Raw genomic sequence first — 57,671 nt, 5'->3', positions numbered from 1 at the left:
CGATCGGGCTCAAAATACCGTGGTTAATCGCATTGTTCAGGAACAGGATCTTCGCTGGCTCGATAAAAATGCTGGCAAGCGGTAGCAATCCTGCACCTACAATGACTTCTACACCCCCTGCAAGCGCCTTGCTCAAGCCTGCAACGACAGGCCCAATTGCTTGGAAAGCAAACAGTGTCAGTAACCCGCCAACAATACCCGCGGAAAAGTTATTCACTAACATTTCAAAACCGGAACGAATTTTTCCTTCGAACAACTGGTCCACTTTTTTCATGACCCAGCCGCCCAAAGGACCCATGATCATGGCTCCCAGGAACATCGGGATGTCTGCGCCTACGACAACCCCCATCGTAGCGACGGCACCTACGACCCCGCCTCGAACATCATGGACCATTTTCCCGCCAGTATAACCAATCAGCAGTGGCAGTAAATACGTAATCATCGGTCCAACCAGTTTGGCCAAATTTTCGTTAGGCAGCCAACCTGTTGGGATAAATAAAGCGGTAATCAACCCCCAAGCGATGAAAGCACCGATATTCGGCATAACCATTGCACTCAGGAATCGTCCAAACTTTTGTACTGAGACCCGCACTCCACCCGAAGCGTTTTTTGTTTCCACGCTCTCCATACTGCACCCTCCTTTACCCCTATTTATGAGATGTTGACATGATTGAAATGATAATGTGTACACCTCAAATATAAAGCGTTTTCATAGGAGGTAACAACAAAATCAAAGCGCGAATTTGTCTGACTCGTTGTTGCCAAAACTTAATTGCCCATAGGAAAAAGACCTCTGCCCAGTTGCAGAAGCCTTCTCCTTACAAATTCTCCGATTCAACCTTGATCACTTTTCCCGTCTTCACATCGACATCGATTTCAAACACCTGATTTTGCTCGGTGAGAATGATGATTTCATACGCGAGAACACCTTCGTCTTTTTCTAACTCAACATGGACAACTCGCCCTTTTACTTGCTGCAAGGCGATTCGTATGGCGTCTTCTTTGGTAATGTCTGTTGGCTCGATGATCGCAGAAATTTCCTTCGCTTGGTCAAAGGAATGTCCAGTTGCATGAACCGACATCCCCCCTCCCAATACGGCGAGCCAAATACCAGCCCACTTTCCAATGGCTGTTTTCCTCATGCTTGCACTCTCTCCCTGCGCGAAAATTCGTGCCAAAGCACTCCTAGTTTGTCACGGATTCCCCTAAATATTCGCAGGCAGGTCAACACGAAAAAAAGACCGATGCGCACAAGTGCACACCAGTCTTTGCTTACAATACCACTCGATTCTTAGCTGCGTGGTGAACGAGATTCGCCACCGCGTGGACGGGAGTCACCGCTGCGTGGACGAGAGTCACCACTGCGCGGACGAGAGTCACCACTGCGTGGACGAGAGTCACCACTGCGTGGACGAGAGTCACCACTGCGTGGACGAGAGTCGCCATTGCGTGGGCGAGATGGGCGCTTTCCGCCAAAACCGGAACCGGAACCGAAGCCACCTTTTCCTTTTGGAGGCAGCTTTTTCTTCCCTACACGAAGAGGAGCCTCTTCTGTCAGGCGAACAGGAGTCATATCTGGTTCTTTAGTCAACAGCTTGAGTGCTGCGGATACGAGTGTTACGGAATCGACATCCTCCAGCAATTGCTCTGCCAGTGTTTTATAAGCAGACAGATCGTCTCTTCCAGATGCTTCGAGAATTTTGTCTACCGTCATCTTTTGTTGACCTTCCAAAGCCTCAGCCATCGAAGGAACCGCACGGCGCTCCATGCGACGGTTTGTTGTACGCTCAATCAGACGCAGATGGTCGATTTCACGGGAAGTCACAAACGTGATTGCCAGACCTGTTTTACCAGCACGTCCCGTTCTACCGATACGGTGAACGTAGCTCTCGGAGTCTTGTGGAATATCAAAGTTAAATACATGCGTTACACCGCTGATGTCCAAGCCACGTGCAGCCACGTCAGTCGCTACCAGTACTTCGATCGTACCTTCCTTGAACTTGCGGAGCACGCTGTCGCGTTTCGCTTGGTTCAAGTCACCATGGATACCTTCTGCACCATAACCGCGCTTGGTCAGGGCTTCGGACAGCTCATCAACTCTGCGCTTGGTTCTACCAAAAATGATAGCCAACTCAGGGGAGTGAATATCCAGCAAACGGCACAGTACATCGAACTTCTGCTTTTCAGCTACTTCCATGTATTCCTGTGCAATGTTTGGCACGGTTACTTCTTTTGCTTTCACTTGAATAATGGTTGGTTCGTTCATGAACTGTTGTGCAATTTCTTGGATCGCTCTCGGCATCGTAGCAGAGAACAACAGGGTTTGACGATTGTCTGGAACCTCTTTCAAGATTTCCTTGATGTCGTCGATGAAACCCATGTTCAGCATTTCATCCGCTTCGTCCAAAATAACAACCTCAATGGCATCCAGACGAATGGTTTTTCTTCTCATGTGGTCCATGAAACGACCAGGTGTTGCTACGATGATTTGTGGACGTTTTTTCAACGCTTTGATTTGACGAGTGATGTCTTGACCACCATAGATTGGCAGTGCAGAGATGTTTTTAAATTGGGCAATTTTATTAATCTCTTCTGCAACCTGAACAGCCAGCTCACGTGTTGGAGTCAAAACAACCCCTTGAATATTTCCGCTTGTTTCATCCAAGCGTTCAATCAATGGAATACCGAATGCAGCTGTTTTACCAGTACCTGTTTGTGCCTGACCGATCAGGTCACGACCTTGCAGTGCTACAGGAACCGTTTGATCCTGAATCGCTGTAGCCTCTTCGAAGCCCATGTTGCTCAACGCTCTAACAATGGAATGATGTAAGCCAAAATCATTAAAAGTCGCCAATGAATGTCAGTCTCCTTTATCAATACCTTCATCTATAAAATTCTCAAAAAAAAGGGCACTATTCCTTACGATCCGGAACATGCCCTTTTATCCCCGATTGTACGTAGCACCCTAAAGAACATAGCTGTAATCGTACCATGCAATGACTGAAAAAGCAAACTGCATATATACCCAAATTGCCTGATTTTGTGATGCTACCGTTTTTAAAAATAACAAAGCAGCCTAAGATCAGGCTGCTTGTCTGTTATCGGATTATTTTACCCATTTGTTGTAAAGCTCATCGAACTTGCCTTGCAGTTTCATCTCGTCCATCCACAGATCCAGGTAGTTAGCGAAGATGGTGTCTCCACGATGGATCATGTACGCTTTTTCACTCTTCGTGAACGGGTTGTCGGTCAGAGCTGGATACAGGCGGGAATCTGCTTTAGAATACACAATTGCTTCCAGCGTATCTGTGATCATCACATCGTACTTACCACTTGCTACCAGACCAGGAATGTCGAGGTTGTTTTGTTCAACTGTTACAGTTGCTTTTGTCAGATGCTCACGAACGAATTTTTCGTTGGTGCCACCTGGATTCACACCAATGCGCACCTCTGGCTTGTTGATGTCTGCTACACTCTTGTACTTGTCCTTGTCTTCTTTGCGGATGAGTGGAGCTTTACCGAACTGAATGTAAGGATCGCTCATGTGCGCTTTTTTCTGACGGTCTGTGTTGCGCGTAACGCCTCCGACAGCAATATCGAATTTATTTGCCAAGAGATCGTTCATCAGTGTTGGCCAAGATGTTTGGACAAAACGCGCCTCTACTCCCAGGCTTTTTGCGAATTCTTTCATCGCATCGATATCGTAACCTTCGAATTCGTTCGTTTTTGGATTCAAATATGTAAATGGTTTGTAGTCACCTGGAGTACCTACGAGGATATAGCCTCTCGCAATGATTTCGTCCAAACGAGACTCAAACTTCTTCGTTTGCGGTTTTTTAGCAGCTTCAGCAGCTACGGTTGGCACAGGCTTAACCGCCGTTGCGGCAAAAGCACCTGTTCCACCTGTCATGAGCATAGTTGCAGCGAGTGTGCTCGCCAAGATTGTTTTTGTAAATTTTTTCATCTGGTTTCTCCTCCTGTTAAACGGTATGAATTTAGTTATCAGAAACAAACTCCATCATCCCCTAATGGCATCCCCCCTTTCAAAGAAGAGGACTTACAACCTGTCGAGCCGCCTCTTACACAGTAAACCTACCAATTCCTTGCTGTAATTCTTCTGCCACTGCGTTCAAACGCTCGACAGACTGGCCAATTTCTTGGATGGCTTGAAGTTGCTCTTCGGTCGCCCTTGCCACTGTTTGCGCGTCGAGTGAAGCATGTTTTGCAATGTTATGCATTTCATCTACAGAAGCACTCACCTGTTGGGAGCCCGCTGACATTTGCTCAGATGCTGCGGATACTTCCAAAATGTGCGCAGCAACGTTACGGGAAGATTCCAAAATATGCCCGAAGATTTCGCGAACCTCTTCGACCAGTTGAATACCTTGCTGAGCGTTTTGGTTGCCCGCGGTCATGACTTCTACCGCGTGACGAGTATCCTGCTGGATTTCTCCGATCAGCATTGCGATTTTGGATGCGGATTCTTCGGATTGATTCGCCAGTTTTTTCACCTCTCCGGCAACCACGGCAAACCCACGTCCATGCTCGCCGGCACGTGCTGCCTCAATCGAAGCGTTCAAGGCAAGCAAATTGATTTGCGAGGTTAACTGACTGATCGTATCGAGAATGCCTTCGATTTCTTTGGAACGATTGTTGAGCTGCTCGATGGCTACTGTCGCCTTCGATGTTCCCTCGCCAATGCTTCCCATCTGGCGAACTGCCTGCTCTACCACTGCAGTTCCTTGCTCTGCCTGCTCTGTTGCTACCTGGGCAGCCTCTGAAACATGTGCAGACGTCTCCGCGATTTTCACGATGCCTGCTGCCATGTCATTCATAGACAACGCGACATCCTGCGAGCTGGTGGCCTGCGCCTCTGCTCCCTCAGAAATCTGTGCAATAGACAAACCGATTTGGTTGATGTTTTCCGTCGCTTGTTTAATACCTTCGGATACTTCCTGACTAAAACGCTGTACTTGATCAGACGACAGAGATACGTCTTCGATCAAATTTTTCAAGTGCGATACCGTCTGGTTAAAGTCACGTGATAGAACTGCAATCTCGTCTTTTCCCTCAACCGTTACAGTCTCTTTCAAGTTCCCCTGCGCCACTACATTTACTGCGTGATTCAGACGCTCAATTGGTTTCACCATGCGTACAGCCAAGAAATAAACGAGGACAACCCCAATCGCCAACACGATGAGGGAAATCACCATCAATCGGACTGACAATTGATCGACAGGCGCATGCAGCTCCGCTACGGGTGCAGTGATGTATAGGCCCCAGTTCAAACTGGTAGGAGCATAGGAAGCAAATCGCTCTACATTCTCGTATTTGTATTGGGCGATTCCATGATTCCCTTGTTTGATATCTTCAAAAGCTGTCTGAAGCTCAAGAATACCCATGTCGAGAATCGATTCCTTCAGAATGTACTCGCTTTTCGGATGATAAATAAATGTTCCTGTTTTGCTTACTAAAAAGGCGTAACCAGCTTGGCCAAATTTCTCTTCGGACACCTTTTTTTGGATTTCATTGATAGGAATAGTAGAACCGATATAACCGTATTGACGATTGTCCTTCATCAATGGAACGACAAGAGTCACGATGTTATTCCCTGTTCGCTTTGAAATGACTGGCTCGGAGACAACAACCTTCCCTTCCCCTTTGCTGGCTTCCTTAATATGCGGACGATCCGAGATGTCAGTCACTTCTCCCTTGAAATTGATTACTTTCTTACCGCTTAAGTCATGCGAAAAGAAGAACGTCTCAAACTCGGGATTTTCCTTTTGAGCTTCTTGAATAAGTTTCAGGTCCTGTTCGACATTTTGATCAGCCGACATCAGCCCTCCCACCGCATCTACAATACTAATTTTTTCTTGAAAGAAACCATCGATACGTATCGAGAGATTGCTAGCTGACAACTCAGCTTCTTTGTCCAGACTGTCTGCCAAAAGATTGGAAGCACTCCAATAGCTTGCACCGCAAACCGTACCCAAACTAATAACCAACAGCAGGCACAAAACGATAATTAGCTTATTCTTCAAACTATTTTTCATACCGATTCACTTCTCCCTTCTGTTTTTTCAACAAAAAAAAGACTGCCCACCGACAGCCCATCATGACTACGGTATGGCAACCCGGCTGTCCTAGCTGCGAAAGTCATTTGACTTTCGTCCTTAGACCCGTGGCTTTGCGTCCCTGCCTTTCAACAGGTTTGCCTTTGTCATTCCTTGTTGTTTTTTCAGTTAAAGTCCACTTTTTTTCAATCTCACCTTTCATTTCCCATAACTTTTCGCTAATAAACCTCAAAATGGAAAAAAAGCTGACAACCTTTTACAGTTGTCAGCTTTTTGTCAAACTTTTAGATTAGCTTAATCCGATCACTTGCCCATCCTCGTCTACATATAACGATTCCGCAGCCGGCTTTTTCGGGAGGCCTGGCATTGTAACCAAGCTTCCGGTCAATGCGACGATAAAACCAGCTCCTGCTGATATGCGCACTTCGCTCACTTGGATTGTGAAGTCAACAGGTGCCCCCAATAGATCAGCGCGGTCCGTAAAGGAGTACGGTGTTTTCGCCATGCACACAGGCAGATGGGACATGCCCATTTCTTCTACCTTTTGCATCGTTTTCAATGCCAGCGGCGAAAAGACAACCCCTGATCCACGGTATACTTCTTTCACGACTGTCTCAATCTTGTCTTTAATGCTGAGGTCTTCCTCATACAAGAATCGGAAGGACGAAGGTCGCTCTGCTGCACGCGTCACTTTTTCAGCCAGCTCGACACCGCCAGCTCCTCCTTCTGCCCATACTTTGGAGAGTGCTGCTTCAGCTCCGGCGGCTTGGCATAGCGCAATGACGGCATCAATCTCTGCTTGGGTATCTGTCGCAAAATGATTGATGGCCACCACTGCTGGCACACCGAACTTCTGGAGGTTTTCCAGATGGCGCTTGACGTTTTCGAAGCCTTTTTCCAGAGCAGACAAGTTCTCCACTGCGAGGTCAGGTACTTTTACGCCGCCGTTGTATTTCAACGAACGAACCGTAATGACCACGACAGCAGCCGATGGAGTCAGACCTGCTTTTCTACACTTGATGTCAAAGAACTTCTCCGCTCCCAGATCCGCACCAAATCCCGCCTCTGTTACGACGTAATCCGCCAGCTTCAAGGCCATCTTGGTTCCGATCACGCTGCTGCACCCATGCGCGATATTGGCAAAAGGTCCGCCGTGAATGATGACTGGAGTTCCCTCGATTGTCTGTACGAGATTGGGCTTGATCGCTTCCTTCAAGAGAACGCACATCGCATCGACCGCGTTGATTTCTTCTGCCCGTACTGGCTGATCATCGAAATCGTATCCAATAATGATATGGTTCAACCGCTCGCGCAAGTCTGCTAGATTCTCACTCAAACATAAAATCGCCATGATTTCTGACGCGGTCGTAATCATGAAGCCATCCTCACGCGTCATTCCATTGCCGTCACCCAGACCAACAACGATGTTACGCAGTGCACGGTCGTTCATGTCCATTGCCCGTTTCCAGACGATTTTCTTTGGATTGAGCCCACGCGGATTGCCATGGAAAATATGATTGTCGATCATCGCTGCCAACAAGTTATGTGCAGCTGTAATCGCATGAATGTCCCCTGTAAAATGCAGGTTAATTTCATCAGCCGGGAGAATTTGTGCTTGGCCACTTCCGGTTGCTCCTCCCTTGATCCCCATGCAAGGACCCAAGGACGGCTCGCGAAGCGCTGCCATTGTTTTCTTCCCGAGAAAATTTAATGCTTGTGACAGACCAATCGTCGTGAGCGTCTTGCCTGCTCCCGCCGGGTTAGGGTTCATCGCTGTAACAAGAATCAGTTTGCCATCAGGGCGCTCCTTCACTTGCTCCCATAGCTCATCTGATAGTTTGGCTTTATACTTTCCGTATAGCTCCAAATGCTGTTCTTCGATACCTGCACTCTTGGCAATTTCAACAATAGACTTCATACTTGCCTCCCTGCCACACCAGAATGTAATGCACCAGTTACCAATCTTCTACATTCTGCATTTTTCCTTTTTCTCCTCTCCTCTTCGACACATTACGCAAAAGAAAAAGCCCACATTCCGACAAACGTTCAGAATGCAGGCTCTCTGTTATTTCCCGAAAATTTTTCCCGGATTCAAAATACCGTTCGGGTCCATCACTTGTCTCATAGCTTGCATGACATCCAGTGCTTCTCCATGTTCCTTGCGCTGGTATTTGATTTTCCCCACACCCACACCATGCTCTCCGGTGCAGGCTCCTAGAATAAAAAAAGCGAGAAACCAATTTATGGAATCTAACGTCATACAGTTAATGACAGGATAGCCACTAGGATGTCCTGAAAAATGGGGGATGAATTTGAAAAAGCTTATAACTCTTTTGATCATTTTAGGTGTACTAACTGGATGCGAAGCCAACGAAACGAATTTGAATGAATTGCCGAAAGAACAATCCCAAGCGGAGAGTGTCTCCCCGTTATTATTAGAATCTTTATCTAAATCACTGAATAAGCAAAAGCAGGACATCAAAATGGAGGATTTATTCAATATCGAAGAACTCACATTAGATATAGATAATGTTCCTCTGGAACAAAGAGATGCACCGATTGATTTATCTGTCCTATCTAAAATGAAAAACCTTAAAACGCTATCTTTGAATAGAATCAATGTTAAAGATTATCTATTTCTAAAGGATTTAAGTGAACTAGAATATCTTTCAATCGCTGGTTTTCAGGAAGCTCAGTTACCTGTTTTAAATAACAGTAAACTAATAAGCCTCTCACTGAATGAGGGAGATTTATCAGATTTGAAAATGCTTGAGAATAGTAAATCTCTTCAGCACTTAACCATTCGAAATAATAAAATAACAGCTTTATCATCAATTAAACTACCCCATCTTACTTTCTTAGATGTATCAAATAATCCTATTAATTCGATGAATTTTGTAAAAGAACTACCGAATTTGGAACGTTTACAAATGATGAATGCTCCCATCACAGACATTACATCTATACAGTCTGTAACTAAATTAAATTATTTAGATATAAGAGGCACAAAGGTAACTTCTATAAAACCGTTACTCAGTCTTGATGAATTATCAATTCTGCTAGTTGATCGAAAAAGCATTAGCGACTTAGCTTTGCTGAAAAAAGAAATCAAAGTCGCTGAAAATGGCAATGAAATTAATGATGGAAATTAAGTTTTAAAAAGAGGCTGCCGAGGAAGTCGGCAGCCTCAACCTCTCTTAGACAAGGGAGGTTTCTTTATTTCGTGTAATAGTTGTAGTATTCAAATTCGCCACGTTGATCGATTACATCTTGAAGGTTTTTATTCTTTGAATTACCAGGATCATGAACGAGGAACATAGATGGTGTAATCAGCTCGAATCTCGGGAAGCCATCTACAACTTCTATAAGACCCGAAAATCCTCTGATTGCAACTGTATGATTAGGAACACGTACCATAAGCGGAATATCTTTGTTAATCACACAATCCATCATATCCTTTTTCAACTTTTCGAAGGTTCCGGTGAATTTCCCGCTGTATTTGTGACCATATTTTTTTTGTGCTACAGCCCAATCAAATGGACAATCAGCTCTTCCATTCACTGCTTTTAGCTGTTGCTGCAAGATCTCGGGATCGACTTTATTACCATAGAAAGCGAAAATCATAGCGGCGGATGTAATTACACACCCTTCAACTCTCATCGTATTACCGCAAGAAGTGTAGTTAGAACTCCATTTTTCATCAGCTTGACTCCAATACTGCATATCAAATACTTTTGAATATTGCTTAACTGCCATTTCATTTCCCCCTAATTTTTTGTAAGCAACTATGAATTTGAGTGTCATTGTTGCTTTCATCAATAAAGGAGAAAAATAGAGACCAAATACAACCAGTCTTTGAAAATTATTATAGAGCGGTGTACATGAAAAAGATCTAGTTAGACTTGCTCTAACTGGATATGCGAAATGTCATGAAGAAACCCTATCTGAGACTATCTTTTTCTGAAGAACTTCCAAATACTTTCGCTTATATTTATTTACCCCTTGTTGTGAAATGCCTAATTGCTGTGAACTCTATTATTAATTCATCATTCATAATTTTCACCGTCCCAACATACTAGGTAAATACAACAGGGAAAAAGCAACTATATTTCCATAAAAAATTACATTTTTAATCTCATTCTGGAAAAACGAGGAACGATAGTACGATTGATTGACCTGATTTTTTTGATTTGTGTTATAGAAGCCATCACTTTTCCAACTCATGGATTATATAAATTATGGTAAATTTGGCGTATGGTGGTTATGCATTTGGGTTCATCTTCTCTTCAATAACATAGATGGAATCATTGGAGGTTTAGAAATGAAAAAGAGATTAGTTCTGAGCATGTTTATCCTAATGGCTTTAGGAATGGTAGCTTGTTCTAATGACAGTAACGTAAAAACGTCTCAAGCTGAGATTGAAAAGTTACAAGCTGAAATAGCCCAATTAAAAAACACAAATAAAGAACTTGAAGCCTCTTTGGTTAAGGAAAAACAAAAAAACGAAACTAACGCTCAAATCTACCAAATTCGAGATATCGTTGATCTACAGACAAGAGAAATGTTTCGAGCCATGATGAAAGGTGAGACTGAAAAAGTTAAACAGTTTATTTCCAAAGAAGCTGCTGTAGAAGGAAAGCAATTTGTTTATAAAGCGAATAACGAGGTTATAAGTATTCCGTTCGTAACCGAAGGAAGCACTTTTCGTCAAAGGTCATTCGATATATATAAGGATGGACGCTTTATTACAAATTACGAAGTTTGGATAAACGATGAGACGTACTCTGGAACGCTGGAACTAATGTTCACAAAAGAAGATAAAGAATGGAAACTGAGTAGCCTGCAAGGGGATAGATAAATAATTTTTTTGAATTGAAGTTTTTGGTCGACCCAGGTCATGGCGGTTCAGACGTTGGAGCAATCGGCACTTTGAATGGCGAAGATGTTTACGAGAAAGACTTAGCCCTGTTGTTTGGACAGGCTGTTGCTGAGACCCTCGAAGATTTCGGCGCAACGGTTTACTTGACGCGGGATGATGATAGCAAGGTATCAATTGATGATCGCTGGAAACTGGGACAACAGAAAGATGTGGATGGTGTCATTAGCGTTCACTTTAATTCAGCAGGTTCCACAGCTAAGGGAACAGAATCCATCTATGCTGGAAACCGTTCGCAAGACAAAGGCTTTGCGCAAACCATTCAGCGAGAAGTGGTCAATTCCCTTGGTACACGAGACAGGGGAGTACTTAAAGATTCGGATACACCACGTGGATCACTAGGTGTTCTCCGTTATCCTTCTGGCGGTAACTACCCACGAGCACTGATTGAGGTTGAGTTCATTACTAATGAATCAGCCTTGGAAGACCTCGGTCCAACGTTGGATGAAGCAGCTGAAGATTTTGCTCGTGGTGTCCGTCGTGCAATGCTTGATTATTTCCAATAAAAGCAGCCGTTGATGTTTTGAAAAAGCCCTCAGATTTGAGGGTTTTTTTCGCATAAGAATAAGTATCATCATGCTCCCTGAGCCGCCTACAGGGGCTTCTCAAGGCTTCCTAGGCTCTTCCTTCTTCTCTGCGTTAGGGGGCAGAGGGAAACCTTTTTATGGAAATACACGTCTTATATTTGTCTTCATAATCACGCGTTTATTAAAAGAGGAGTTGATCGATTGTGCACACGATAAAATTTAGGGTGTATCTTTCTTTACTCACGTTGCTTTGTTTATCTCTCTTTGGATGCAATGAGAGAGTCATAGATCATCCAAATGGTTATGTTACATTTGTCGAAGAGAATCCTACGAATCTATTTGAAGATCAGTCCAATTTAGCTGAAATTCGTAGTCCAAAAAACTTTTCAGTCATTGAAGACAAAGTAATGACTATCCATTTTTATGGAGTGCCTGATTACTCCTACAACGTAACAGTACAAGACGATCTGAGTAATATATTGTTTCAGGAAGAAATAAAACCACAGGGTAAAATATTCCAATACATGAGAGAAATCACACTAGAAAAAATTCCCTCAACCTTGCATGGGAAAGTAATTGTATCTGCTAGGGTATCTTCTGAGGAAGCTAAAAATGCCTGGCATACAGAGCATGAAATAGCCTTTAAAACTAATAGTAACGACTGGCTAACCATAGATACCCCTGTTCCCTATACGAACATGCTGGTTGGTGAAGAGTTAGAAATTTCGGGAAGAGTGGGACATCCTGATACATTATCTTATTCTGTGAACGATGGTGTCCAAGATCTGATAACGGGTACGATCAAAGTAAATCAAGATGGAACTTTCCAAACTCGCATTCCGATAAATCAGTTACCTACTAATCACCTAAGTAAAGCTACATTGGCAATAGAAGATGCACAGAAAAATTTTGTCCTTCTTGATTTCTTTATTCGAGAAAAGCCATGAGGTTTGAAAAGGACTGTTTATTAAAAAGAGAAGCCCCTGGGGAGATCCTCCAGGGGCTTCTCTGATGCTATATTCTTTCTAGCATTTTTTATTCAAAATAATCTCGGATACCACGGTAGATACCGCCGGCCATGTCAATTTTGTTGTCGTAGTCAGCAATAAACGCATCGTCATCTGGATTGGACATGAAACCCAATTCAAGCAATGTTGCCGGCATATCAGTATCCCGCAGTACTTGGAAGTTGTCCTTTCTAATTCCTGTACTTCCCCATGTATCGAGGCCGGTATAATCTACGATTCTTGGAAGAATAGCTTCCGCTAGTGCTTTATCCTCGGATTTATAATAGTGTGCCGAGAGACCATTAGCGCTTGTATTGGTGCTACTGTTATGGTGGAGGGAAACAAAGATATCAGCGCCCCATTTATTTGCCATTTCGGCACGTTCATCTAAGCAAACTGGATCATCCGTTGTACGGCTCATCTTAACATTTGCACCAGCCTCTTCCAGGTACTCTACCAGGACTTCAGCGATTGAAAGGGCAGAACTTTTTTCATTTCCAGATTTTTTGCCAGAAGTACCTACAGCGTAAGTGCCACAACGATTTTTACCTTCAGAAGCTGTACCACCATGACCTGGATCAACGAAAATCTTTTTTCCACGCAAGCTCATATTTATTTCCCCTATCTAAATGTAATAAGCGACTTTGTTTGACCGGTCAATTTGTCGCTTTCATACATAAAGGAAAAAAACGAGGCCCTTTTACAACCAATGCCAAAAAAAATTTCTAATGTGATACGAAAACGTGATGAAATGACGTTTTATTATGTTTCTTAAGTAATCCATCCGAAAAAAGATGGAATATTTTATGAAAATCAGTTGTTTTTTACCTTCTTTTTTTACCTATAAGGTAGGACGGTGAAAAGCATGAACGATGAGTTATTAATAGAGAAGTGTAGAGGAGTTTTAAGAAGGATCGCTTGGCGATTGCAGTATCAAGCAAAGAAGATTTCCACCCGAGAGCTTCCGATCATAGAAAATGCCTGTGGGCAGAATCAAATGTCTTCTGTAGATGCTAAGTTGCATGTAGAAGAAATGTTGAATTCCCTTCCAGCTAAAGCAAGATTCATTATTGAGCAAGTAGTGATTCATGGCGTTCCAGAAGAAATAGTCGCACAGCATTTGGGTATATCTCAACAAGGAGTAAATAAATGCAAAAGGAAATATTTAGCGTTAATTCGGAAAAAATTAGAATCTGACTCGGCAAGAAGTTAAGTCGTAGGCCCTCCATAATGGTCTTACGCCTGTCAAGCAGACAGAACTAAAAAAGCCTAAGCAGCCAGTGTGATTCGGTATTCTACCTGCGCCTTTAGATAATCCCTTTCTTCCTCCACGGTAGCAAACTTGGTTCTTGGACGCCCAATAAAAGGGTTGTCATCAGAGTGATTTTTCCCTCGTTGATCCCCACCCCCTTCGCCACTGTTCATCTTTCTGACCCACTGCTTAACTTAGGTATTGCCAGGTATTCCCAATTCCTTCGCTATCGTTTGAATGTTTGACCTTTTTTAGCCATGATAAAATCCCCTCCAAGTAGAGTGTACCACCCACCGTTAGTGGGGCGGGCTTTTAACACTACCTACTCAAAGGGGATATTACCAATTCCGACAAACGTTCAGAATGCAGGCTCTCTGTTATTTCCCGAAAATTTTTCCCGGATTCAAAATACCGTTCGGGTCCATCACTTGTCTCATAGCTTGCATGACATCCAGTGCTTCTCCGTGTTCCTTGCGCTGGTATTTGATTTTTCCCACACCCACACCATGTTCTCCGGTGCAGGTTCCTCCTCGACTCAATGCGTATTCCACCAGATGGGCATTTACTTCCTCAGCACGCGCCACTTCTTCGGGGTCATTCAGGTCGATCATCAGGATAGCGTGATAATTCCCATCCCCGACATGCCCTGCTATCGCTCCATCCAGCCCAGCGCGATCAATCGCTTGCCGCGCATCCACAACAGCTCCTGCCAGCTCAGAGATCGGCAAACAAACATCTGTCACCATCAGCTTTTTCCCGGGGGATTTGTGCAGGAAGGCATACGCCAGGTTATGACGAGCGTCCCAGAGCTGCGTCCGCGCCTTCGAATCGGTTTCAAAAAGAAACTGCGTGCAGCCATGTCCATCGGCGATGTTCTGCGCAAAGTCGATATCATACGCGAGACCTTGTTCACTGCCATGGAACTCGATAAACAGCGTCGGTGCTTCCGGGTAGCTCGTTTCCTTATACAGATTCACTTGCTGGATGGAACGTTCATCAACCAGCTCGATTCGCGCTACTTGAATACCCGCTCCGAGAATATCCACGACGGTATCGACGGCATCCTGAACAGAAGGGAAGCTGGCGCGCGCCGCCGTTGTCGCCTCAGGGATACCGTAGACACGCAAGGTCAGCTCTGTGAATACACCGAGCGTTCCCTCCGACCCGACAAACAGCCCCGTAAGATGGTAGCCTGAGGAGGATTTGGCTGTCATACTCCCTGTACGGATCATGCGTCCATCCGCCGTCACCACTTCCAGATCGCGCACTTGATCACGCATCACGCCATAGCGGACAGAGGTTGTTCCACTGGCGTTTGTAGCCGCCATCCCACCCAAAGTCGCGTCCGCTCCAGGATCGACGGAGAAAAACAATCCGTGCTTTTTCAATTCTTTATTGAGCTGGGTACGCGTCACACCGGGCTGGACTCTTACGAGGAAATCCTTCAGTCGCACCTCCAGCACTTCGTTCATCAAGGAAAAATCCATACTAATACCGCCCGCATAAGGAATCGCGTGGCCTTCCAGACTGGTCCCCATGCCAAACGGCGTTACCGCAATGCGCTTTTCGTTGGCCAGCTTCATGACGTGACTGACTTCCTCTGCCGTCTGCGGAAACACGACCACTTCCGGAAGATGCGGGGTATGGTACGATTCATCATGGCTGTGGTGCTCCAGTACTGTGGGGTTGGTCGATACTCGTTCTTCCCCCAGCAGTCCCACTAACGCTTGCTTGTAATCCACGTTGGTTCCCCCTCCGTTACTTGCTCAAGTTAACAAGGAATAAGCTGATTTCAGGAATGTAAGTGATGAGCATCAAGTCGACGATCATGATGACCAAAAACGGGATCACCGCTCGCTCAATCTCCGTATTCTGGAGCTTCGCAATATTTCCTGCTACCAACAAATTGATCCCAACCGGTGGAGTCAGCATACCAATCGCAGAGTTGACGACCATGATCACCCCGAATAGCACCGGATCAATGCCCAAAGAATTCGTGATCGGCAGCAGGATCGGTGTCAGGAGAATGATCGTAACCGCCGTTTCCATAAACGTCCCCAAAATGAGCAGCAAGATGTTAATAATGAGCAACGTGATGATCGTACTATCGGTAATCCCCAGCATGAATTGTGCAATTTCCTGCGGGATGTTTTCCCTCGTCATCAGGTAGCCAAATGCATTGGCGGTAGCGATAATCAGCATGATGACCGCTGTCATGCTGGCAGAGCCCGCGAATATTTCCCCTAAGTCCTTCCACTTGATCTCCCGGTAGACGAAAAGACCGACGACCAGACCGTAAATCACGGCTACCACTGCCGCTTCTGTCGGAGTAAAGATGGCCCCGTATATACCGCCAAGAATAATGATCGGCATGAGTATCGCCAAAATGGCGTCCTTGAATGCCTCCCATATCTCTTTGGGCGTATGCTTCTCTCCGCCACCCCAGCCGTTTTTCTTACTGATCCAATACGAGTACAGGATCAACGAAATCGCTACGAGAATGCCCGGCCCGATCCCGGCAATAAACAAGTCGCTAATCGAAGCACTCGCTGCTACCCCGTACAAAACCATCGGCACGCTCGGAGGAATCATGACACCGATCGTTCCACCTGTTGCATGCAAGGCCGCAGAAAACCGGACATCATACCCTTTTTTGACCATGTGCGGGATCAAAATTCCCCCTACTGCTGCTGTTGTCGCGGCAGAAGAACCCGATATCGCTGCAAAAAAGGTACACCCCATAACCGCCACGATTGCCAATCCTCCAGGCAGGTTCCCGACAATCGTATTCGCAAAACGAATCAGCCTAGCCGAGATTCCGCCTGTTTCCATCAATTTTCCTGCCAAGAGGAAGAACGGGATCGCCATCAGCGGGAAGGAATCTGTCCCGTTGAACATTTTTTGAATGACAACCAGAAGAGGGATGTTTCCCTCCAGCATAAACACGACAACGACAGATAACCCCAGTGCCACCCCAATTGGTACGTTCAGGATCAGGAGCACCAACAGTGTTACAAACAAAATCGTACCCACAATCTGGTCACTCCTTCCCGGTAATGTCTTTCCATGTCACATGGATCACGTTCATGATGAGTAAGGCACCGCTGATCGGAATCACCATGTATACATACCCCATGGGAACGAGCAGAGTGGGTGAGGTTTGTGTCATGCTTCTCGCAGATAACAAGTAGCCTTGCTGAACCATGACGAGAAAGAAGACGAGACTACACAAAGCGGCAATAACCAGCACCACCTTGTTCATGCGAGGAGACAAGTACTTTTGAATGTATTCCGTACCGATGTGTGCTTTGATCGACATCGCGTATGCTGATCCTAGAAACGTAATCCAGATTAGCAAATACCGAGCCACTTCTTCCGTCCAGGCCAAGGGCTGGTCGAGCAAAAAACGGAATAGCACCTGCAGGAAGACAGCGATCACCATAATAGCTAGAAGGGCAATGATGAAAAAACGAAGGATGCTGTTTATTTTGGAAACAAGGTTGCCCACACACAATCTCCTTTCGCAGGAAAAAGGGGAGAAAAGCCAGACTGGCTCGTCTCCCTTCTGCCGTTTATTTTGTATTTACAATTTGATCCACCAGCTCTTTGCCAAACTGCCCGGAAAATTTGTCGTAGACAGGCTTCATCGCATCGCGGAAAGCTTGCTTATCAACGTCCTCGGTAATGACTACACCTTTTGCTTTAATATTGGAAATGGCCTCTTCTTCCATCTTGATCATCAACTCGCGCTCATACTGACCCGCTTTTTTGGCTTCCTCTGCAAGAAGTTGCTGGACATCTGCCGGGAGCTTATCCCATACAGGCTTGCTGAACAAGATCATCGCCGCGGAGTACACATGTCCGGTCAAGGCCATTTGTGTTTGTTTGGATTCATATAGCTTGTAGGTCTGTGCGACAATCGCCGGATTTTCCTGGGCATCGACGACTCCTTGTTGCAGTGCCGTCAGTGCCTCTGTCCAAGCCATTGGGGTCGGCTTCGCTCCCAATGCTTCGAATGCAGCCAGATGGATCGGGTTTTCCTGCGTGCGTATCTTCAACCCTGCCACATCCTCTGGCTTCTTGATCACCTTCGAGCCGTTTGTAATATGGCGGAAGCCGTTTTCAGCCCAAGCCAGCCCGACGAGATTGGCGTTTTCCAAATCCTTGAGGATGTCCTGCCCGACTTGTCCGTCGAGTACCTTGTACGCCTGCTCACGGCTATCAAACAAGAATGGGAGATCCAACACACCCAGCTTCGGATGGAAGTTCATCACGGGCGCAGTCGAGGTAATCGACATATCCGCCGTTCCAAAGGTCAGTGCCTCTGTCAATTCACGCTCCGCTCCTAGCTGGCTCAGCGGATACACCTCGATTTTCACTTTTCCGTTCGATCGCTTGTCGACATCCTCGGCCATTTTTTTCAATGCCAAATGGTATGGATGATCCTCCGTCAGTGAATGCCCTGCTTTGAACACATAGCTTTGGCCGTCACTTTTCGGTGCTTCTGTCCCCCCGGCTTGTCCCGCAGGCGGGGCAGTCTGTTGACCGCCTCCTCCTCCACATGCCGCCAGAAATAAAGACACAGACATGATGCTCGCTAGCACGAAGCTCCCCTTCTTCCGAAACATGCGATAGTACCCCCTGTTGATTCTTTTGTTTTTTAAATAATATGAAAATTTAGTTCATTTTACTAGATCCCTCTTCCACCGTCTACATTCATGACTTCGCCCGTGACAATTTTGGATAGATCAGAAGCCAAATAGAGGGCCGCCTGCGCGATATCCTCTGGCTGAATCAACATGCCCAATGGAACACTGCTGATGAAAATATCTTTTTTCCCGGACTCTACCTCCGCTTCATCTCCATTGATAAACTTACCGAGCATCGGCGTCTCTGCCGGACCTGGATTGATGACATTGACCCGGATTTGAAAAGGAGCGAGCTCAATCGCCAGTGCCTTGCTCAACATGATAGCGGCCCCCTTGGACGCGCAATACGCATTCAGCCCCGGACGGGCGCGAATCCCGGCAATCGAAGCGATATTGATGATACTGCCTTTCCCCTTCTCCTTCATGTGGGGAACCGCATGCCTTGTCGTCAAAAAGATCGACTTCGTGTTCACAGACATGATGCGATCCCACTGCTCCAAAGTCAGCTCCTCAATGGGGGTAAACGCTTGGGGAACACCCGCGCAGTTGACCAGGACATCAATCGATCCGTACACTTCGAGCGTTTCCTTTACGAGTGCAGCAACGCTCGTATCGTCTGCCACATCCGTTTGCACCGCATGACCTTTCCCTTGTGGCAGCTCTTGAGCGACCGCTACTGCCACCTCTTTGTTCAAATCAGCCAGGATGACGTTGGCTCCCTCGTCCGCAAAAAACTTCGCAATGGCCTTGCCCATTCCTGACGCCGCCCCTGTTACAATCGCCGTTTTTCCTTGCAGAAGTTGCCCGCTCATAGGTTGATCACCACCATTCGCTCTTCTGTCATCTCTTCGACTGCGTAACGCGGGCCTTCCTTGCCCAGTCCGCTGTTTTTAACTCCGCCGTATGGCATGACGTCATTACGATAGGTCGATACGTCGTTGATCACCACGCCACCATACTCCAGCACCCGTGCCGCTTTCATCGCGATGTTCAAATCACGGGTAAAAATCCCCGCCTGCAAGCCGTACTCCGAATCGTTGGCTTGGGCAAACGCGTCATCGAGATTACTGTACGGAATGATCGTAACGATGGGCGCGAACACTTCCCGGCAAACCACCTTCATCTCTGGCCTTGTATCCACCAACACAGCCGGATAGAAGAGAGCTCCTTCCCGTTTGACAGGCAAGAGCGATCTGGCCCCTTGGCTAATCGCTTCCTGCACCCATTCCTCAGTACGACTCGCTTCTTTTTCACTGATCATCGGTCCGACATCCGTGTCCGGGTCTTCCGGGTTGCCTACCTTCAACTGTTGGACATGCGAGATATACAAGTCACTGAACTCTTCCATAACCGATTCATGCACGTAAATGCGCTGGACAGCGATGCACGCCTGACCTGCATTGTGAAAGCTGCGAGCGGCTGTTTGACGTGCTGCCAACTCCAAATCTGCATCGAGGTGCACGATATTGGGAGAGTTGTTGCCCAGCTCCAGCGCAACGGGACGCATGCCACTTCGCTCCTTGATGCGACGACCGACTTCTCCTGACCCGGTAAAGGTGTACATGGCAATGCGCTCTTCATCCAGCAGCCATTCCCCTACCTGACTGCCTGCCCCCGTCACGATATTTACATAGCCTTTTGGCAAGCCCGCTTCCTCCAGGATCTCCACCAATAGAAAGGTTGCGATAGGTGTGACTGTAGCTGGTTTAACCACCAGCGTATTTCCTGCGGCTAGCGCTGGCGCGATCTTGTGCGTGCTGAGCAGCAAGGGGTAGTTAAACGGCGTAATGGCACCTATTACTCCCTTTGGCACCCGAATGGTAAAGCCCAGACGGTTTTCCGAGCCTTCTGTTGCTTGCAGCGGAATCATTTCCCCGTGAATTTTCTTGGCTTCCTCTGCCGACAAGCGCAGTGTATTGATCGTCCGATCCAGCTCATTCATCGCATCCTTGCGCGTTTTGCCCACTTCGCGAATCAAGGATCGCTCCATCTCGTCCCGGCGTTCCTCCATTAGCTCAGAGGCTTTCAGCAAGATTTTGTATCGTTGAAAAGGGGTCAATTTGTCTGCCTTAAACGTCTCCCACGCAGCTTCCACCGCTTCTGTTACATGCTGCTGTTCAGCCTTGGCAATACGTGCGATGCACTCGCCCGTATACTTGTGAAGGACGGGAATGTAACTCTCGGCTTTCACACATTCTCCACCGATGTACAAATCATACGATCTCGCTTCCATGTCCTCTTCCTCCCTTATATTTATCTCGTTGTTTGATAGATGTGGCGAACGATTTCGTCTCCCAACTCTTTTGTTGTCGCCGTCCCCCCAAGATCAGGAGTGAGCACCTTGCCATCTTGCAGCACGTTTTCGATCGCGTTCATGATGACAGCACTGAGCTCTGGCAGATCGAGATGATCCATCATCATGGCGAGGCTCCATACTTGTGCGATCGGATTGGCGATTCCTTTCCCCGCGATATCTGGCGCAGAGCCGTGAATGGGCTCAAACATGGATGGATACTTGCGCTCCGGATTGATATTCGCGGACGGAGCCAAGCCCAACCCACCAACGATCGCCGCCCCGAGATCGGTCAAAATGTCTCCAAACAAATTGCTCGCGACAACGACGTCAAACGTTTCTGGTCGTGTGATGAAATACGCAGCAAGTGCGTCGATATGATACAGATTGGTCTGGATACCTGGGTATTCCTGACTGACTTCCTTTACGATCTCATCCCAAAATGGCATGGAGTGGTTAATGCCGTTGGACTTCGTAGCCGCGGTCACGCTCTTTTTCGAACGTTTTTCCGCTAGTGCGTAAGCGTATTTGAGGATGCGCTCTGTGCCGTACCGGGTAAATACATTGTTTTGCACCGCCATTTCGTACGGTGTACCCTGGTGCATGCGCCCACCCATGTTGGAGTACTCACCCTCTGTATTCTCCCGCACCACAACGAAATCGAGATCGGCATGACCCTTATAGCGAAGCGGACTTTCCAGACCTTTGAGCAGCTTGACCGGGCGAAGGTTCACATACTGCTGGAATGCTCGGCGAATCGGCAAGATCAACTCCCACACAGAGACATGATCAGGAACCTCGGGTGCCCCTATCGCACCAAGCAGAATCAAATCATAGTCTTTTAAAATAGGGAGTCCATTCTCCGGCATCATTTTACCGTGTTGGAGATAGTAGCTACAGTTCCAATCCATGACATCACGAGCAAACCGAATGCCGCCGTAACTCTCTTCTATGGCACCCAACACCTTCAGGCCTTCTTCCATGACCTCGGGACCGATTCCGTCTCCTGGAATTACTGCAATGGAATAGTGAAGCAACAGTCTCCCTCCTAAAAATCTAAATTTTTCGACTTTATGCAGCACTATTCACTTGCATGATTAATGCCAAGCTCCGGATCATGCACCCTGACCGCATAAAAGTCTTTCTTCTGTTCCTCTCCATGCATCACTCATCTGGTGACATGGCAAAACAACGCAACAAAATGTTGCAACACGCATTGCAACATTTGTTCTCGCCAAGCTATACCGTTTCATCCATTATGACTCTTCCTGATGGATCGGTTCCCCAATCTGGTATTCTTCTATTTTGCGGTACAAGGTATTTCGACCGATTTGCAGCATTTTGGCCGCCTTGCTGACATTACCGCCACTTTTTTCGAGTGCCTTTTCGATCGCTTTTCTCTCTGTTTCACGCAACGAAGGAATGGCTTGATCCGAAGACTCACGCGTATCGGCTTCCATCAATCCCTCCAGCTGGATGTGATCGCAATCAATGATGTCCCCCTCTGCCAAAAACACCGCTTGAATCAGCACGCCTTGCAGTTCCCGGATATTGCCCGGCCACGCATAAGCACACAGCTTATCCTGCGCCTCGGTGGTCAGTATGTACGGTTGTTCTGTGTCGATCTGCTGCAATAAATGCTCCGCCACCTGGATGATATCACTGCGCTTTTTCAACGACGGCAAATGAATGGAGACCCCTTTGAGCCGGTAGTACAGGTCAGCCCGAAAACGTCCCGCCTTGATCTCCTCTGACAGGTTTCGATGCGTAGCGGCAATGATCCGTGCATAAATGGGGCGGGATTGATTGCTCCCCACAGGGGTGACGACCTTTTCCTGCAAAACGCGCAGAAGTGCCGCTTGCGCACGCAAAGACATATCCCCGATCTCATCCAAAAAGATCGTGCCTTTTTTCGCCGCTTCAAACTTTCCGATTCTTCCTTCCCGATGTGCCCCTGTGAATGACCCACTTTCATATCCAAACAATTCGCTCTCGATCAAATTTTCTGGAATCGAACTGCAATTCACTGCGATAAAAGGCTCATGCGCGCGCGGACCTGTCTCATGGACCATTTGAGCGAACAGCTCTTTTCCCGTACCGCTTTCCCCCAAAATGATCACAGGAAAATCAACCTGTGCTGCCTTTTGTCCGAGCATCTTTGCCTGCAAGAAGAGCGGGCATGACCCAGCTAGACGCGGAAATGGTTTCAGCTGTGCTTTGGGTGCCGCAGACCAAAAGCGCAGGCGATGATCTTTCACATTGCGACTGGCACGCTCTTGCTCCGCACTTACTCTCGTTCCCAAGGCTTCCGCTCCGAGCTGCTGTTGCGCAGCCTCATTTAAGCCCACGATACGCTCGTCCCGATCCAAGCCGACGAGTGCCAGCTTTTCTCGACCGTCTCCTTGGCTTGATGAGGCTGGTAAGGCAATCACGCGCTCGGCATCTGATAACAAAAAGCGGTTTTGCAGAGCCTCTGCGATCATGCAAGCAATGGTTAGGGCAAACGGATGGGAATATTCTTTACGCGTACTAATGTCAATAATGCCCAACAGCTCACCCGCAGGTGAAAAAATAGGTGCCGCTGAGCATGTAAGAAAGCGATTTTCCAAAAAGTAGTGCTGCTCTCCCTGCACCTGAATCGGCTGTTGTGCGATCAGTGCTGTTCCAATCGCATTGGTTCCTTTGTAGTCTTCTGTCCAATTCGCTCCGATTTGTAGCTGTACTTTTTGTGCCTGGTTGGCGAAGACCGGATCCCCGATCGTTTGAATAATATTTCCTTCCCGGTCAGACAAGAGTGCGATGTGCTCTGTCGATAACAAAAAGGGAGCAAGCTTGTTCAAAAGCGGGAGACTTTCACGAATCAGAGGGTGATTATCTTGAATGATTTCTTTGATTCGTCGGGCAGAAATGATTTGATCATTGGCCTTCTCCGTAACCTTGAGGTTCGATTCCTGACAGCGCTTCCAAGATTGCTGAACAATCGTCGACAACACGATTCCCTCCCCCAAAAATCATTCCTTCTCAGTATAACATGAGAGTCTTTGCTATAGAAAAAACCAGTCGAACCACGAGCACATTTGTCCCAATACGGAACACAACATGATCCATTATGGAACAAATTCTCCCCACACCCACTCAAGAAAACGCTGTCATTTCGAGCTTTTTCACGTTGGTACGAGACTTGCTTTTAGAGAGGGCTGTAAAGAAATATGTGATATATGAGGAGGCGCTCGCAATGATCTATGCTCAGCCCGGCCAAGCCGGTTCCAAGGTGACGTTCAAAAATCGTTATGAAAACTACATCGGGGGTAATTGGGTTCCGCCAGTGAAAGGTGAGTATTTCGAAAACGTGTCACCTGTAAATGGCAAGGTCTTTTGCGAGGTAGCCCGTTCGACAGCCGATGATATTGAGCTGGCACTGGACGCTGCCCATGAGGCAAAAGACGCGTGGGGTCGTACCTCTGTTGCACAGCGCGCGAATATTTTGTTAAGAATCGCAGATCGTATGGAAGCCAATCTGGAGATGCTGGCAAACGCAGAGACGTGGGAAAACGGCAAGCCCGTTCGCGAAACGCTCGCGGCCGACATCCCGCTGGCGATTGACCATTTCCGTTACTTCGCCGGAGCGATCCGCGCGCAAGAAAGTACACTCGCTGAAATCGATAACGATACGGTCGCTTATCATTTCCATGAGCCACTCGGTGTCGTTGGTCAAATTATTCCGTGGAACTTCCCACTCCTCATGGCTACATGGAAGCTGGCTCCAGCCTTGGCTGCGGGCAACTGCGTCGTCCTCAAGCCAGCAGAGCAAACACCTGCATCCATCATGGTGCTGATGGAGCTGATTGGCGACCTGCTCCCTCCTGGCGTCATTAACGTAGTCAACGGCTTCGGTCTGGAAGCGGGTAAACCACTTGCATCCAGCAATCGCATCGCGAAAATCGCCTTTACGGGTGAAACAACGACAGGGCGCTTGATCATGCAATACGCTTCCCAAAATATCATTCCGGTGACGTTGGAGCTGGGCGGAAAATCACCAAACATCTTCTTCTCGGATGTGGCTGCAAATGACGATGCCTTCTTTAACAAAGCCATTGAAGGATTTGTACTGTTTGCGCTCAACCAAGGCGAGGTTTGCACATGCCCATCCCGTGCGCTCATTCACGAAAGCATTTACGACCAATTCATGGAGCGTGCCCTGCAACGCGTAGCCAATATCAAGCAAGGAAATCCGCTCGATACGGATACGATGATCGGCGCGCAAGCTTCCTTGGAGCAGGTAGAAAAAATCCTCTCCTATCTGGATATCGGTAAACAAGAAGGAGCCGAATGCCTGATTGGCGGCGCTCGTGCACAGCTTGCAGGTGATCTCGAGGGCGGTTACTACATCCAGCCAACAGTCTTTAAAGGTCACAACAAGATGCGCATCTTCCAAGAGGAAATCTTCGGTCCGGTCGTCTCCGTAACGACCTTCAAGGATACAGAAGAAGCTCTCGCCATGGCAAATGATACGCTATATGGCTTGGGTGCCGGTGTATGGACCCGCGACACGAACACAGCCTACCGCATGGGCCGCGAAATTCAGGCTGGCCGCGTCTGGACCAACTGCTACCACGCTTACCCGGCTCACGCAGCGTTTGGCGGCTACAAAATGTCTGGTATTGGCCGCGAGACACACAAAATGATGCTGTCTCACTACCAACAAACGAAAAACCTGCTGGTCAGCTACAGCGATCAAGCTCTGGGCTTCTTTTGATCCATGAGCCAGCCAGAAAAAGTGCTCGCGACAGATGCTGCACTGGCACTAATTGAACGGCTTCGCGCCAAACACGGTGACCTGATGTTTCACCAGTCAGGGGGCTGCTGCGATGGCAGCTCCCCCATGTGTTACCCGCTCGGTGAATTTCTCGTGGGTGAGCAGGACGTTCTGTTAGGCGAGATCGGTGGCTGCCCGTTCTACATGGGCAAAGCGCAGTACGAGTATTGGAAGCATACGCAGCTCATCATTGACGTCGTGAATGGGCGTGGCGGAATGTTTTCGCTGGAAGGACCTGAGGGGGTACGCTTCCTCACACGTTCACGGGTATTTCCAGACATGGAACCGGAATAAAAGAAAGACCGCTCCTGCCTTTTTGCTGGCTGGAGCGGTCTTTTTTTGTTTGGATGACTATCTCGATTTTTTGCGAGAGGTACGATTTGCAGGAGCAAAGCTTGCTCGATTGCCTTGTTTTGCATTCGGGCGTGCTGAGCCGCGTTGAGCAGCTACTGGCTTGCCCTTGGAATTGCTCGACTTGCGTTCGAACCCACCTGTTGCTCGGTTGCCATCCTTTGGCTTGCGATCAAAGCCACCTGTTGTTGCTCGTTTACCATCCTTTGGTTTGTACTCAAAGCCACCTGTTGTTGCTCGGTTACCGTCCTTCGGCTTGCGCTCGAACCCGCCTGCTGCACGGTCTCTGCCTTTCGCCTTGCTCTCAAAGCGACCTTCTACGCGTTCACGTTTCCCTGAATTACGCTCAGAACTGCCGCCTTTTGATTGACGTCTTCCATCTCCATCACGACGCTCTCTAGAGCCTTGCTGTCTTCCTTCAGCGGACTTTCCTTTCCCTCTTGCCTCTCTGCCCTGCTTGTCCCCACGCCGATCTGTTTTCTCGGCTCGCTCCCTCTCAGGCTTTTGCTTTTTCTGATCGCCCGACTCTCCACGATCCATTTCACGCCGCTCCAGAGACAGATTGATCCCTTCTTCAATCTCCCTGAGCTGCCCCCAATCCTTCGCCGCTACCAAGGTAAAAGCGGTCCCTTTTTCCTTGGCTCGCCCCGTTCTGCCAATCCGGTGTATATAGCTGTCCACATCTTCCGGGATATCATAATTGAAAACGTGCGTGACTCCCTCGACATCAAGCCCACGCGCTGCCACATCAGTTGCGACCAAATACTGAATCCTAGCCTCGCGGAATCGCTTCATGACATCCTCGCGCTTCGCCTGTGACAAATCGCCGTGCAGCTCGTCAGACATATAATCGAGACCTTGCAGCTCTGCATTTAACTTACTGGCTCTGCGCTTTGTTCGGCAAAAGATCACCGCCAGAAACGGCCGTTGTTCATCCAGCAGACGGCACAGTGTAGCTTGCTTCGCACGATCTGTGGTCTCCACTGCAATTTGGCGAATATCGTCTAGCGTGATGCGTTTGCCCTGCACTTTGATATTTTCCGGCTTTTGCATAAAGCGCTTCGCAAGTGCTTGCACCTGCTCAGACATGGTGGCCGAAAACAGCAAGGTCTGTTTTTCAAAAGGCGTATTTGCCATAATATCTTCTACCTCAGGCAAAAAACCCATATGAAGCATTTGGTCCGCCTCATCCAGGACAAACATCGAAACCTGCGATAAATCAATCGTCCCTCTTCGCAGGTGATCCAGTAACCGTCCTGGTGTCGCAATGACCACATGTATTTTTCCTTTCAGCTTTCTCAGTTGCTGATTGACATCTTGTCCACCATAAACCGCGAGTACTTGGATGTCTTCCAGCTTTTCCGTCAGCTTCTTTACCTCTGCCGTAATTTGCAAGGCAAGCTCCCGCGTAGGGGTAAGAATCAACGCCTGAACATGCGTCGCTTGTGGATCCGCTTTTTCCAAGATCGGCAGGACAAATGCGAGTGTCTTCCCGGTTCCCGTCTGCGCTTGCGCGATTACGTCTTTTCCTTCCAGCACAACAGGAATTGCTTTTTCCTGAATCGGTGTAGGCTCGTTAATCCCGTTTGCTTGCAGAGCATCTATCAGTTCCTTATGTATTCCCAATCTCAAAAAATCAGTCAGTTTCGCCATCTCCATTCATAAATCGATCCGTTATTACTTCGTACATACTGCCATGCCGATAAAGTATCGCACACCATCGCGGGGTGTTTTTTCAAACGTAACGCCTCTCTGATAGTACATATCCACGTCAGAATAGCGTACAAACAGCTCCGCGAACTCTTCCGGCGTCAACTGATGAACATGGAAGGGCTCACTCGTCTGCATGCCCCGTCCTCTGCCAAAGGGACTGGACAGCACAAGCGTACCACCTGGTTTCAGCATCCGATACAAGTTATCCATAAACTGCAAATCGTCTGCGACATGCTCAATCGTCTCAAAGCTCAAAATCGTATCAAACAACCCCAATTGCTCGGGAAGCGTTGGATCAAGCGCGTCACCCTGCTGATACGTAATCTTTTGATGGTTGTATTCCCGATTGGCATACAATATCGTTGCCTCATCGTTGTCGACTCCGATCAGTTCTGTCAGCTCTCGTTTTCGATCCTTTGCGATCATATGACATCCATAGCCGGTACCGCAAGCGATATCCAGCACTCGACCTTTTACATAAGGCGCGGCAAAATAATATCTGGCTATATGCTCCAGCAGCATGCCATTCGTAGGTTTTAATAGCTTGGGGATAATTCTCTCCCCGGTCCATTCCAGCAAAGCCATCACCAATTTTCTCGTATTCTTCCTCACATCTTACCTTATTTATCGACTTGATCCTATCAGCTAGCTTTTCCTGAACGCGGTTTATTAAGAAATTTGTAAGACATTTCATTACTGTTTTGTTAGAGCTGGGCGTTAAGATAGTACCATGAATGCATTCATAAGGTGGGACGAATCATGACCAAATATCAAGTCCTCGTAGTCGACGACGAGGCTGAAATCCGCGACGCAATCGAAATCTATCTCAAAAATGAATCCATGACCGTATTCAAGGCTAGCAATGGACTGGAAGCGTTGGAAGTACTGGAGAATGAAGAGATCCATCTCATCCTGATGGACATCATGATGCCAAAAATGGACGGAATGACCGCCACCTTTCAAATTCGCCAGAAAAAAAACATCCCGATCATCATGCTGTCTGCCAAGTCAGAGGATACCGATAAAATCCTCGGACTCAATATCGGTGCCGATGACTATGTGACGAAGCCTTTTAATCCCTTGGAGCTCATCGCCAGAGTCAAATCTCAGTTAAGACGTTTTACCAATCTGGGAAGCGCTCAAATGACAGAAGATGAGATTCAGGTGCGCGGCTTGACCTTGAACAAAAGCACAAAAAATGTAGCGATTGACGGTAACGAGGTCAGGCTGACGGCTACCGAGTACAAAATTTTGGAGCTGTTAATGGAAAATAAGGGTCGGGTGTTTTCGATCGAGGACATTTATGAACGGGTCTGGAGAGAGCCTTATATGAACGCGGAAAACACGGTGGCCGTCCACGTGAGACGCATTCGGGAAAAAATAGAGATCAACCCGAAGGAACCTAAATACTTGAAGGTGGTATGGGGAATTGGATACAAAATCGAAAAATAAACGCTTTGCGGTGCCCGTGCTCATTGTTATGATCGTGAGTATTTCGCTCGCTCTCCTGACGATGGCTGATCTGTACCATAAACGCGAGAACCTCCAAGAGGATAATTACTTTCAAAGCTCAGGCTTTAATCGTGAATTAGAGACATTTGCCGAGCTGGTGAAGAACGTTCATGTAGATTATGCAGATTACACTCCAGGAAAGCTCGACGAGAAGACTGCGAATCAGCTCAAAAAAGAGCATGAGGAAATCCTCCGGTCGATTAAGGAAGATAACCAGCTCTCGGATATGATAGAACAGGCAAAAAGAGAGCGTGACAACGAGAGAGTCGCTCAATTAACCGAAGAACATTCACGCAGCTTACAAGAAGACATCGCGAGAGCAATGTCGCATTATCAGGAGCAGGTGAACAACAAAATCGCCGAAAGAGATGCAGAGTACGAGGAACGAAAAAATAGCCTCACTCTTCGAAGTGGCTCCTTCAAATACTATGTCACCGATAAAAAGAACAACAAAGCTTACACCAATCTCCCTCAAGAACCTACAGAATGGGAACTGGCCCGATATGCGCGCTATACAATCAACCTCCCGAATACGAACGGGGATCTGGAAAGCATCAATCGCACTTATCAACTGAATCAACTAAGTGGTATCTTTTATGTCCCAAAAGAACCAGACGGATATAGTCAGGTCCACACAGATGCACTTTACTACGATTCCATTCGGGATCGGCTGATTAGCGAGGTTGTCCTGCTCGGGGGCACTCTGCTCATCCTTGCACTCTGCTACTGGTATTTGCCAGTAAGCAAAGCGCTAGAAGTACCGATTGTAGCGAAAAGCCTGGCACTGTTCCGCTTTATCCCGTTGGATATTCGAATGGCGCTGGCGTTCGTACTTGGCTTTACGTATTTCATCATGATCGCGAGCACGCGCTTTTTCTTCTTACCAATTGATGCTGAGCATTTCTTCACCCTTGCGTTCGTTTCGTTGTTTACTGCTTACCTGCTTCTACAATTCATGGAGGCATGGCTTATGTACAACCAACCTGAGAGATTTACGCAGCAGTGGCAAAAGAGTATTTTAGCCAGACAGCGTGTTCTTCTTAAAGAAAGCTACGCCAACCGCGGCATGTTCTTTAAAATATCCACCTTGTTCATCCTGACTGTCATGTTTGGGATGAGTATCGGTTTTGGATTCGTCGGCCTAGTCGAAGGCTCTGGCACCCTACTGTTTTTTAGCTTCTTGTATGGCATGTTCTACATGGTCGTCGTTTTCCCATACACGCTACGCCGTTTGGGACTGATGAACCGCATCATGCACGGTGCCTCCGAAATGGCGGGGGGAAATCTGAACGCTACGATTCAAAAGGTGAAAAAAGGGAAGTTATCTGATCTCGCGCACTCTCTCAACAACATCACAAAGGGACTCAAGCACGCGATGGAAGAGCAGATGAAAAGCGAGCGCATGAAATCCGAACTGATCACGAATGTCTCCCATGACTTGAAAACACCGCTGACGTCGATTATCAACTACGTGAACCTGCTCAAACAAGAAAATCTGACGCCAGAGGAACGAAAAAACTACGTGGATGTATTGGATCGCAAAGCAGATCGACTGCGCGTTCTCATCGATGATCTGTTTGACGCAGCGAAAATGTCCAGCGGCGCGGTTGAGCTAAATATCGAGCAAGTGAATGTCGCATCCCTGCTCAACCAATCCATTGCAGAATTCAGTGACAAAATCGAGCAATCGACGCTCACCTTCCGCGTAACGACGGAGCAACCAAAGATTGTCGCCCCTCTGGATGGCAAGAAAACGTGGCGCGTATTTGAAAATCTAATCGGCAACGCCCTGAAGTATTCCATGCCGAATACGCGCGTCCTGATCCATTTGGCAGAGACACAGGATGAGGTCATCCTGACGTTCAAAAATGTCTCCGCCTATGAAATCGACTTTGATGCACAGGAACTGTTTGAACGGTTCAAGCGCGCTGATCAATCCCGACATACCGAAGGCTCTGGCCTCGGCTTGGCTATCGCAAAAAGCATCGTAGAATTGCAAGGCGGCAGGCTGTCGATCGAGATTGATGGCGATTACTTCAAAGTCATGGTCGTATTCCGCAAACACGCGTAAGGATCAAATAGGAAAGCCAGTGCCCGTTCGGCAGGCACTGGCTTTCTTACGTGATTTTCTCCCTGTTAGATGGCAAAGTTCCTTTCAAATAGGGACTCAAGCCTTTCAGCCACTTCTTGCTCGTCGGCCCCCTCCACCTCAAACATAATTTCATCTCCGGTCTTTGCCCCCAGAGCCATTACGCTGAGGATGCTTTTGCCATTCGCCTGCTTGTCATTGTAGATCATCTTGACCGACGAGCTATATTGATTGAGCAGGTTCACCAAGACAGAAGCAGGGCGAGCATGGAGACCTCCACTCACAGCTACTTCCAGATTCATTCGGATCAATTTCACGCCTCCCTTCCTGTCCAAACTCTTACAGAAAAAACTTCTCGATGACTTCTGCTACCCCATGCCTATCGTTCGTTTCCGTGACATGCCGAGCCAGCTGTTTCAGATCATCAGGAGCATTGCCCATCGCCACACCCATTCCGGCGAATTGGAGCATCTCTGCATCATTGTAATTGTCACCTACAGCAACGATCTCGTCAGGCTGAATCGCAAGTCTCTCACTCACTACCGCTAGACCACTTGCCTTGGAGATGCCCACAGGCAATATTTCCAAATTATTCGCGCCCGATGCCGTCACGCGAATCCCCGAAAGCTCGGCTTTCTCCAGCTCTTGTCTTGCTGCCAACAGACGCTTTTCGTCACCCGTGACGAATATTTTCGGAGCACACACTTCATGTTTTCGAACGTATCCGGCTATCAATCGCGAGGCCTGAATTTTGAGCGGGTATTGATTTTTCCAGAGCTGGCGCAGTGTCCAGGCATTTAACAACGGAAACAAGTCCGTCCACTTCCACGTGCGATTCGTGACAGCATAAGACTCATGCAGCAGCATGACATCCAAGCCATGCGAAACGAGTATATCTGTCATCCTCGCCGCTATCTCATACGGAATACGCTGTACATACAACACCTGATCCGTCTTGGGATCTGCGACGTATGCGCCATCATGGGAAACAAGTGGTGCGCTGATCTGGAACTGCTGCGCCAACGATTTGGCAGATGGGTATGCCCTGCCAGTTGCCAATGTGACGTGGACGCCTTGCTTCACTAACTGGGTAATGGCCCGCTCTGTTACTTTGGATAAGGTATGGTTCGACATCAAAATCGTTCCGTCCACATCCAAGGCGAGGAGTTTGTATTTCACACGAGTCCCATCCTTATGTGACGGGCTTGAAAAACTGGGGCAGGTACTCCTTGTGCGCCTCAAGCATCTCATCGAGTATTTTTTTGGCGACCACATCAGACGGCACCAGCGGGTTAATATTCATCGCCAATAGCGCCTTATGGTAATCACCCGTTACAGCTGCCTCCGCTGCCACTCGCTCAAACGACTTGATTTGCTGTACGAGTCCACGCACGGGAACAGGCAAATCACCAACAGCCAAAGGAATCGGTCCTTCTCTTGTAATCACGCAGTTTACCTCGACCGCCGAATCATCCGGAATGCTGGCAATCGCTCCATTGTTGCGAACATTTACCGTCTGGATATCGCGCTTGTCGTTGTAAATGGAGTAAATGAGATTGCAGGCAGCTTCACTGTAATAGGCTCCGCCACGCTGCTCCAGCTGCGGAGGCTTAATATCTAAGTCTGGATCTTCGTAGAGTGCGAATAGCTCCGCCTCCACCTGCTTGACCACTTCAGCCCGCGTACCCTTCTGCTCCGCTTCTTCCAGCTCATGCTCAAGCATCGTACGGGTCTGATAGTAGTAACGATGATACGGGCACGGGAGAATCCCCAATGCTTGGATGAAATCTTTATCCCAACCAAGGTCCAAAATGTTTTGCATCGTAATACCCGATTGGTCGCCCGTTATCTTATCGATTACCTGGGAAATGACGTTTTCCCCATCCAGGTACACACCCAGTCCGAAGATCATATGATTCAATCCGGCAAAATCAATATGAACCCGTGATTGCTCGACCCCTAAAACAGTAGCAACACCCATTTTCATCCCGATGGGAACATTGCACAGTCCAATGACCTTTTTACGGTTGGTATACCGCAGCACTGCCTCTGTGACCATACCAGCCGGATTCGTGAAGTTAATCAGCCAAGCATCTGGACATAGCTCTTCCATGTCACGACAAATGTCCATAATGACTGGAATGGTACGCAAGCCTTTGAACAAGCCGCCAGGTCCATTCGTTTCCTGACCGATCACCCCGTATTTCAAAGGAATACGCTCATCCTTGATCCGCGCATCCAAGAGTCCTACGCGCATTTGTGTCGTGACAAAATCAGCGCCTGCAAGTGCTTTTCTGCGATCCAAGGTCAAATGGATCTCGATCGGTACCCCTGCCTTCTCCACCATCCGTTTTGCAAGAGCGCCCACAGTTTGAAGTTTTTTCTCGCCCTCTGGAATGTCAACCAGCCACAATTCCCGCACGGGCAATTCATCGTAGCGCTTGATGAAGCCTTCCACCAACTCAGGTGTATAGCTAGACCCTCCACCGATCGTTACAATTTTGATTCCGCTCATACTCCTGCCTCCTTGCCTGCATGGATTTGGCTGTACATCTCAACAAACTCCGTAGCCAAATCCTTGACTGTAATCGCGTTCATCAAATGATCCTGGGCGTGAATCAAGAGCATGCTGATCTCCGTTTTTTCGCCCGCAATTTCCTTCTGGATAAGTGCCGTTTGATTTTGGTGTGCACGACCGAGCTCTTCTCCCGCACGCTTCAACGCGTCCTCTGCACCTGACAAGTCTCTATTTTTAGCCAGGGCGATCGCTTCCATTGCCAGACTCCTCGCGTTTCCTCCGTGAAGTATTAGTTGAAAAATAACGTCTGTATGGTCCAAAGCTATCTCCACCTATCCAAGTTCGCTAAAAGTCACGAGCTGTATTTTTTGATCACGAATGTATTGCTTTAACTCTGCTGCTGTTAAGATTTTCAATTCTGTGGTTCGTTGCTTTGCGTATGAACTACCTGTCAGTACCGCTTCGTCCAAATAAGCAGGGTGCGTCATGATCTCCACTACAGGATAATCTGCCATATCCTCTACGATCCTAACGAAGGATTGTACGGTTAGGTCATCTCCATAAAAATGATGAGAAAAGCCTTCTGTCGTCAAAACACTCGACTGGTCTCGCTGCTCCTCCGTCCCGGACATCCACGGATAGCGAACTGGCACTCTATATTCCTCTGCCAGCTTCAGAATAATCGGCAAAACGGCTGGATGTGCATGCACATGGTGATGGCTGTCAATGTGTGTTAAAGTAAGCCCCGACGCCACGAAAGCCCCTAGTTGAGCGCGAAGCTCCTGCTCAATCTCCTCCGGTACAGCGGCAATCAAATGATCTTGCCCGCGTCGAAAACGCCCCTCTCCATCCGTTAGCGATGGTACATCCTGACTGACTGGCGATCCGCATGTGAGTACAAGATGAATGCCTACTCCGAGCGTTGGATGTTCTTTGGCCAGCCCTACAGCGTGCTCGAACCCCTCCATATTGACCATCAAGGTCGCAGAAGTAACGACTCCTTCTCGATGCGCTTCGACGATGCCCAGATTGACGCCTTTGGAATACCCAAAATCGTCTGCATTCACAATCAATTTCATAGATAGCCTCTCCTCTAGCGATTACATAGTCACAGCTGTATCGGAAGCAGTACCCGCTTTTTCTTCGCTAACTTTTTGTTTATCCCACAGTCGGAAGAACGGGTAGTAGATCGCGAGCGAAATGATGAAGTTCACGGCTTGGAGAACCATCCCTGACACTTTTCCTCCCGTAGCCAAATACCCGCTGACAAGCAATGGTGTCGTCCACGGAACAGATACCCCGCTAGGCTTTGCTACCCATCCGAGCGACATCGCAAAATAACTGATAATGACCAATATGACAGGGGTCAGTACAAAAGGAATGATCAAGAGCGGGTTCATAACGATCGGCATACCGAATATGACGGGTTCATTGATGTTAAACAAACCAGGTCCGATCGAGAGCCGGCCGATGTTTTTCATCTGTTTACTTCGTGCCATGAATACCATCAGGAAAACGAGGGCCAAAGTTGCACCTGATCCGCCTGCATATACCCACATGTCAAAAAATTGCGTGGTAACGACGTTTGGCAATTCACCGTTCGGATTTGCCTGAAACGCCGCTCTGTTCTGGTCCATCAAGGTAAGCCAGATTGGACTCATAATTCCGCCGACCACCGCAGCACCGTGCAAACCGACGGCCCAGAGCACGTGAATAAGCAACACGCATATGATGGCTCCAATCAAGCTGCTACCGACCACACTCAATGGTCCGACAAGCAAATCTTTTACAATATTATGAATACTCTCGAAGGAGGTGTTTTCCAGAAGAATCCGAATCAGCCAGACCACGACAAGCACAGCACCCGCAGGGATCAATGCCACAAAAGATCGAGAAACGGCAGGGGGAACTCCGGGTGGCATGGAAATGACGATTTTCATTTGGATGATTTTGCGATAAATCTCCGTTGATAAGATCGCCAATATCATGGCTACAAAAAGTCCCTGACTCCCCATTAGCGTAAGAGGAATGACGCCGCCAACCTCTTGGGCTGCACTCGCTCCCTCAGGGGTGAACATGATTTTATACGGAGTGGCGAGCAAGAAGGATGCGACAGAGATTGCTCCAGCCGACAGCGGATCGACCTTGTACTTCTCCGCCAGTCGATAGGCGACGCCAAAGCTAACAATCAAACCCATGACGTCAAAAGTAGCACCTACCGGATACAACAGCTTCGTTCGCCATTTCTCGCCGAAAATACCACCCATGAATTCGTCATAACCGGGTATCGGTATGAAGCCAATGATGAGGAAAATGGAACCAATGATCAACAAAGGCAAAGTAAGGATAATTCCGTCACGAATGGCCTGCAGATGCTTTTGCTCCGCCATTTTCCCTGCAATCGGCATCATGCGGTTTTCCATAAAAGAAACAAATCCGCCCATACGCATCCCCCTCCTACTGTTTTAGACGAAGTGCAAACTCAAGCACGTTTTTCCCGTTCAACGTTCCGTAATCAACCGTACTGATTACGTCTACAGGAATTCCTCTGGATGCCCCTTCTTTTTTCATCTCTGTCAGCTTGTAACGAACTTGTGGCCCCAGCAAGAGCACTGCTGCTTGATCGATATGATGCTTCACTTCATCTGCGGAAACTGCCCATATCTTTGCGTCCAACCCTTTTTCTTTGGCAGCTTCCTCCATTTTTTGAACCAGCAAGCTAGTCGACATACCTGCTGCGCAACACAATAAAATATTCATTGTACCCCCTCCTCTCGACGATATGCCTTTTTGTAAGAGCAAGTTACATGCCAAAACACCAAAAAATGTATGCGCTTTCCAAAAACACCGCATGGTTAGGCATATTTCGCGGCCTCTTCGCTTGTCATCCCTATTAGTGTTTTTATGTAAGCGCTGTAGTGTTTTGTTTTGAAGGTGGAAAAATCAAAAAACAAAACACTGGTTACGCCAGTGTTTTGTTGTGTATAAAGAAATTCATGATAAAACAAACGTCATCTTCGCTGATCACGACCTCATACTTGTCTTCCAGCGGCAATAATTCATGTCGGATTAAGCTGTACAGCTTGCGGTTCTCCAGCAAAAAACTATCTTTTTGAATATACGCTACGGATTGCGTTCCTGCTTTCAAGCGATCAACCAGGCAGCAGATGTGCAGGTACGCCCCAATTCGCGTGTCAAAAACCAAAGAATTGTTCAGTCGCTCTTCCATACGGCCGACACACATCCTCACGTCAGCGAGAACATCTTGTCCCTCTACCATTTGCAAGTGCTCCCCCAGCGACTCTTGCATCTTCAGATAGGCCTCTTCCAGATCGATCACTTTCTGGATGTCAGCCATCGCCTCTCCGTTCAAAACATCGTCCATGCTATGGTGACGCAATTCGCGATCGAGAATGTAATTGCTCACCACGAAGAGAATTTTCCTCTCCTCCTTGATTTTTCGAAGCTGATTGCGGGCTTGTGCCTTATCGATCAGTTGCAGCGGCACAAATTCCAGCAGGTTATCATCGTACCTGAGCCTCGATTCCAGCAGCTTTTTCAAAAACAAGGCACTGCCTTCCCCAGACAAGCAGGCAGCGACGATCGTCAGCGCCGGAACATGCTTTTGCACCTGCTCTTTCGGCTGCTCCTCCCGCTGGTAGAGTGAAATGCCCAAGACATCTCGGTAAACATCCTCCAGTGAATGACCGAGCATGGCCTTTCGAGTGGCCTCAATCACATGTGGCGTGCTGACCATCGGAATGACCTTGACTGGGATGCCGATCTCCCGCTCGATGATCTCGCCAAAGCCGAGCAGCGACCCCATATCTACGAGCAACAGCAATCCAGCCTTGCTCCCGATCTCTCTAGCTACTTTCAGCGCTTTTTCCAAAACACTCATGGAATCTTCTTCGAGCGGCAGATCGATGGCTCTCGCATATTGTGTGACTAGCAATCGGTTCGTCACATCGACCATCGCTGTCGCGCCACCGCTGCCGTGCGTAATAACAAGCACCCCGATTGTTTCCCGCTCTTCCTCCATGCTGACATCGTCGAGCACGAAAAACATGGTCAAATATCCAGCCTCACCAATCGGCAGATCCATGAGTATCGCTTCTTCTATCATGCGTACACACTCTAGCGCCACAGCAAACTCTTTCTTGTATTTGATTCGCACATGGTTGATTTGCGGATTTACGATCTGCTTGCCTTGTGCGAGGCGCTCCTTCGACGTCTGAATATGCAGCGCGAGACCAAAGATCACCTTCTGGCTCAAAATCTTCTCCAGCTTGGCCTCTGCAAAGCGAACGATCTCTTCCACGAGGTGAATGATGAACGGGTCGATAATCCGGGCCATGTCGCCCTTGTTCACGCGTTGGTGGACACCTTTGATAAAGGTCGTAAAATAATTCTCGATGTCAAACTCCAATTCTTCCTCACTCACACCGAGGTTTTGCAGTTCATATATTTTTTGCTCGATTTTTTCATAGACACTGTCCGTCGTATCCTCTGTTTCTCGCCCGATCCAGATACCCTCTTTTGATGGCTGCACGACATAGCAATTGTGCTCCGTCCCAATGATTTCATCTAGCTCCTGCTTGTAATCCTTCACCAAAAGCAGCCCTTGCTTGACATGATGCGGCAGGTCCTGAACCGATACGTGCAGCTGATTCTTTTTTAACGAAATGAATTCGGCATAGGCGCTGGCGCAGGTGAGCTGAATATCCGTTTTTAACTGCCCAATGTTATTCGGGCAGTGATAGCACAAGAATGCCTGCACAGCATTGGCCGATATCTGAATCTCTCTCCCCAACCGAAAAGCTTCTTCTTGAAAAATTTCCATCGTAATACTAAAACGCTCTTCCAAGCCACGCTCAACCAAAGAGGGCAGCTTGATGACCATGGGAATACGCCTCATAAACGTTTTTAAGAGACTCGACTCCGGATTTTCTGTCGTGGCCATCACAATCTGGACGTGAGCCGTCCGCTCCATCTCTGTTTCCCCTACGCGGCGGAATATGCCCTTATCCATAAAGGTAAAAAAGATTTCCTGTCCTTCCGCTGGCAGCCGATGTACTTCATCGAGAAATAGAATGCCACCGTCTGCCTTTTCCACTAGTCCTTTGCGGTCCATCTCCGCTCCGGTGTACGCCCCTTTTTTGACTCCGAACAATTGACTGATCAAGAGCTGGGGGTTGTTAGCATAATCGGCACAGTTAAAAATCACGAAAGGAGCATGCTTATCCAGGCGTCCAATATCAACGGCAAACTCGTGAATCATCCCAGCAAACCACGATTTGCCCACACCGGTTTCTCCCAAAATCAAGCAATGCATCCCTCGCGGCGGATACAAGACGGCCGCCTTTGCCTGCTCAATACGCGTGATCAGGCTCTTGTTGGTTTTCGCCAGTCTGTCCAGCGATGTCTCCGCCAAATAGAGCGAATCGTTTTCTTGCTTGGCAAAAAACAGCGTCGGACGCCCTTCTTCCTTCTCGATTCGGCCTTCCTTCCACAAACGGTTCAAATCACTGCTCACATTCGCTCGACTCAAGCCAAGCCGATCAGCCAACTCTGAAGCGCTTACTTTTTTATCAGGACCAGCGTCTACTAACGTCTGGAATATTAAATCTAATCGTTTCACTCTATCACCCGCCGTTGAATAGATAGAAAGTCACGAAACTCACAACCAATCCTTTTCATTTCCACGAATATTTGGAAAAACCTGCTTTCCTATGAATATGATGGGCATATATACATGCGATTTCGAAGATTACGGATAGCTATATATATTCTGAATATAAACACCTGAATGCTTGTCCATCCTTTAATTTTTCCGTGTCCTTTGACTTATGTACGATATAATAGATAAATAATGTTTGACAGGAGATAGCAAATCCATGATGGTTTTCATCTTGTTTACCATATGGGCATTAGGTCTGTTCGTTCTGTTCACAGACCCGAAACGAACGTCGATCCGCTGGGCTTGTGCGACTGCCTTTGTTGGGGCTGGGGGCTTTATCTCAGGCGTGATTGACGAGACGATCATGCCCTATTTTGCAGATTACCTGGCCGCAAAGCCCGGGACCACGAACACCCTGATATTGGTGAGCCGCATCTCTTCTTTTGTTTGCCAAGTGGGTTTGCCGTACACGTTTCTCATGTTTGCCGTACATTCAGCTGAATTTTTGTCTCGCAAAGTAAAGCTGACGATACAATACGCAGCTCTTCTCATGCCGCTTGGGATGCTTTGGATTACACCCATTTATCCCGAGCTGCTTTTTAACTACTGGATTATGGTGGCATGGGTAATTCCGTTTTTTCTGTTCTCCTGTACGCTGCTTATCGTGCAGTACATGCGAGAAAAAGATCCACTCGTAAAAAAGAACAGCTTTTTCACGAACGTACTCATCATCATTCCGTTGTTTTTCGTCTTTATTTTCATCTATGTCATGCGTATCCAGAACGATTACGAAGCTTGGCGCTACAACATGGTCGTGGTCACAATCCAGTTTATCCTGATCGTTGCCATTAGTTTGAAATACGGCTTCCTTGGCGTCCGTCTCCGCGTAGAAAAACGACGTCTAGACAGTACCTTGCGCGCCTTGACTTCCGGTGCACAAATCATTAACCATACGATCAAAAATGAAGTAGGCAAAATATCGCTATATGCCGACCGTATCGAGACATATGCAGATGAAACCAACCAGCCGTCGCTAAAAGAAGACGCGCTTGTCCTGATGCAATCCTCGCAGCATATGCTGGACATGATGAATCGGATTCAAAACCAGCTGCGGGACGTCGAGCTGCGCGAAGAACCATGTGACCCCGGCCAAATTATCGGGCAAGTCACACAAACTCTGACGCCCTACACCCTAAAACAACAGGTAGAAGTCGTTAGTGAATTAGACGAAACCCTTCGCTTATATGGCGATGGCGTACAACTGCGCGAAGTTATCACCAACTTGTGCATGAATGCGCTGGAAGCCATGAAGTCGGGCGGCAAGCTCCATCTTCAGCTATTTTTGTCCTACAAGCATCTCATCATCACTGTCGCGGACACAGGCACAGGCATTACCAAAGAGAACCTACCTCATGTACTCGATCCTTTTTTCTCGACAAAAAGGACGGGACAAAACTTTGGTCTTGGGCTCTCCTACTGCTACAATGTCATGCAAAAGCATCAGGGCCAACTGGAAATCTACAGTGAGCAAGGCAAAGGAACCACCGTTTTCCTGTTCTTCCCGAAAAAGCGCGTCATCACAAACGACTCTGAATAGCGAAAGGACGCTCACACATGAATCCAATCAGGGTATTTTTAGTAGAGGACGACCCGGTCTGGCGCAAAGGTCTCATTGACTTCCTGAACAAAGAACCGGATCTCACCGTAGTAGGGGAAGCCGGGTTCAAAGCAGAAGCAATCGAGCGCTTTTTGCCTGCCCAAGCGGATGTCGTCCTGATGGACATTAACTTGACCGAGAACAATCTGGACGGGATCGAGACGGCAATCGAATTCATGGCACTCCAAGCTGACAGTAAAATCATCATGCTCACCTCTCTAACAGACGAGGCAGTAATCGTGGAATCCTTCTCAGCGGGTGCCGTCAACTACATCAGCAAATCTAGCTTCAAGGAAATACCCGATGCCATCCGTGCTGCTCACAACAGCCAATCTGCCATTCACCCTACGGCAGCTGCGGCACTGCGCAACGAATTTTTGCGTTTGAAAAACGATGAAAATCAAAAGCTGTTATCTCCCGCAGAAAGGGACATCCTACAACTAATCCACCAAGGTCAGACGCAAACGCAGATTGAACAATCTCTCCACATCACGAAGCGTACGATCAAAAATCACATCAACCGAATCCTAAAAAAAATGGGCGTCAAAACAAGCAAGGAAGCGGCCGCAAAAGCCAGCCAAAAAAAGCTATTCTAGGTCTTATTACCAGGTACCAATAAATGTTGGTACTTTTTTTACATGCTCCACTCCTTACAATAAAAGCTATAGAGCAACGAATTATCCTTTGTAAAGGTGTGGTCCACATGGCCCTTATTTATTCTTTCTTAAAAATGATTTTAATGCTGTGGTTTCGCCCTCGTGTACTTGGACTCTCCAAAATCGACTTGTCGAAGCCATCTCTTATCACTCCCAATCACGTCTCCTTGCTAGATGCGGTACTCCTATCCTTTTGCTTGCCAAAAGAAGCGACCTTTGTCGTCAACACGGAGATCGCCAAGCGGTTTGCGTTTTTCCTCCGCTTCCGCAAGCACATCGCGATCGATCCACTCAACCCGTACTCCATCCGCCACATGCTCCGCGTCCTCCGCAACGGACAGACGCTGGTGATTTTTCCAGAAGGTCGGATCACGACGACGGGCGGCATCATGAAAATCTACAGCGGTGTCGGCTATCTCGCTCTACGTACTGGCGTACCAGTTTACCCGATCATCATTAATGGCCTGGAACGTTCGATCTTCTCCTATTTGAAAGGAAAGCTGAAGCTCTCCTGGTTCCCGGATGTGACCATGACAGTAGGCACTCCGTTCACTATCGAGCGCGATCAAAACCTGTCCATGCGCGAACAAAAAGCCTCGGCCAATGATCGTATCCTGCGTATTCTCCAAGAAGGCCTGTTTGAGAGCCGGATGAAGCAAAACGTGAATCTGTTTGATGAAGTTCTCGAAGCAGCTCGCCTGAATGGTGCAAAAATGGAAATCGCCAAAGACTTGACGTCATCGATCGACTACAAGACCTTGTTAATCGGCAGTTACTTACTCGGCAACAAATTGGAGCCGATGCTCTTGGGGAAGCCCGTTGTCGGTATATTTCTTCCCAATTCGGTAGGCCATCTCGTAACGCTGCTATCGTTGTTCCGCATCGGGACCACTCCAGCCATCCTGAACTTTTCGCTCGGCATTCGTTCCCTTTTGGATTGCTGTGAGACTGCCCATATCGATACAATCCTGACGTCGCGCGTATTCATTGAAAAAGGGAAGTTAGAGCACATCATCGCAGGTCTTTCACCGAGCATGAAAATTTTTTATCTCGAGGATTTGAAAGCATCAGCGACTGCTTTTGACAAAGTGTCCGCGCTCTTCTCTTATTTGTGGAAGAAAAAAGCTTCGGCTACTACGAACGAGCTGATCCTTTTTACTTCCGGCAGTGAGAGCAAGCCAAAAGGTGTCGTACTCACGCATACCAACCTGTACGCGAATATCCAACAGGTTACCTGTACAATCGATATTACGAGTCGCGACAAGTTTTTCAATGCGCTACCAATGTTCCACAGCTTTGGACTAACTGTAGGAACGCTTGTGCCAGTCATCAAAGGAATTCCAGTCTTTCTATATCCAAGTCCGCTGCATTACAAGGCGATTTCGGAATTGGTTTATGATCAAAACGCGACGATCCTCTTCGGAACCTCGACCTTTATGGCAGGTTACGGACGCATGGCTCATCCTTACAACTTCTACTCCTTGCGCTACGTATTTGCAGGAGCAGAAAAACTAAAGGACGATGTGCGCAAGCTGTGGATGGAAAAGTTCGGTGTACGGATTTTTGAAGGCTATGGGGCAACGGAAACAGCCCCGATCCTGTCGCTCAACACCCCGCTGGCTAACAAACCAGGAACCGTCGGTCGTTTGATGCCAGGAATGTCCGCCAAGCTGGAAGCAGTAGAAGGAATCGATGCTGGCGGAGAGCTTTTGGTGAAGGGTCCGAACGTCATGAAGGGTTATATGATTCACGGAAAAGGCTTTGTTCCCGCTGAGGAATGGTACCACACAGGTGATTTGGTTACAGCTGACAAGGACGGCTTTCTCAGCATCCAATCCCGCCTGAAGCGCTTCGCTAAAATCGGCGGCGAGATGGTTTCGCTCAATCTGGTTGAAGAACTGGCTATGCAATGCTTCGGACACTCTGGTTTTGCTGCAATCAACGTGAATGATCCGCGAAAAGGTGAGCGTGTCCTGCTATTTACCACAGATGAATCGGTTCAGCTGAGCCAATTGCGCGCGTATTTGACGGAAAAACAATACTCGCCATTGCTCATACCGGGTACGATGCAAGTCATCAAGGCTCTACCACTTCTCGGAAGCGGCAAAACGGATTACGTCAGCTTGAAACAACTAGCGGAGACTGGAGGAAAATGATGTGAATATACGATTAAAACCACTACAAGCTCTGTACTTCACTCAATTTCTATCGGCCTTTGCCGACAACATGATTTTGTTTGTCATCGCGAATCTGCTGCGGGAGAACGGTTTTTCTCCCGCGATGCTTGCACTCGTATCCATTTCATTCTTTCTCCCTTACGTTTTTCTCGCGCCACTGGTTGGGCCTTTTGCCGACAAGCATGCCAAGTCAATCGTGCTGGTGATTGGCAACCTGATTAAAGCGCTTGGTGTCGTCTTGCTGTTTTTCATTGACCAGTCGAGCATCATCATGCTGATGTTGTGTTATTTCACAGTTGGAGTCGGAGCGGTCGTGTATTCTCCGGCCAAGTACGGAATTTTGCCGGAGCTGACTCGAAATGAAGATGAACTGTTTCATGCGAATGCACGCATCGAAGCCTATACGATCTTTGCGATTCTCACAGGGATCGGTGGTGGTGGAGCCATCGCAAACATGACAGCGCCGCTTATCTCCTCAGGAATTTGTCTGCTGATCTATCTGCTGTCGCTCGGTATGACTTTCTTCATTCCGCGTATGAGAGGGAATTCATCGATTCGCTATGGGGCAGAAGCACGGCGCTTTTTCATCGACTTCCAGCACCTGATGAATCGCCCAGAAACGAGCTTTGCCCTGATTGGAACCGGAGCATTCTGGATGTCCTCTGCTGTCCTGCGCGTGGCCGTACTCGCTTGGATTCCCCTCGCGCTTGGGATTAATCCGGAGAGCTTCTCTGTATCGCTGATTCTCGCAACGACATCCATCGGGATTATCGCCGGAGCTTTTCTCGCTCCCAAGCTCATTCCTTTGTCTCATTTCACTCGATCGCTGACATACGGATTCGGAATGTTTCTCATCATCGTGCTATTTCCTTGGACGAATAACATCTTTGTTGCCATCTGTTTGTTGCTCCTCGTTGGATTCATGGGTGGCGTGTTCATTATCCCGATGAATACCGTCTTGCAGGATGAAGGCAAGCGGATGGTCGGCTCTGGAAAAACGATTGCGATTCAGAACTTCATCGAGAATCTGCTAATGGCAGTAGGCTCCGGCATTTACTACTTGATCACCTATATCGGAATCTCCATCTCTGGTGCGATTGTTGGTCAAGGACTGCTGCTGCTCGGGTTCCTGTTGTACTTGGTGAAGTATCGCAGAAGAATCGTTCGTTGACAGATTGGCGTCATAGAAAAAGAAAAAGCCGTGACTACTAGCGTCACGGCTTTCTTGCGTTCATCTCTGTAATTTCTTTTGCTGCGTTTTGGTTGGCGGTGTGACCGACTTTTCCGCAGCCTTTCTCGCTTCATTCAGTTGATGATAAAATTCGCCTTTGGTTTTGACGGTCGCCAACTTCGCTGCATCGACTTTTACTTTTGCAGACAGTTCGGCGATTTCTTCTTTGGTTACCGCGTCCTTGATGTTGATGGAAGCGATATTGGTGTATTTGCCATCTGCTGTTTTCGGAACGCTCAGAATGCCTGCATTGATCAGCTCTACGACGTCCTTGCGTTCAGGTGCAGTGGTATCCATACCTGTAATCTTCCAGTTATTTTGTACTTTTGGCTCGTAAACGCCCTTTTTCACTTCTTTCAGATACGCAATAGCGCGATTGCGGATCGTTCCACCCGTTTCACCAAACGCCGTATTGTCTTTGGAAGACCACAGTTGTTCGAACTTGCGTCCTTCCAACGCGCCACCTTTTGCCTGCAAAGCCTCCATCCGGTATGAGTTCATTCCGAGCTTCAAGGTATCTTCCGCTTTGATCGGAGTCTCATCGAGCTTGCGCAGGTTCGTGATGCGGCTGCCATATGGCTTCGTCAGGTCGATTTCGTATTTCACGCCACCGAAGAAATCGTTGGTGCTATATTTGGAAGCGCGGCGTTTTGGATCAAAGCTTACTGTCACGTCACCAGGGCGCGTGGAATTGAAATAGCCCACTGCCCATTCCATATAGTCCTTCAAGTCTTTTCCGGTTACTTTGTAAACAGTGATCTCGCCACCTGCGTATTGGTAGTTGTAGGCGATATCCTTTTTCTTGATCGGACCAACATCCAGCTTGGCTTTGTCATTGTCGATCTGGTGGGCAACCACGTCTGCTTTGCTGTAGTAGAGCATCACTTCATGGAAAAAGTCAGATAGAGGCGTCTCCTGAATTTGAACCGTCGGGATGCCCTCGATCTCGTTTTTCGGTACCAAGTTCATACCTTTGAGCTCTGCTACGACGATGTTGGCATCTGCACGTGCGAACTCATGGAAAGGCTTGAGCTTGGTCTCCAGCTCTGCATCGGATACCGCTGGTGTGCCATCTGCGCCTTTTACAGGGAGCGCTGTCGCTTCCTTGTCAGTCAGCACGAGCTTGCCATCTTTCTTTTCAAAGGTCAGGTCAATGCGGGAGATATGAGTAGCATATTTGTCTGGCTCGGAAATCAGGACCCCGTTGATCTCTTCCTTTTTCACAAGCTTGTGCATGTGACCTGCAAAAATCGCGGTCAGTTCTGGAACGGCGTTCGCGATATCTGCTACACCCGTACCCGGAATTCCGTTTTCATTCTCGATGCCCATGTGCATGAGACCGATCATGACGTCTACTTTGCCTTCCAACTCTTTTACAGCTTTCTTGGTTTCTTCTACCGGGTTTTTGATCACGAGGCCATCCAGATGATCGGTACCTTTTTCAAAATCGGTAATCATCGGCGTATTCATCCCAATGACGCCGATTTTTACACCTGCGCGTTCAATGATCGTGTACGCTGGCAAGAAACGCTCGCCATTTTCTTTATAAATGTTCCCTGCCAAAACAGAGCCTTTGTATTGGCTACTAACCTTATCCAATACATCGAGCCCAAAATTAAATTCATGATTGCCAAAAGCCCATGCGTCATAGTTCATTTCGTTCATCGCGACCATGATAGGAGACTGCGGTTGGTCGTTGAAAAGCTCTGCCGAGTTGTCTTGGATCGAATCACCTGCATCCAGCAACACCGTGTTCGGATTTTCTTTGCGAATCTCTTTAATCATCGTGAACAGCTGCGTCATGCTGCCATTTTGATTCGGGCCATCCAAAGCATAATCCCACGGCATGAATCGTCCGTGAATATCAGATGTACCCAGCAGTGTAATTTTGGTTGGTGTTTCTGCGGCCTTTACCGGTGCGGCGATCCCCATCATCGCACTGCCTAGCACCATGGTTGTAAGTGCTACACTTAATAAGCCCTTCGCTAGTTTTTTCATGTTTTCCCCTCTGTCTCTCTTAATCTGTCAATGCCCCTCGATGGTGTTGCTCTTATTGTCCTCCTATTCTATTATGTAAGAAAATTCTGGGTTGCTATCTAACTATAGCAGGCATATGAAAGGAAAAATAGCAAAAAAAGCCGTGACGTAAATGTCACGACTTGATCGCTGCATAGTTCTGCAAACACTCCAGAAAGAGTTCTCCGTACTTCTCAAATTTCGCCTCGCCTACTCCTTTGATCTTGAGCATGGCCTGTTTGTCAGTCGGGCAAACACTGCTCATTTCCTTCAAGGTACTGTCTGGGAAAATCACGTATGGTGGTACTTTTTGTCGCGTCGAGATTTCCTTGCGCAACGCGCGCAGGTGCTCGAACAACTCGTCATCCTCTGTCAGCTGAACAGGACGTATCGAGATTTTTTGCATGACGCGCTCTTCGCCCCGCAGAACAGGCAATGCCCGCTCCCCCAGCTTGACGATTGGATATTGGCTCTCCGTTACTTGCAAATATCCTTCGGCAATGAGGAGCTGGATCAAGTCTGCGATCTCTTTTTCCTTGTATTCCTTCATCAGACCGTACGTAGGCAACTGATCGAAGGAAAACTGGGTGACCTTTTTATTCTTGGAGCCTTTCAGTACCTGCGCGACGAGTGCGGCACCGAAGCGCTCTCTCATACGTTTGACGCAGGAGAAAATCTTCTGCGCTTCAAGTGTAATATCGGACAGCTCTGTCTCATCCGTGCAGTTTCCGCAGCGCCCGCACGCGGCAGCATCTATTTCGCCGAAGTATTGCACGATGTTTTGCTGCAAGCAGCGCGGCGTCCGACAATAGTCGATCATTGCGTACAGCTTTTTGTATTCCAACTCCTTGCGTTCGTCCAGCACTTGATTCTGCTCGATGAAAAACGTTTGCGTCTGGATATCCTGTGGCTGAAACAGTAGAATACACTCACTTGGCTCCCCATCACGTCCCGCACGGCCTGCTTCTTGGTAATACGCCTCCAGGTTTTTCGGCATGTTGTAATGAATGACGTAGCGCACATTGGACTTGTCGATGCCCATCCCAAATGCGTTAGTCGCGACCATCGTACGGACGTCATCAAACAGAAATGCTTCCTGGTTGGCTGCACGCTCCTCCTCCGTCAGTCCTGCATGGTATTTGGTCACAGCAAAGCCACGCTTGTCCAAATCTGCATGCAAGGCGTCCACGTCTTTTCTCGTTGCCGCATAAATAATGCCAGCCTGCTGTTTATTCGCCCGCAAGTACGCCTGGATGAATTCTCGACGGTTCTCTCCCTTGCGTACAGACAAGATGAGATTGTCTCTGCCAAACCCTGTGATAAAAAGGCGTTCGTCCTTTAATTCTAGCTGTCGCTTGATGTCCTCGGTTACCTCTGGAGTCGCTGTCGCCGTCAAGGCTGCGACGATCGGGCGCTGTGGCAAGGATTGAAGAAAACGAGCAATTGCCAAATAGCTCGGACGGAAATCGTGCCCCCACTGCGAAACGCAATGCGCTTCGTCCACTGCCACAAACGAGATCGGTACATCTTGAATCAGGTTTTGGAACGCTTCGGATTCCAATCGCTCTGGGGCGATATACAACAGCTTGTACTCTCCTCGCGCCGCCATACGGAGTCGATCGCGAACCTCGCTATAATCCAGTGAGCTGTTAATTTGAGTGGCGGGAATGCCCATGCTGACTAGCACGTCGACTTGATCTTTCATCAGCGAGATGAGTGGGGAGATCACGATGGTTACTCCTTCTTGGAGCATCGCTGGCACTTGATAGCAGATCGATTTCCCGCCACCTGTTGGCATGATGCCTACGGTATCATGTCCGGCTAACAGGCTCGTGATGATTTTCTTCTGGCCTTCCCGAAATGATTCGTAGCCAAAGTACTTTCGTAAAATCTCTTGCGCTTTATCTAACAAAGAGAATCACCTTCTCTTTCGATATGAATTTTCAATGGTTTTCTATTAGTGTAAACATAGGCATTGGGACATAACAAGAGGGGACTGGTTTGTTTGAGTCAACATTGTGGAGGAGAAGAAAAAGCACAGTTCTCTTCGACTCTGACACGCCAGCGTGGGGGATTGACTGTCCGTCTACACTTCAAAAAGGGGACCGTCGAGCCAAAGCCACCCTACGGGCGGAAGGTTCTCAAAGAAGAAGTGTTCGACAAGCGTGGTCCCCTTTTTGAAGTTCCGACTGGGTAGGCGTTGTCAAGGTCTACGAGCCCTGTGCTTTTTCTTCTCACCGGCTTTGTTGGTTCATCCATACCTTTTCAAAAATAGTAAAAAAAGCACCACATGGGTGGGTGCCTTATAAGTAGACTACGAAGTTACTGAAATGATGAACCGTTTTTTCTGTATTACCCAAATGAACAAGTACACGATATATCCGATCATCCCGCCCGCTGTGTTCAAGAGCAGGTCATCGACATCAAACGTTCCTACATTCATCACGAGTTGTGTCAGCTCCACACCGAGGCTTAACAGCAGGGATAGCAGGGTGACTCTGAACAGTGAGCCAGCTTTTTTTGGAAACAGGAGTGGCAGCAGAAATCCTAGCGGCATGAAGGCGATCACGTTGCCTACGAAGTTCACCGCACTATGCCAGCTTTGGTAATTTCGAATCGATCTGACATAGTTTTCGATTTCATGAAACGGCACCAAATTACTTTGGTAACGCAACCGCTTCACAATCACAGACGGATCGCTCCAAATGATTTTCCACTGATCTACTAGCAAGCTGGTATCCAAACTGCCGAATTTAAACAGCAGTATTTTCACGACGAGAAACAAATAAAGGGCAAACACTGCATAACCAGCAATAGCAAGCAGCTCTGTCGGTCTCTCTATTTTTTGCACGTTATCCATTGTCAAACCCTCTCTCCATCAGTTTTTTTGTCTCTGTAAAACGAGTGGCACCTTCTTCAGCGCCCATCACAACGGAAATGAGCCGCTTGTCCCCCCGCTTCGCTGTAGCCGTGAAAGAGTACCCCGCAGCATTGGTATAACCCGTTTTTAGCCCATCTAGCCCTGCGATACTCCAATCAGCGTTTGCCCCATCGAGCATGAGGTTTGTATGGGTTGGCTCGACCGTCCATTTGACAATATCGGGGAAGTCGTTGAGCAAGTGGTACGCGAGCATTCCTACATCGCGAGCCGTCATTTCATTTTGCCCATTTCCAGTATCCAATCCGGTCGCATTCACAAACGAGGAGGACCTCAGATTCAGCTCGGCTGCCTTTAAATTCATTTGTTCCGCAAAGGCAGTTGTGCTGCCTGCCAAATACTCGCCGATTGCCACCGCTGCATTGTTTGCAGAGCCAATCGCCATCGCTTCATACAAGTCTTTTATCGGATAGGCTTCTCCTGCGACAAGATGGACCCGTGCTCCCCCAGTCGCAGCCGCATTCTCCGATACGACGATCTCGTCGTCCCAATCGACTCGCTCTTCCTTAATGGCTTCGAGGAGCATATATTCGGTCATCATTTTTGACATGCTTGCTACCGGGTAAGGCGTATCCGCATTTTGTGCGTACATGATTTCTCCTGTCTGGCTATCCAACAAAATCGCTGCCTGTGCATCGACCTTCTCGTATGTTTTTGCCGTTAGCGTAATAGGTCCTTGGAATTTCCAATCTGCTTCTACTGCATCTGAATCGCGCAAAAGCGTCAACCCGACGAATATGGTCAGCATGAGCAAAGCCCATGTTGTTTTCCTCATAAAAAAAGCCCTCCTACACCTGCAAAAACAAAGGCTGTAACCTTCATGCAGTCAGGATAGACTTTTGGATTAAAATAAACGGAAACGAAAGGTAAAGAAAAAGTAAAGCTTTTCTCAAAGGCTTGAAATTGTATGTGGGAGCCAAACCGTGAAGGTCGTCCATTCCTTTGTGCTTTCGACGGAAATGCTGCCTTGGTGCAGGTCGATGATGCTTTTAGCGATAGCGAGACCGAGACCCGAGCCTCCTGTCTCTTTCGAACGTGAACCCTCCACCCGAAAAAAACGTTCAAACAAGCTCGGCACATATTCAGCCGGGATCGGAGCACCGTTATTGGCGACAGAAATCGCGATACCATCTCCTTGCTGGAAGACGCGAATGACAATTTCCGTACCATCGCGTCCATATTTCACGGCGTTGGAAATAAGGTTTTCCAGAACCCGAACGAGCTTGTCGGTATCTCCTGCCATTTCAATTTTTTGATCAGGCGTATCTACGACTAAACGCAGCCCTGCCTCATTCGCTACGAGTCGAAAGCCTACCGATACTTGCTCAACCAGCTCTACCAAGTCAAACTCCGTTCGGTTTAAATACGCCCCGCGATTGCGGACCTTCGTGTACTCAAACAGATCATTGACGAGCACGTTCATCTGCTTTGCCTTCTCGTAGGCGATATGGGCGTAATGCTTGAGCTTCTCTTCGTCCTTGTATTTGTTCTGCTCAATCAGCCCCAGGTAGCCAATGATGGAGGTCAACGGCGTTCGCAGATCATGGGAAACGTTGGTGATCAGCTCATCCTTCGATTGTTCCAGCCGCCGCTCCTCCTCCATCGCATCCAAGGCGCTTTTGACCAGAGCATGGATGCTATCGACGACTTGGCCCAAGCTGCCGTTCGGACGAAGGGAAATCTGGTGATGATAATTTCCTTTTGCAATGAAATGCAGCTCGTTTATGATTTGCTCCATCTGCTTTTGTTCCAGGTACTTGCGGATACGAACGACAGACCACGCCACAAACATACCCGTCGCCAGCAAAATGATCGGGATTTTGAAGGAGTTGATATCGAAATTGATCCGCAATTTCCAGATGAACTCTCTGATTTGCGGGATGGTGTACAAATAGTTGTTGGCAAAAAAATCAGCCATCTGAAAAACAGCGTAGATGATCAAGAGGCCAAGTAGCAAATCGAACAGGATGCGGATAAAATCCTTGGCTCTAAGCTTCAATTTTATAGCCGACCCCCCAGACCGTCTGTATCACCTTTTCGCCATTTGTCGCCTTCTCCAGCTTTTCCCGCAGGTTGCTGATGTGCACCATTACAGTCTTGTAGGAAACGAAATTCTCCATTTTCCAGCAACGGTCAAAAATTTCTTCCGAGCTGAATACTCGATTCGGATGACTTGCCAGAAGATGCAGGACGGAAAATTCCAATGCCGTCAGCTTGATCGGGGTGCCCTCTTTTGTCTGAACGAAGTGACTTTGCCTGTCGATAATTAACGGCCCCACCTCAATCACATGATCCTGTTTGCTTGCCTGCGTGTAGTTCGACCGTCGGAGGAGAGACTTGACCCGCGCTATCACTTCCAACGGATTAAACGGCTTCGCCACATAATCGTCTGCACCCGTCATCAAACCCAGGATTTTGTCCATATCATTCGTTTTGGCACTCGCCATCAGAATGGGAATGGTCGAGTTTTTTCGTATTCGCTTGGTAACTTCCAGCCCATCCAGATTGGGCATCATCACATCCAGAATGACGAGATCGATGGGCTTCTGCTCCAGTCTCTCCATCGCTTCCAGACCGTCAAAAGCCTTTTCGATCTCATATCCTTCGTTGCTCAAATAGATCGCCATCAGCTCTACAATCTCTTTGTCGTCATCTACAATCAAAATCCTCACGGACAAACACCTCCGAACTCGTGCATGGTAGATATAGATAGCATCACTATAACAAGAATTGTTAAAGAAAAGGTAAAGCCAAGTGATTGTTCTCTAACATTATCGCCATTCCGTTCACGAGACCAACCGAGCGAATGAGAGAGCAATATTTCAAACATCCCCTTGTGTTATAACTAACTTGAATTTGAATCAAGGGAGATGAAACCATGCGTAATTTGAAAGGAAAAATTGCATTGGTAACCGGAGCAAGCCGCGGGATTGGTCGTAGCATCGCATTACGTCTGGCACAGGATGGCGCATTGGTCGTCGTACACTATGGAAGACGACAAGAAGAAGCAGAAGCAGTCGTTCAGGAGATTGAACGAACAGGAGGCCAAGCATTCGCAATCGGTACGGACCTGCGCACTCTTGACGGCATTCGCGATTTCTATGCGACATTGGACGAAGAACTGCAGAAACGTACAGGAGATTATCGTTTTGACATTCTCGTAAATAACGCAGGCATCGGACAAATCTTAACGTTGGAAGAGGCTACCGAGGAATCGTTTGACGAAGTCATGAACATCAATGTCAAAGCACCGTTTTTTATGATCCAACAAGCTTTGCCCCGCTTAAGAGAGGAAGGCCGTATCATCAATCTCTCATCCTTCGTGACTCGTGCAGCTTCCCCAAGCGTGTTCACTTACAGTATATCGAAGGGAGCTGTTAACACACTGACGCTCGCTCTGGCTAAACAACTGGGGAGCCGTCATATTACGGTAAATGCGATCTTGCCAGGCATTATTAACACGGAGATGAATGCTGGCACGTTGCAAAATAATCCGAATGGGCAGAAGTACGCCGCTGGACTTTCTACCTTCAACAGATGGGGAGAGCCTGATGATGTAGCGGATATTGCCGCCTTTCTCGCTTCCTCGGACGGCCGTTGGGTAACTGGTCAATTGATTGATGCAAGTGGTGGTTCGCATCTGTAATGGTTCTCAAAAAAATAACCGATGGCCACAAACATGGGACCATCGGTTTTGTTCATGAAGATATTATTCTTTTGGATGAATCATTTGTTCAGGGCGCACGACTTGATCGAATTGCTCTTCGGTCAGCAAATTGCTCTTGATCGCCGCTTCCTTGAGTGTGATGCCTTCTTTGTGAGCCAGCTTCGCTACGGCTGCTGCATTTTCATAGCCGATATGCGGGTTCAGTGCCGTCACCAGCATCAGCGAGTTGTTCAGGTTTTCTTTGATCACTGTCAGATCAGGCTCGATTCCTACTGCGCAATTGTCGTTGAAGGACTTCATCGCGTCTGCCAACAATCTTACGGATTGCAGGAAATTGTAGATGATCACTGGCTTAAACACGTTCAGCTCGAAGTTCCCTTGGCTAGCAGCAAAGCCAATGGCAGCATCGTTGCCCATCACTTGGCATACAACCATCGTCATCGCTTCGCTTTGGGTCGGATTCACCTTGCCTGGCATGATGGAGCTGCCTGGCTCATTCGCTGGAATGATAAGTTCACCGATTCCGCAACGTGGGCCGCTCGCCAGCCATCTCACGTCATTAGCGATTTTCATCAGATCCGCAGACAGTGCTTTCAGGGCACCATGTACATGAACGAGCTCATCATGGCTGGTCAGCGCGTGGAACTTGTTTTCTGCGGTCACGAATTGGTGGTTGGTTTCCATGCTGATTTCTGCTGCGACCATTTCACCGAAGCGCGGATGCGCATTGATGCCTGTTCCTACCGCTGTACCGCCAATCGCCAGCTCACGCAAGTACTCATTGCTCTCCTTGATCATCTTTTCCGATTTTTCCAGCATGCGTACCCAACCGCTGAATTCTTGGCCCAGCGTCAGCGGAGTCGCGTCCTGCAAATGCGTACGACCGATTTTGATAATATCCATATAGGCTTCGCTTTTTTCTTTCAACGTTGCTTTTAACAGCTGGATTGCAGGAAGTACTTGCTCCTCGACAGCAACCAGCCCAGCCATGTGCATCGCTGTCGGGAATGTATCATTGGAGCTCTGCGATTTATTCACATCATCGTTGGCGTGGATGCGAGCCGAGCTGCCCTTCTCTTGCAGCAATTGGTTCGCGCGATGAGCAATGACTTCGTTGACGTTCATGTTGGATTGCGTGCCGCTACCTGTTTGCCAGACAACCAGTGGGAAATGCTCATCCCATTTTCCTTGGATCACTTCATCTGCTGCCGCGACAATCGCTTCTGCCTTTTCATTGTCGAGCTTACCCAGCTTTTGATTCGCCAGAGCAGCGCTTTTTTTCAGGATGGCAAACATGCGAATCAGTGGAAGTGGCATTTTTTCTTCGCCGATTTCAAAGTTTTGAAAGCTGCGTTGTGTTTGGGCGCCCCACAGCTTATCCGCCGGAACCTTGATTTCTCCAATCGTGTCCTTTTCAATTCTGAATTCCATCTCGCATCCTCCTTGTATAAACAACGGTTTCTCATATTCTCTATTAAAATGATAATGATTTTCATTCTTGATATCAAGAGATGAAGTGTTAAACCGAGAAAAATGAATAGTTGTCCTCCAACGGTTGTGGTCGGGGGAAGCCCTGCCACATGTCTTCCAGTCGCCTGTATCCTCTCTTCGTTCGGGCGGTCTCCTTCCAGACATGTGACAGTGCTTACGTACAGCTTGTGTTTAGTAGATGCTTTTACACCCTTTTTTAGTCATACAAGGGGGTTTCATGAAGCGTTTTTCGCATCATAGACTTTGCTTTCAAAAAAACAAAAGCCGCGTAGAAGAAGTGCATTTCCAGTCCAAGCGCCTCTGGAGCCCGACCCAGCGCAGGGAAAAATGGCGGGGAATTTCAGCTTCACTTATGGAAAACTTCTTCGAAACATCTACGTTTGAAGCGCTCCCGCCATTTTTTCCTGAGCGGACAGTCTACACCCTCAGCAGGGCGGAGGCCGAAGCGTAGACTGGAAATGCGCTTCTTCCCTCACGACAGCCACTTGAAAATGAAATGAAAAAGACGAAAGCCACACATGGCCTCCGTCTTCTATTATTCCTTTTTATCTGCTTTCTACTTCTACAGAAACAACATGATCTACCGCTTTCAGCAGACTGTAAATATCCGTCGTATACGTGTTTTCCGATGCCGTAATCATCATTTCCAGCTTTTGCAGACTATTGTCCAAGTCTTTGACCTTCACCCGTTTCACTTGTAAATCGAGGTGCTTTATCTGCTTGAACACCAAATCCAAATCGCCCCCACCTTCGACCACAATCTTGATCGACAAATCTCTTTGTCTGAGCGATTCTGGACCAATCAAGCGAAGAAGGATCGGGAACAAATTAATCGCCAAAATAATGAGGATCGTCGCGGTCACTGCCTCAAAATAAAACCCTGCTCCTACTGCAATCCCAAGTCCAGAAGCCGCCCAGACCATCGATGCTGTGGTCAAGCCCGAAATGACATCATTACTCCGGCGTAGAATAACACCAGCCCCAAGGAAACCTACACCGCTCACAATTTGAGCAGCCAAGCGCAATGGGTCCATATTTGTGTGTCCAGGCAAGGAGAACCGATGCACGGATTCAATCGAGACAATCGTAATGAGACAGCTTGCAACCGAAATAACCATGCTGGTTTTTACCCCCAGCGGCTTGTGTTTGAGCTGTCGATCCATACCAATCATCAAGCCTAGAAATAGTGCAACTCCTAGTTTTAGCAAAAAATCATACGTCGTGAATATCGAGAGTGACATAAGTCTCTCCCCCCATCTGCTTTGATGTCAGGTTTTCTTCCATCGTCTATGATAAGAAGTATATCTGGTCTTTCACCTAGTGTAAACGGGGCTTTCATTCTTCATGCAAAAAGCGGAAAACCCCCACATTAGGGATTTTCCGCTTATCTGTTTCCTTATGAATGGCTGCGAATCATGCGTTTCTGTAACGACAGCAGACGTCCAAAAAGGAAGATGGCACCGGCAGCCAATCCCGTAATCAGACCAATCCAGTATCCGAATGCTGCAAGCGAAGTGAATTTCGCCAAAATGTATCCCAAAGGCAAGCCAATCACCCAATAAGATATCAGCGCAACGATAAAGGTAACGGTCACATCCTTGTACCCGCGCAGTACCCCTTGAATAGGTGCTGCGACGGCATCAGAGATCAGGAAGAGGATCGAGTACATCAAGAAATGCTGGGCAAGCTCCAACACCTCGATGTCGGTCGTATAAAAACCAGCTACCTGCTTGCTAAACATCAGCAAGCTGATCCCGAACAAAAGGGCGATCCCAAGAGCGATACCTATCCCCAAATAACTGTACTGCTTTGCGTCCCGGAACCTTTTGGCTCCGACCTCAAAGCCGACGACAATCGTCAACGCCATGGATATGCTCAATGGCACCATGTACAGGAAGGATGCGAAGTTCATCGCTGCCTGATGCGCAGCAATCGTAATCGTGCTGTATTCACTCATGAACAAAGTGACGGCCGCAAAAATGCTAACCTCACAAAAGATCGAAAATCCGATGGGAAGCCCCAGCTTCAGCAACTCTTTCCATGCTTTCATCGAGATCCGGTGAAAATGGGAGAACAAACCGAACTCAACAAATGGGTGTACGCGATTCACGACAAACAGAGTAATCAGCAAAATACACCAGTATGTGATGCCAGATGCAAGCCCGGCACCGATTCCACCCAGTCGAGGCAAACCAAAGTTACCAAAGATAAGAGCGTAGTTTAAAAAGACGTTAATCGGCAACGAAAGCAGGGTAATGAACATCGTTACTCGCGTCTGTCCTAATGCGTCAATAAAGCAACGGAGCACCGTATAAAGAAACATCGGGATAATTCCAATAGCGATTGCATGCAGGAAGCCGCGAGCAATTGTACGCACCACAGGCTCCAATTGCATCCAGTTCAGGATCGGATCAAGCACCA

Annotated in this window: 51 protein-coding genes, 1 pseudogene and 1 riboswitch (2 of these 53 cut by a window edge); of the genes and pseudogenes, 16 read left to right on the top strand and 36 right to left on the bottom strand. The window is 47.8% G+C overall.

The features are described 5' to 3' along the window. The 7 genes and pseudogenes from HPY28_RS14425 to HPY28_RS14395 all read right to left on the bottom strand — a co-directional run. Positions 1–628, bottom strand: the start of a protein-coding gene (locus tag HPY28_RS14425; RefSeq protein WP_017252531.1) for a PTS mannitol transporter subunit IIBC. It extends 803 nt beyond the left edge of the window; only the first 628 of its 1,431 coding nucleotides appear in the window; its start codon is at positions 626–628; its stop codon lies off the left edge, out of view. A 190-nt stretch (positions 629–818) separates the two neighbouring features. Next, positions 819–1,142, bottom strand: a complete 324-nt coding sequence (locus HPY28_RS14420) for a PepSY domain-containing protein (RefSeq protein WP_017252532.1) — start codon at positions 1,140–1,142, stop codon at positions 819–821. Between the two features lie 149 nt (positions 1,143–1,291). Next, positions 1,292–2,854: a degradosome RNA helicase CshA gene (gene cshA, locus HPY28_RS14415; protein WP_174230803.1), complete on the bottom strand. Its 1,563-nt coding sequence runs from the start codon at positions 2,852–2,854 to the stop codon at positions 1,292–1,294. A 252-nt stretch (positions 2,855–3,106) separates the two neighbouring features. Then, the gene (locus tag HPY28_RS14410) at positions 3,107–3,964 is read right to left on the bottom strand and encodes a transporter substrate-binding domain-containing protein (protein ID WP_017252534.1); all 858 of its coding nucleotides are present in this window, start codon (positions 3,962–3,964) and stop codon (positions 3,107–3,109) included. A 115-nt stretch (positions 3,965–4,079) separates the two neighbouring features. Further along, positions 4,080–6,053: a methyl-accepting chemotaxis protein gene (locus HPY28_RS14405; protein ID WP_017252535.1), complete on the bottom strand. Its 1,974-nt coding sequence runs from the start codon at positions 6,051–6,053 to the stop codon at positions 4,080–4,082. Positions 6,054–6,125: 72 nt separating this feature from the next. Next, positions 6,126–6,226, bottom strand: a riboswitch (cyclic di-GMP riboswitch). A 137-nt stretch (positions 6,227–6,363) separates the two neighbouring features. After that, the gene (locus HPY28_RS14400) at positions 6,364–7,992 is read right to left on the bottom strand and encodes a formate--tetrahydrofolate ligase (RefSeq protein WP_174230802.1); all 1,629 of its coding nucleotides are present in this window, start codon (positions 7,990–7,992) and stop codon (positions 6,364–6,366) included. A gap of 147 nt (positions 7,993–8,139) precedes the next feature. Continuing rightward, positions 8,140–8,289, bottom strand: a pseudogene (locus tag HPY28_RS14395) (FAD-linked oxidase C-terminal domain-containing protein); the annotation flags it as partial. Positions 8,290–8,386: 97 nt separating this feature from the next. Here HPY28_RS14395 and HPY28_RS14390 point away from each other — a divergent pair. After that, positions 8,387–9,226: a leucine-rich repeat domain-containing protein gene (locus tag HPY28_RS14390; RefSeq protein ID WP_017252538.1), complete on the top strand. Its 840-nt coding sequence runs from the start codon at positions 8,387–8,389 to the stop codon at positions 9,224–9,226. Positions 9,227–9,290: 64 nt separating this feature from the next. Here HPY28_RS14390 and HPY28_RS14385 read toward each other — a convergent pair whose 3' ends face one another. Next, a complete protein-coding gene (locus tag HPY28_RS14385) occupies positions 9,291–9,830 on the bottom strand; it encodes a C39 family peptidase (protein WP_017252539.1) in 540 nt (179 codons plus the stop codon). Positions 9,831–10,395: 565 nt separating this feature from the next. Here HPY28_RS14385 and HPY28_RS14380 point away from each other — a divergent pair. The 3 genes from HPY28_RS14380 (at position 10,396) to HPY28_RS14370 (ending at position 12,484) form a co-directional block, all read left to right on the top strand. After that, entirely contained in the window at positions 10,396–10,932 is a 537-nt protein-coding gene (locus HPY28_RS14380) for a hypothetical protein (protein WP_017252540.1), read from the top strand. Between the two features lie 23 nt (positions 10,933–10,955). Continuing rightward, positions 10,956–11,516 (top strand): N-acetylmuramoyl-L-alanine amidase family protein, encoded by a 561-nt coding sequence (locus HPY28_RS14375; RefSeq protein WP_173623395.1) that lies wholly within the window; start codon positions 10,956–10,958, stop codon positions 11,514–11,516. 224 nt (positions 11,517–11,740) lie between these two features. Then, positions 11,741–12,484 (top strand): hypothetical protein, encoded by a 744-nt coding sequence (locus HPY28_RS14370; protein ID WP_017252541.1) that lies wholly within the window; start codon positions 11,741–11,743, stop codon positions 12,482–12,484. Positions 12,485–12,572: 88 nt separating this feature from the next. Here HPY28_RS14370 and HPY28_RS14365 read toward each other — a convergent pair whose 3' ends face one another. Beyond that, the gene (locus HPY28_RS14365; RefSeq protein ID WP_174230801.1) at positions 12,573–13,154 is read right to left on the bottom strand and encodes an N-acetylmuramoyl-L-alanine amidase family protein; all 582 of its coding nucleotides are present in this window, start codon (positions 13,152–13,154) and stop codon (positions 12,573–12,575) included. Positions 13,155–13,409: 255 nt separating this feature from the next. Between HPY28_RS14365 and HPY28_RS14360 the strand changes: the two genes are divergently transcribed. Further along, a complete protein-coding gene (locus tag HPY28_RS14360; RefSeq protein WP_017252543.1) occupies positions 13,410–13,757 on the top strand; it encodes a hypothetical protein in 348 nt (115 codons plus the stop codon). Between the two features lie 416 nt (positions 13,758–14,173). Here the strand turns inward: HPY28_RS14360 and HPY28_RS14355 are convergent, their stop codons facing one another. The 8 genes from HPY28_RS14355 to HPY28_RS14320 all read right to left on the bottom strand — a co-directional run bounded on the left by HPY28_RS14355 (position 14,174) and on the right by HPY28_RS14320 (position 23,728). Then, the gene (locus tag HPY28_RS14355) at positions 14,174–15,538 is read right to left on the bottom strand and encodes an FAD-binding oxidoreductase (RefSeq protein WP_174230800.1); all 1,365 of its coding nucleotides are present in this window, start codon (positions 15,536–15,538) and stop codon (positions 14,174–14,176) included. A gap of 16 nt (positions 15,539–15,554) precedes the next feature. Further along, a complete protein-coding gene (locus HPY28_RS14350) occupies positions 15,555–16,829 on the bottom strand; it encodes a TRAP transporter large permease (protein ID WP_017252546.1) in 1,275 nt (424 codons plus the stop codon). 7 nt (positions 16,830–16,836) lie between these two features. After that, positions 16,837–17,304 carry a TRAP transporter small permease gene (locus tag HPY28_RS14345; protein ID WP_017252547.1) on the bottom strand — a complete coding sequence of 156 codons (468 nt, stop codon included), beginning with the start codon at positions 17,302–17,304 and terminating at the stop codon, positions 16,837–16,839. Positions 17,305–17,368: 64 nt separating this feature from the next. Further along, a complete protein-coding gene (locus tag HPY28_RS14340; protein WP_017252548.1) occupies positions 17,369–18,424 on the bottom strand; it encodes a TRAP transporter substrate-binding protein in 1,056 nt (351 codons plus the stop codon). A 62-nt stretch (positions 18,425–18,486) separates the two neighbouring features. After that, positions 18,487–19,257, bottom strand: coding sequence for an SDR family oxidoreductase (locus HPY28_RS14335; protein WP_174230799.1), 771 nt, complete (start codon positions 19,255–19,257; stop codon positions 18,487–18,489). Then, positions 19,254–20,678: an aldehyde dehydrogenase family protein gene (locus tag HPY28_RS14330; protein WP_174230798.1), complete on the bottom strand. Its 1,425-nt coding sequence runs from the start codon at positions 20,676–20,678 to the stop codon at positions 19,254–19,256. Before HPY28_RS14330 ends, HPY28_RS14335 begins: the two co-directional genes overlap by 4 nt. A gap of 20 nt (positions 20,679–20,698) precedes the next feature. Continuing rightward, positions 20,699–21,775, bottom strand: a complete 1,077-nt coding sequence (locus HPY28_RS14325) for a tartrate dehydrogenase (protein ID WP_174230797.1) — start codon at positions 21,773–21,775, stop codon at positions 20,699–20,701. A gap of 219 nt (positions 21,776–21,994) precedes the next feature. Further along, positions 21,995–23,728, bottom strand: a complete 1,734-nt coding sequence (locus HPY28_RS14320) for a sigma-54-dependent Fis family transcriptional regulator (RefSeq protein ID WP_173623399.1) — start codon at positions 23,726–23,728, stop codon at positions 21,995–21,997. A gap of 245 nt (positions 23,729–23,973) precedes the next feature. Here HPY28_RS14320 and adh point away from each other — a divergent pair, with 245 nt between their 5' ends. Both adh and HPY28_RS14310 read left to right on the top strand, forming a co-directional pair. Continuing rightward, positions 23,974–25,494 carry an aldehyde dehydrogenase gene (gene adh, locus HPY28_RS14315; RefSeq protein ID WP_017252553.1) on the top strand — a complete coding sequence of 507 codons (1,521 nt, stop codon included), beginning with the start codon at positions 23,974–23,976 and terminating at the stop codon, positions 25,492–25,494. Between the two features lie 3 nt (positions 25,495–25,497). Continuing rightward, positions 25,498–25,848, top strand: coding sequence for a DUF779 domain-containing protein (locus HPY28_RS14310; RefSeq protein WP_017252554.1), 351 nt, complete (start codon positions 25,498–25,500; stop codon positions 25,846–25,848). Between the two features lie 57 nt (positions 25,849–25,905). Here the strand turns inward: HPY28_RS14310 and HPY28_RS14305 are convergent, their stop codons facing one another. Together HPY28_RS14305 and HPY28_RS14300 are read right to left on the bottom strand one after the other, a co-directional pair. Beyond that, complete coding sequence (locus HPY28_RS14305; protein WP_174230796.1) at positions 25,906–27,564, bottom strand: DEAD/DEAH box helicase; 1,659 nt, start codon at positions 27,562–27,564, stop codon at positions 25,906–25,908. An 18-nt stretch (positions 27,565–27,582) separates the two neighbouring features. Further along, positions 27,583–28,203 (bottom strand): class I SAM-dependent methyltransferase, encoded by a 621-nt coding sequence (locus HPY28_RS14300; RefSeq protein WP_173623517.1) that lies wholly within the window; start codon positions 28,201–28,203, stop codon positions 27,583–27,585. 174 nt (positions 28,204–28,377) lie between these two features. On the opposite strand from HPY28_RS14300, the gene HPY28_RS14295 reads away from it, so the two are divergent. Together HPY28_RS14295 and HPY28_RS14290 are read left to right on the top strand one after the other, a co-directional pair. Continuing rightward, entirely contained in the window at positions 28,378–29,070 is a 693-nt protein-coding gene (locus HPY28_RS14295) for a response regulator transcription factor (RefSeq protein WP_173623401.1), read from the top strand. Next, positions 29,048–31,201: a histidine kinase dimerization/phospho-acceptor domain-containing protein gene (locus HPY28_RS14290; protein ID WP_174230795.1), complete on the top strand. Its 2,154-nt coding sequence runs from the start codon at positions 29,048–29,050 to the stop codon at positions 31,199–31,201. Before HPY28_RS14295 ends, HPY28_RS14290 begins: the two co-directional genes overlap by 23 nt. 65 nt (positions 31,202–31,266) lie before the next feature. Here the strand turns inward: HPY28_RS14290 and HPY28_RS14285 are convergent, their stop codons facing one another. From HPY28_RS14285 to HPY28_RS14250, 8 genes are all read right to left on the bottom strand, one after another. Next, a complete protein-coding gene (locus tag HPY28_RS14285; protein ID WP_017252559.1) occupies positions 31,267–31,530 on the bottom strand; it encodes an HPr family phosphocarrier protein in 264 nt (87 codons plus the stop codon). 28 nt (positions 31,531–31,558) lie between these two features. After that, entirely contained in the window at positions 31,559–32,398 is an 840-nt protein-coding gene (locus HPY28_RS14280) for a Cof-type HAD-IIB family hydrolase (RefSeq protein WP_017252560.1), read from the bottom strand. A gap of 13 nt (positions 32,399–32,411) precedes the next feature. Then, the gene (locus tag HPY28_RS14275; RefSeq protein ID WP_174230794.1) at positions 32,412–33,734 is read right to left on the bottom strand and encodes a 6-phospho-beta-glucosidase; all 1,323 of its coding nucleotides are present in this window, start codon (positions 33,732–33,734) and stop codon (positions 32,412–32,414) included. Further along, positions 33,731–34,057, bottom strand: a complete 327-nt coding sequence (locus HPY28_RS14270) for a PTS sugar transporter subunit IIA (protein ID WP_069849822.1) — start codon at positions 34,055–34,057, stop codon at positions 33,731–33,733. The genes HPY28_RS14275 and HPY28_RS14270 overlap by 4 nt, the downstream gene beginning before the upstream one ends. Before the next feature lie 12 nt (positions 34,058–34,069). Then, complete coding sequence (chbG, locus tag HPY28_RS14265; protein ID WP_017252563.1) at positions 34,070–34,816, bottom strand: chitin disaccharide deacetylase; 747 nt, start codon at positions 34,814–34,816, stop codon at positions 34,070–34,072. A 21-nt stretch (positions 34,817–34,837) separates the two neighbouring features. Next, positions 34,838–36,181 (bottom strand): PTS cellobiose transporter subunit IIC, encoded by a 1,344-nt coding sequence (gene celB, locus HPY28_RS14260; RefSeq protein WP_026043405.1) that lies wholly within the window; start codon positions 36,179–36,181, stop codon positions 34,838–34,840. Between the two features lie 13 nt (positions 36,182–36,194). After that, entirely contained in the window at positions 36,195–36,497 is a 303-nt protein-coding gene (locus tag HPY28_RS14255) for a PTS sugar transporter subunit IIB (RefSeq protein ID WP_017252565.1), read from the bottom strand. A 202-nt stretch (positions 36,498–36,699) separates the two neighbouring features. Further along, complete coding sequence (locus HPY28_RS14250; protein WP_174230793.1) at positions 36,700–39,378, bottom strand: sigma 54-interacting transcriptional regulator; 2,679 nt, start codon at positions 39,376–39,378, stop codon at positions 36,700–36,702. A gap of 256 nt (positions 39,379–39,634) precedes the next feature. Here HPY28_RS14250 and HPY28_RS14245 point away from each other — a divergent pair, with 256 nt between their 5' ends. From HPY28_RS14245 to lplT, 4 genes are all read left to right on the top strand, one after another. Next, a complete protein-coding gene (locus HPY28_RS14245; RefSeq protein ID WP_017252567.1) occupies positions 39,635–41,014 on the top strand; it encodes a HAMP domain-containing sensor histidine kinase in 1,380 nt (459 codons plus the stop codon). A gap of 17 nt (positions 41,015–41,031) precedes the next feature. Beyond that, the gene (locus HPY28_RS14240) at positions 41,032–41,670 is read left to right on the top strand and encodes a response regulator (protein ID WP_069849829.1); all 639 of its coding nucleotides are present in this window, start codon (positions 41,032–41,034) and stop codon (positions 41,668–41,670) included. 107 nt (positions 41,671–41,777) lie between these two features. Then, a complete protein-coding gene (locus HPY28_RS14235; RefSeq protein ID WP_174230792.1) occupies positions 41,778–43,886 on the top strand; it encodes an AMP-binding protein in 2,109 nt (702 codons plus the stop codon). A 1-nt stretch (position 43,887) separates the two neighbouring features. Further along, a complete protein-coding gene (gene lplT, locus HPY28_RS14230) occupies positions 43,888–45,078 on the top strand; it encodes a lysophospholipid transporter LplT (protein WP_017252570.1) in 1,191 nt (396 codons plus the stop codon). 60 nt (positions 45,079–45,138) lie between these two features. Here lplT and HPY28_RS14225 read toward each other — a convergent pair whose 3' ends face one another. Further along, positions 45,139–47,091: a bifunctional metallophosphatase/5'-nucleotidase gene (locus HPY28_RS14225; RefSeq protein ID WP_483297549.1), complete on the bottom strand. Its 1,953-nt coding sequence runs from the start codon at positions 47,089–47,091 to the stop codon at positions 45,139–45,141. 199 nt (positions 47,092–47,290) lie between these two features. After that, on the bottom strand, positions 47,291–49,066 hold the full coding sequence (recQ, locus tag HPY28_RS14220) for a DNA helicase RecQ (RefSeq protein WP_174230790.1): 1,776 nt from the start codon (positions 49,064–49,066) through the stop codon (positions 47,291–47,293). Between the two features lie 93 nt (positions 49,067–49,159). On the opposite strand from recQ, the gene HPY28_RS14215 reads away from it, so the two are divergent. After that, complete coding sequence (locus HPY28_RS14215; RefSeq protein ID WP_173623406.1) at positions 49,160–49,351, top strand: hypothetical protein; 192 nt, start codon at positions 49,160–49,162, stop codon at positions 49,349–49,351. 117 nt (positions 49,352–49,468) lie between these two features. Here the strand turns inward: HPY28_RS14215 and HPY28_RS14210 are convergent, their stop codons facing one another. The 4 genes from HPY28_RS14210 to HPY28_RS14195 all read right to left on the bottom strand — a co-directional run bounded on the left by HPY28_RS14210 (position 49,469) and on the right by HPY28_RS14195 (position 52,770). Further along, positions 49,469–50,014 (bottom strand): VanZ family protein, encoded by a 546-nt coding sequence (locus HPY28_RS14210; protein WP_017252574.1) that lies wholly within the window; start codon positions 50,012–50,014, stop codon positions 49,469–49,471. After that, positions 50,007–50,867: a D-alanyl-D-alanine carboxypeptidase family protein gene (locus tag HPY28_RS14205; protein WP_174230789.1), complete on the bottom strand. Its 861-nt coding sequence runs from the start codon at positions 50,865–50,867 to the stop codon at positions 50,007–50,009. Before HPY28_RS14205 ends, HPY28_RS14210 begins: the two co-directional genes overlap by 8 nt. Positions 50,868–50,981: 114 nt before the next feature. Further along, entirely contained in the window at positions 50,982–52,091 is a 1,110-nt protein-coding gene (locus HPY28_RS14200; protein ID WP_173623409.1) for a sensor histidine kinase, read from the bottom strand. Then, positions 52,081–52,770: a response regulator transcription factor gene (locus tag HPY28_RS14195; protein WP_017252577.1), complete on the bottom strand. Its 690-nt coding sequence runs from the start codon at positions 52,768–52,770 to the stop codon at positions 52,081–52,083. Before HPY28_RS14195 ends, HPY28_RS14200 begins: the two co-directional genes overlap by 11 nt. 200 nt (positions 52,771–52,970) lie before the next feature. Between HPY28_RS14195 and HPY28_RS14190 the strand changes: the two genes are divergently transcribed. After that, positions 52,971–53,738, top strand: a complete 768-nt coding sequence (locus tag HPY28_RS14190) for an SDR family NAD(P)-dependent oxidoreductase (RefSeq protein ID WP_174230788.1) — start codon at positions 52,971–52,973, stop codon at positions 53,736–53,738. Positions 53,739–53,801: 63 nt separating this feature from the next. On the opposite strand, the gene fumC is transcribed toward HPY28_RS14190, so the two are convergent. Continuing rightward, positions 53,802–55,190 carry a class II fumarate hydratase gene (fumC, locus tag HPY28_RS14185; protein ID WP_173623411.1) on the bottom strand — a complete coding sequence of 463 codons (1,389 nt, stop codon included), beginning with the start codon at positions 55,188–55,190 and terminating at the stop codon, positions 53,802–53,804. Positions 55,191–55,467: 277 nt separating this feature from the next. Here fumC and HPY28_RS14180 point away from each other — a divergent pair, with 277 nt between their 5' ends. After that, the gene (locus HPY28_RS14180) at positions 55,468–55,701 is read left to right on the top strand and encodes a hypothetical protein (protein WP_174230787.1); all 234 of its coding nucleotides are present in this window, start codon (positions 55,468–55,470) and stop codon (positions 55,699–55,701) included. 94 nt (positions 55,702–55,795) lie between these two features. Here HPY28_RS14180 and HPY28_RS14175 read toward each other — a convergent pair whose 3' ends face one another. Continuing rightward, a complete protein-coding gene (locus HPY28_RS14175; protein WP_017252581.1) occupies positions 55,796–56,491 on the bottom strand; it encodes an MgtC/SapB family protein in 696 nt (231 codons plus the stop codon). Between the two features lie 155 nt (positions 56,492–56,646). Further along, positions 56,647–57,671, bottom strand: the 3' portion of a protein-coding gene (locus tag HPY28_RS14170; protein ID WP_017252582.1) for an MATE family efflux transporter. The gene runs 331 nt beyond the window's last position; the window shows 1,025 of its 1,356 coding nt (coding positions 332–1,356); its start codon lies off the right edge, out of view; its stop codon occupies positions 56,647–56,649.

Origin of the sequence: Brevibacillus sp. HB1.2 (assembly GCF_013332495.1) — a bacterium.
GTDB classification, from domain to species: domain Bacteria; phylum Bacillota; class Bacilli; order Brevibacillales; family Brevibacillaceae; genus Brevibacillus; species Brevibacillus porteri.
The sequence above is the reverse complement of the archived record's forward strand: the minus strand, read 5'-3'. Positions and strand labels throughout refer to the sequence as shown.

Coding starts and splice junctions, on each gene's coding strand:
- HPY28_RS14210 (WP_017252574.1), bottom strand. CDS start 50,014: ATGGATAACGTGCAAAAAATAGAGAGACCGACAGAGCTGCTTGCTATT.
- HPY28_RS14365 (WP_174230801.1), bottom strand. CDS start 13,154: ATGAGCTTGCGTGGAAAAAAGATTTTCGTTGATCCAGGTCATGGTGGT.
- HPY28_RS14235 (WP_174230792.1), top strand. CDS start 41,778: ATGGCCCTTATTTATTCTTTCTTAAAAATGATTTTAATGCTGTGGTTT.
- HPY28_RS14420 (WP_017252532.1), bottom strand. CDS start 1,142: ATGAGGAAAACAGCCATTGGAAAGTGGGCTGGTATTTGGCTCGCCGTA.
- HPY28_RS14300 (WP_173623517.1), bottom strand. CDS start 28,203: ATGGCTTTGCTGGAATGGACCGGGGAGAGAATTATCCCCAAGCTATTA.
- HPY28_RS14330 (WP_174230798.1), bottom strand. CDS start 20,678: ATGGAAGCGAGATCGTATGATTTGTACATCGGTGGAGAATGTGTGAAA.
- HPY28_RS14245 (WP_017252567.1), top strand. CDS start 39,635: ATGATGGTTTTCATCTTGTTTACCATATGGGCATTAGGTCTGTTCGTT.
- HPY28_RS14255 (WP_017252565.1), bottom strand. CDS start 36,497: ATGAATATTTTATTGTGTTGCGCAGCAGGTATGTCGACTAGCTTGCTG.
- HPY28_RS14305 (WP_174230796.1), bottom strand. CDS start 27,564: ATGGAGATGGCGAAACTGACTGATTTTTTGAGATTGGGAATACATAAG.
- chbG (WP_017252563.1), bottom strand. CDS start 34,816: ATGAAATTGATTGTGAATGCAGACGATTTTGGGTATTCCAAAGGCGTC.
- HPY28_RS14400 (WP_174230802.1), bottom strand. CDS start 7,992: ATGAAGTCTATTGTTGAAATTGCCAAGAGTGCAGGTATCGAAGAACAG.
- HPY28_RS14275 (WP_174230794.1), bottom strand. CDS start 33,734: ATGAGCGGAATCAAAATTGTAACGATCGGTGGAGGGTCTAGCTATACA.
- HPY28_RS14310 (WP_017252554.1), top strand. CDS start 25,498: ATGAGCCAGCCAGAAAAAGTGCTCGCGACAGATGCTGCACTGGCACTA.
- fumC (WP_173623411.1), bottom strand. CDS start 55,190: ATGGAATTCAGAATTGAAAAGGACACGATTGGAGAAATCAAGGTTCCG.
- HPY28_RS14240 (WP_069849829.1), top strand. CDS start 41,032: ATGAATCCAATCAGGGTATTTTTAGTAGAGGACGACCCGGTCTGGCGC.
- HPY28_RS14225 (WP_483297549.1), bottom strand. CDS start 47,091: ATGGTGCTAGGCAGTGCGATGATGGGGATCGCCGCACCGGTAAAGGCC.
- HPY28_RS14405 (WP_017252535.1), bottom strand. CDS start 6,053: ATGAAAAATAGTTTGAAGAATAAGCTAATTATCGTTTTGTGCCTGCTG.
- HPY28_RS14360 (WP_017252543.1), top strand. CDS start 13,410: ATGAACGATGAGTTATTAATAGAGAAGTGTAGAGGAGTTTTAAGAAGG.
- HPY28_RS14380 (WP_017252540.1), top strand. CDS start 10,396: ATGAAAAAGAGATTAGTTCTGAGCATGTTTATCCTAATGGCTTTAGGA.
- HPY28_RS14190 (WP_174230788.1), top strand. CDS start 52,971: ATGCGTAATTTGAAAGGAAAAATTGCATTGGTAACCGGAGCAAGCCGC.
- celB (WP_026043405.1), bottom strand. CDS start 36,181: ATGGGCGGATTTGTTTCTTTTATGGAAAACCGCATGATGCCGATTGCA.
- HPY28_RS14340 (WP_017252548.1), bottom strand. CDS start 18,424: ATGTTTCGGAAGAAGGGGAGCTTCGTGCTAGCGAGCATCATGTCTGTG.
- adh (WP_017252553.1), top strand. CDS start 23,974: ATGATCTATGCTCAGCCCGGCCAAGCCGGTTCCAAGGTGACGTTCAAA.
- HPY28_RS14385 (WP_017252539.1), bottom strand. CDS start 9,830: ATGGCAGTTAAGCAATATTCAAAAGTATTTGATATGCAGTATTGGAGT.
- HPY28_RS14295 (WP_173623401.1), top strand. CDS start 28,378: ATGACCAAATATCAAGTCCTCGTAGTCGACGACGAGGCTGAAATCCGC.
- HPY28_RS14410 (WP_017252534.1), bottom strand. CDS start 3,964: ATGAAAAAATTTACAAAAACAATCTTGGCGAGCACACTCGCTGCAACT.
- HPY28_RS14175 (WP_017252581.1), bottom strand. CDS start 56,491: ATGTCACTCTCGATATTCACGACGTATGATTTTTTGCTAAAACTAGGA.
- HPY28_RS14335 (WP_174230799.1), bottom strand. CDS start 19,257: ATGAGCGGGCAACTTCTGCAAGGAAAAACGGCGATTGTAACAGGGGCG.
- HPY28_RS14205 (WP_174230789.1), bottom strand. CDS start 50,867: ATGAGGAAAACAACATGGGCTTTGCTCATGCTGACCATATTCGTCGGG.
- HPY28_RS14180 (WP_174230787.1), top strand. CDS start 55,468: ATGAAGCGTTTTTCGCATCATAGACTTTGCTTTCAAAAAAACAAAAGC.